This window comes from Mycobacterium sp. NPDC049093 (assembly GCF_040704635.1).
Lineage (GTDB): Bacteria > Actinomycetota > Actinomycetes > Mycobacteriales > Mycobacteriaceae > Mycobacterium.
Genome location: NZ_JBEZJS010000005.1, coordinates 1 through 54209 on the forward strand (window position 1 = coordinate 1; position 54209 = coordinate 54209).

Here is a 54209-nt window from a genome sequence, read left to right on the forward strand (position 1 = left end):
AGCTGTTCTTCAACAACAAGGGCGTCGCCGCCAACACCACCGACGTCTGCCAGAACTACCCGCCCAACGACATGTCGGTCTGGGACTGGCACTGACGTAGGCGCGTCAACCCGGCCGGGCTCAGTCCGGGAGTGAGTTGCTCAACCGCTCGGTGGCAGCCAGGTAGTCCTCGATGAACTCGCGGACCACCTCGCGGGCCGGCTTGACCTTGTTCATCAAGCCCACGCCCTGCCCGACGAAGTAGGTGGCCAGTGCCTGTGCGCCCGGGTGCCCCTGGGCGGCAAGCACATCCACTCGTCGGATGACGGGCTCGGCCAACATGTTCTGCAGTGGCAGCGGAAGGGTCTGGTGACCACCGGCATTCGGCTGCCAGGCGTCGGTCCACTCCGACTTGAGCTGGCGGGCCGGCTTACCGGTCCGTCCCGTCGAACGGACCGTGTCCCGCGACGTCGCCTCAAGCATCTTCTGCACGGTGTGCGGTGCGGTCTCGGCTTCCTCGGTGGTCAACCACACCGAACCGGTCCAGGCCCCGGCCGCACCCATCGCCACCGCGGCGGCCATCTGCCGCCCGGTGACGATGCCGCCGGCGGCCAGCACCGGGATGTCACTACCCGCCTGCTCCAGCGTCTCAAGGACTTCGGGAACGAGCACCAGCGTGCTGACCTCACCGCAGTGCCCGCCGGCCTCGGTGCCCTGCGCGACGATCAGGTCGACCCCGGCCTGCACCTGCTTGAGGGCGTGCTCGCGGGCACCCACCAGGGCCGCGACCGGAACCCCGCGCTCCCGGCCTGCCTCGATCATGTAGTCCGGCGGCACCCCGAGCGCGTTGGCGATCAGCTTGATCGGGTGACTCATCGCCACGTCCAACAATTCGTGGCCGGTGTCGCCGGACAGCGAGGACCCGCCGAAGCGCTGCTTGGCCTCGGGCTCGATACCGTGATCGGCCAGCAGTTGCGCCACGAACTCGCGGTACTCGGCGGGGATGCGGTCGGTCAGCTGTCCCCGCGACAGTTTCTCGCCCTTGCCCTCGAACTTCGCAGGCACGATGATGTCGGCGCCGTACGGCTTTCCGCCGACCTGCTCGTCGATCCAGGACAGCTCCTGGTCCAGCTGCTCGGGGGTGTAGGCCGTGGCGCCCAGCACGCCGAAGCCCCCGGCGTTGGTCACCGCGGCCACCACGTCACGGCAGTGGCTGAAGGCGAAGAGCGGAAAGTCGATACCGAACTGCTCACAGATCGCGGGTTTCACCCCGTCAGTATTGGCACCCCGACTTGACGGGTGTCAAGAGGGGGTCCGATGACGGGGCGTCACGGCAGTTCGAACGGCAGCTTCACCCCGTCGTGGGCCAGACAGTGCGTGCAGGCGCGCTCGGTGCCGGCGGCTTCCAGCGCCTCGTGCACAAGCTTCTTGAACGGCACCAGGTTGCGCTCGAATTCGGCGAAGACGTCCACCGTCGTCACCCCGGAACCCGCCTCGATCCCGGCATCCAGGTCCGTAACCAAAGCGATTGCCGCATAACACATCTCGAGTTCACGGGCCAGCACTGCCTCGGGATAGCCGGTCATGTTGACCAGCGTGAAACCCTGATCGGCGAACCACCGGCTCTCCGCCCTGGTGGAGAACCGCGGACCCTGGATCACCACCATGGTGCCCCCGTCGACCACCCCGGGCAGCCCGGCCGCGACGGACCGCAAGGCCGGGCAGTACGGATCGGCGAAGCCGACGTGGATGCCGCCGGAATCGAAGTAGGTGTCGGCCCGGCCACGGGTGCGGTCCACCAACTGATCGGGCACCACGATCGAACCCGGGCCCAGCTCCGTCGTCAGACTGCCCACCGCGCAGGGAGCGAAGATCCGTCGCACCCCCAAGGTGCGCAGCGCCCACATGTTGGCCCGGTACGGGACCGTGTGCGGCGAGTACTCGTGGTTGACCCCGTGCCGGGGCAGGAACGCGACCTCGTGCCCGCCCACGGCGCCCACCGTGATCGGCGCGCTGGGCGCACCGTACGGGGTGTCCACAGTGACGGTGCGGGCCTCCGGCCCGAAGAACGAATAGAACCCACTACCGCCGATGACGCCGAGCATGCAGCGTTATTCGCCCTTGTTGTCGGGGGTCACCACGTCCGCCACGACGTCCTCGGTCTTAGTGGCCTCGGGGGCCACGAAGTCCTTGTCATCGTCGAAGTCGTCGTCGAAGTCGTCGTCGAAATCCTCGTTGGCCTTGCGGGCGCCGTCGGCGATCTCGAAGACATCGGTGGCCAGGCCGCCGATGACCGTCGCGACGTCCTTGACGGCCGTGGTGATGATCGAGGTGACCTGCCCGACCGTCGAGGCCACGGCCTCCACGGATTCCTGCAGCACGTCCTTGCCGATCTCGGTCTTGCTGAGCTGCTCCTTCATGACGCTCAGTGTAAGAGTCGGAGCGGTGACGCACCCGGCCAGCTCATACGATGACCACCGTGGCCAGTTTCGCGCAATGGATCGAGGGCGCTCGTCCCCGCACCCTGCCCAACGCCGTCGCCCCGGTGCTCGCCGGTACCGGCGCCGCCGCCTGGACGGGGTCGGCGGTGTGGTGGAAAGCGTTGCTGGCACTGGCCGTATCGCTCGCGCTGATCATCGGCGTCAACTACGCCAACGACTACTCCGACGGCATCCGCGGCACCGACGATGTGCGGTCCGGCCCGTTGCGGCTGGTGGGTTCCAAGCTGGCCTCACCGCGGGCCGTCCTGACCGCGGCCGTGGTGAGCCTGGCCGTCGGTGCGGTGGCCGGGCTGGTGCTGGCGGCGTTCAGCGCGCCGTGGCTGATCGCGGTCGGCGCGGTCTGCATCGCCGGCGCCTGGCTCTACACCGGCGGCAAGAAGCCCTACGGGTACCTCGGCCTGGGCGAGGTGGCGGTGTTCATCTTCTTCGGGCTGGTGGCGGTGCTGGGCACGCAGTACACCCAGGCCCTGCGCGTCGACTGGGTCGGACTGGTCGCGGCGGTGGCAATGGGCTCGCTGTCGTCGGCGGTGCTGGTGGCCAACAACCTGCGCGACATCCCCACCGACACCGAGTCGGGCAAGATCACCCTCGCGGTGCGCCTCGGCGATGGGCGTACCCGGCTGCTCTATCAACTGCTGGTCGCGGTGGCCCTGGCGCTTCCCCTGGTGCTGATGCTCGCCACGCCGTGGTGTGCAGTGGGCCTGCTCGCTGCGGCGCCCGCGGTGCGGGGGCTACGGCCGGTGCGTAACGGCAGCACGGGCGCCCAGCTGATCCCGGTGCTGCGCGACACCGGACTGACCATGCTGGTGTGGGCGATCGCGGTGTCCGCGGCACTATTCCTGGGTTAGCGGGCGCTCCCGCATCGCCGATTTCTACCTGCGGGCTGCGATTCGTCGACACCCACGACCCAGAGGTAGAAACCCGCGAGTCGCGCTTAGGCCGCGTTGTCCAGCAGTCCGACGATGTCGTCGCGCAGCTCTCGGGTATCGACATGCTCTGCGATCAGGGCAACCGTGTGATCGTCGCCGCCCCGAAGGATTCCCAGCAGGATGTGCTCGGATCCGATGTAGCCGTCCTTGTGCGCCAACGACTCCCGCAATGCCAGCTCCAGCACCTTCTTCGCGGGCTTGGTGAAGGGAAGGTGGCCCCGGCGCCTGCGCCGACGTCCGCTGCTGCGCAGCGCGTTGTCGAACGCGCCGTCGCCGAACGTGCGGTCGACGTTGTCGCGCACGGCCCGGAGGTCGATTCCGACCGACCGCAACGCCTCGGCGTCGCCATCGAACGATTCGTCGCCAGGCGCGTCGGCGGCCACCAACTTGGCACGAACCACATCCGACGTCAGGCCGAATCCGGCCAGCAGTGCCGACAATTCACGTCCGGAGCTCTGCAGCACCCCTACCAGGATGTGCTCCGGCCGGATGTCGTTGGCCGACAGTTCTCGGGCCTCCTCCTGGGCCAGTACTACTGCAACGCGCGCATGGCGACTGAACCGTTCGAACACGTCATCCCCTCCGATTGTGCTTTTGGTGCACGGCCTGACGGCTGACCTCAAGGGCATCAGCGATGGCCTGCCAGCTCCAGCCCTGGTCTCGAGCGTTGGCGACGTGGATGGCCTCCAATCGCTCCTGCAGACGCTGCAGGGCACGCACCGCGCGTAGGCCGACGGCGGGGTCTGCGCTGCCGGCGCCATCGGCGATCAGCTCATCGACATCACTCACCATGTCAAGTTAACTTGACATCCGATAGTCGTCAAGAAAAGTTGACACGGCGCGGCGCAGCGGGCAGCTCTCATCCCCCACAGCACGAGCGGTATTGCACTAACGTGGCCGTCGGCCTGCCACGCCAATGACCTGGGGGATGCGCATGACGACTTCGACCGAGGCGCATCAGCCCGCACCCTCGGGTCGCGCCGAAACCCGGCGCGCCATCTGGAACACCATCCGGGGATCGTCCGGCAACCTCGTCGAGTGGTACGACGTCTACGTCTACACGGTGTTCGCCACCTACTTCGAAGCGCAGTTCTTCGACAAGGCCGACAAGAACGCCACGGTGTACGTCTACGCGATCTTCGCCGTCACCTTCCTCACCCGCCCGATCGGCTCCTGGTTCTTCGGCCGCTTCGCCGACCGGCGCGGCCGCCGCGCCGCCCTGACCGTCAGCGTCTCGTTGATGGCGCTGTGCTCACTGGTGATCGCGCTCGTACCGTCGCGCGAAACCATCGGTGTGGCAGCGCCTGTCATCCTCATCCTGTGCCGGCTGGTGCAGGGCTTCGCGACCGGCGGTGAATACGGCACCTCGGCGACCTACATGTCCGAGGCCGCCACCCGCGAACGGCGCGGCTTCTTCTCTTCGTTCCAGTACGTGACGCTGGTGGGCGGTCACGTGCTGGCCCAGTTCACCCTGTTGATCATCCTGACGTCCTTCAGTACCGAGCAGGTCCACGAATTCGGTTGGCGCATCGGCTTTGCCATCGGTGGCGTGGCCGCGATCGTGGTGTTCTGGCTGCGGCGAACCATGGACGAATCACTGTCCGCCGAACAACTTCAGGCGATCAGGGAAGGCAAGGACAAGAGCGCAGGATCGCTCTCCGAACTGCTCACCCGCTACGCGAAGCCACTGCTGCTGTGCTTCCTGATCACCATGGGCGGCACGCTGGCGTTCTACGCCTACAGCGTCAACGCCCCTGCCATCGTGAAGACCACCTACAAGGACCAGGCGATGACGGCCACCTGGGTGAACCTGATCGGGCTGATCTTCCTGATGGCGATCCAGCCCGTCGGCGGAATGATCAGCGACAAGGTCGGCCGCAAACCGCTGCTGGTGTTCTTCGGCGTCGGCGGGGTGATCTACACCTACATTCTGTTCACGTATCTGCCCCAGACACATTCACCGTTGTTGTCGTTCCTACTGGTGGCCGTCGGATATGTGATCCTGACCGGCTACACCTCGATCAACGCGCTCGTGAAATCCGAGCTGTTCCCCGCCCACGTGCGCGCCCTCGGCGTGGGAATCGGCTACGCACTGGCGAATTCGATGTTCGGCGGGACCGCACCGGTGATCTACCAGGCCCTCAAGGAGGGTGGCCACGTGCCGTGGTTCATCGCCTACGTGACGGTGTGTATCGCCATCTCACTGGCGGTGTACGTGTTCTTCCTCAAGAACAAGTCCGAGACCTACCTGGACCAGGAAAAGGGGTCGGCCTTCATCCGGTAACGCGACAATGCCGTTCCGGGAAAAGGTCTGCCCTATGCGGATTTCGGCGGCTCGTCGCCACGCAGCCGGGCCTGCAACTGCTCACGGTCCTTGCGGCGGCGCTCGTCGACCTGGGCGATGGAGGCCGTCGCCCGTTCACGCAACGGCCGGAACAGCCAGATCCCCAACGGCAGCGCGATCACGATGGCGAACAGCAGCGCCACCACGACCGGGAAATTCGCTACGACCAGCTGCCCCACCCCATAGATCGCCGCAGCCAGCACAGCGACCAGCACCAGCCGGGCAACGAGGTAGACCACGACGTCGGTGACCATCCGGGAGGTCGAACCACTTCCTGACACGCTCCGAGCCTACCGACGACGCGTATATTCGGATCAAGGAGGTTTCGAGTGGCATATCTACTCCTGCTCATTGCCGCGGCAAGCCTGGTGTATCTCGGCTGGCGGCTGGCGCGGGTCTCTGGCAGTCGACCCAAAACCCGAGTGATCGGCCCCGACGACGATCCGGAATTCCTGCGTCGCCTCGGGCACGGCGACAATCCCCGCAACTAGCGCGGGTCGGGCGCGCCGTTCGCTGAGCGACGTGCCCCGGCGAAGTCCGAGGCCACCACGGCAGCCAGCTCGATGAGCGCCTCGCGGGTGCCGGGCTTGAGCCGTTCCAGGCTGATCTCGGCGCCCTCCTCCAGATGCGGATCGAACGGCACCAGGCGCACCGCGCGGCAACGCCGGGAGAAGTGGTCCACCACCTTGGACAGGTCGACCTTGCCCGAGCGCGGACGTACGGCGTTGATCACCGCGATGGAGTTGCGCACCAGGTCCTGATGCCCGTGGGCGTCGAGCCAGTCCAACGTCGCCGACGCGCTACGCGCCCCGTCCACCGAACCCGAGCTGATCACGACCAGCACGTCGGCCTTGGACAGCACCGCCGACATCGCCGAGTGCATCAAACCCGTCCCGCAGTCGGTGAGCACCAGACTGTAGAACCGCTCCAGCACCTCCAGCGCGCGCAGATAGTCGTCCGAGCTGAACGCCTCCGACACCGCCGGATCGCTTTCGGAAGCGAGCACCTCCAGCCGGCTCGGCCCCTGCGAGGTGTACGCCCGCACGTCGCTGTAGCGCTCGATGCCTTCGGCGTCGCGCAGCAGGTGCCGCACCGTGGCAGCCGTCTCCAGCGGCACCTTCTGGCTCAGCGTGCCCCGGTCGGGGTTGGCGTCGACCGCCACCACCCGGTCACCGCGGATCGACGCGAACGTGGCACCCAGCGTCGCGGTGATCGTGGTCTTGCCCACGCCACCCTTGAGGGACATCAGTGCAATGCGGTAGCAGCCCTGTAATGGCTGGCTGACCTCGCCGATCAGGTTGTTGTGGTGGGTGGCCTTGGGGCTCTCCCCGACGTTGACCTGTTTGAACGACGCGACGTAGAGGGCCTTGCGCCAGCCCGAGGTGGGCGGGTTCTTGCGCTGGCCCAGCAGTGCGTCGGTGGAGAGGTCGCGGTAGGGGGTGGTGAAGTCGGCAGCGGCGAGCCGCTCATTCGACCCAGCGGCGCGCCGGGCTTCGGCTCCCGGCCCGGGCCATGCCGGTGCCGGGTGCGGCGCGGGCCCGGCGGGCTGCCGGGGCGGCGGGCCCGCGAACAGTCCGGCCGGTGGTCCGTCGAAACTTCCGGGCACGGGCGGTGCGGTGATCACCGGGACACCGTGTGGCGGTGTCGGGGCGGTCCACTCGGCGGGCAGCGGTGTGGAGACGCCGGGCTCGGCGGGATTGCTGAACCGCTGCTGACCGCGGAATCCGGGTATCGGGGCGAACACCGACGGGACCGGCGGGGGCTCGGACACCGGAGCCGGTGCGACGGCTGGGACCGCCGACGGTGGGTCGACGGCGGGCGGGGTGTCCGGATGGACCGAAGCAGGCTCGTCTGCCGGCGCGTCTGTCGATGGTTCGCTGATGTCCTGCGGTGCGGGCTCCCGCGGTTCGGACGGCTCGGACACCGGCTCCGACACTGACTCAGACACTGGCTCGGACACGAATTCCCCTCTTTTCCACACGCTTCCGCACCGTCATCTCACCAACCGGACGGTGCCTAGCCAACCCCCGCATACGAATGCAGACCCACGGTTACCAGGTTGATGAAGAACAGGTTGAACACCATCGCGACGAAACCAACGACGTTGATCCAGGCCGACTTGCGGTCCCGCCAGCCCGCCGTCGAGCGCGCATGCAGGTACGCGGCGTACACCACCCAGGCGATGAACGACACCGTCTCCTTGGGATCCCAGCCCCAGTACCGACCCCAGGCCTCCTCGGCCCAGATCGCACCGAAGATCACCCCGAAACCGAAGATCGGGAACGCGAAGATCGTGGTGCGGTAGGCAATGCGGTCCAGGGTCTGCGCGTCGGGCAGCCGCTCGATGATCCGCGCGACGGTGCCTTCCCGGCCCGGTTCGCCCAGCGGCGACATCTTCAGCAGGAACAGGATGCTGGCCACACCGGCGACCAGGAACACCCCGGAGCCGAGGCTCACCACAGACACGTGGATGGGCAGCCAGTAGGACTGCAGCGCCGGCATCACGGGCGCGGCGTTGGAGTACAGCCAGCGACCCGAGACCGTCAGCAGGATCAGCACCGGAACCAGGACGAACACCCACAGCACGCGGTACTGCGGCTTGCGCAATACGACCGCGGCGGCGATCAGCCCGCAGAAGCTGGTCAGGTTGATGAACTCGTACATGTTGCCCCACGGCACCCGCGAGGTGGCCAGGCCACGGAGCACGATGCAGATGAACAGCATGCCGATGCCGACGTAGGTCAGCGCCAGACCGGTCTTGCCGACCCGCTCGTCGAACGGGCGGCGGGGTTCCTCGGCGACGACGCCGGGCGTGGTGCTGTCGGCGCCGACGGTGGCGCCGACCAGTTCACGGCTCTCGACTTTGCGGCCGCGGCTGTAGGCAAGTTCGACGGCGAGCAGGATCAGCGCCCCGACCAGGACCACGACCGACGACGTGAACGCCCAGTCGGAGTACCTGGCCAGCCCGATATCGATGTGCTCGGTATTCACTGCTCCGCCTTCTCTCCTGCCGCCGGCTGCTCGTAACCCTCCAACAACCGCTCCGTCAGCTTCTCGAACTCATCGCCCCAGCCGGAGTTGTCGGTACGGGCCAGCCCGCCCAGCTCGACGTTCACCGTACCTGCTGGAGCAGCTTGGATCCGAACCCAGATCCGGCGCCGGCGCACCACCAACGACACCAGCAACCCGGCCATCATGGACATCGCGAACACCAGCACCCAGACCTGGGCCGGGTCGTGCGAGACCTGCAGATTGACGAACGGGACCGCACCGTCGAAGCGGACCTTGGTGCCGTCATCGAGCCGGGTGTCCTGGCCTTGCACCAGGTTGACGCGCGCCGCCTTGGTCAGCTGCTTGCGATCGATCAACCGGGGATCGAGGGAGAACAACGACTGCGGCCGGCCGGTATCCAGGCCGGTGTCGCCGCGGTAGATGTCGATGGCGACGGCCGGGTCGTTGAGGGCCGGGAAGCTCGACGAGAGCAGCGTGCCCTCGAGTTGTTTGGTGGGCGCGAACAGACCCTGGATCGCGATCTGGTGTTTACGACGCTCGTCGGCGTCGGGGTAGGTACCGGCCGGCGGATCGATGCGCACGACGCCCGAGGACAGCAGCGTCATCTGTTCCTCGGGCCGCCACTGGATGGTCTGACTGCGCTGCTGGCCGTCGGGGAACGTCACGGTGAACGACGGCGCATACCCGTGGCCCTGCAGGTACACCCGGTCGCCGCCGATGCGCAGCGGATGGTTGACCTCAAGGCGGTAGGGCCGCCAGGTGTTCGCGGCCAGATCATCGCCGGACTGGTAGTCGATGTCGGCGGCGAACGACAACGCCTGCCCGGTGGGCAGATAATCGGCATCGAAGCTGTTGACCCGCAGGCAGACCGGGCTCAGCGAGGTGCCGTCGACGGTGTTGCCGGCCCGGAACGAGTCGAAGGCGGCCGGCGAGGCGGTGCAGAATCCGGGCCCGCTGTCGGCGATGACGATGACGTTGCCCTCGTAGCCGAACAGCTTGCCCGCGGCGACCGCCGCCAGCAGACCGAGCAGCGAGAAGTGGAAGACGATGTTGCCGAACTCGCGCAGATAGCCCTTCTCTGCTGAAATTTCAGTGATCTCGTCCTCTTGCTTGCGGGTGACCGTGCGCCAGCCCTTCAGTCGCCGCGTCACCGTTGAGGCGATCTCGTCGGCGTCGCCCGTCACCTGCTCGGCCTGGTGTTTGGGCAGCCGGCCGAGGTTGCGCGGCGCCGGCACGGGTACCGCGCGCAGGCTCCGGAAATGCTCGATCATCCGCGGTGTCAGGCAACCCACCAGCGAGATGAACAGCAACACGTAGATCGAGGTGAACCAGAAGCTGGAGAACACGTCGAAGGCCTGCACCCGGTCCAGCCACGGTCCCAGGGTGGGATGTGCCGCCAGGTATTCGTCGACCTTGGATTCGTTGAGGCTGCGTTGCGGTAAGAGCGCACCCGGGATCGCGCCGAGTGCCAGCAGGAACAGCAGCACCAGCGCCGTGCCCATCGACGTCAGGGTGCGCCAGGTGTTCCGAACCAGCGCGAGCAGACGCGAAAGCACCCCTGGACGCCGCGTTTCGGGTACCGGAGTTGGGGGCCCCTCCCGCTTGCGGGGGACTGCGAGCGCGTCAGGATCGGTCATATCGGCAGCCTCACATCACTGACGAAGGCGTCGCGTACCCACGACACGAACTCGTTCCACAGGCCGGTCACCAGCGCTGTGCCCACCAGGATCAGCAGGACACCACCGAAGATCTGGATGGTCCGGGTATGTCGGCGCAGCCAGCCCAGACCCGTCACCGCCCGCGCCGAACCCAGGGCCAGCAACACGAACGGGATACCCAGCCCCAGGCAGTACGCCAGCACCAGCACCACCCCGCGCGCCACGGTGGCGCCGTCGGTGGCCGAGGCCACCGCGATCACACCGGTCAGCGTCGGGCCCAGGCACGGGGTCCAGCCCAGCGCGAACACCGCGCCAAGCAGCGGTGCCCCGGCCATCGTGGACCACTGCCGCGGGGCGAACCGGGCCTGACGTTGCAGCGCCGGCACGAAGCCGACGAACACCAGGCCCATCAGGATCGTGACGACGCCGCCGATGCGTTGCAGCAGAACCTGATTGGCGATCAGCGTGGTGGTCATGCCCAGGACGGCCACCGCGCCGAGCAGAAACACCACGGTGAAGCCCGCGACGAACAACGCGGCCGCGCCGGCCACCCGCAACCGAGCGGTCTTGACGCCGATCGCACCCGACACCGCGTCGGACTCGTCGACCCCGACCACCGCGGCCAGATACGACAGATAGCCGGGCACCAGCGGCACCACGCACGGCGAGGCGAACGACACCAACCCGGCCAGCACGCTGATCCCCAGCGCCAGCAGCACGGGCCCGGCCGCGGCGATCTCGGCGAATCCGGTCACGGCTGCTGCCCCGGCTCGGCTGCCAACCGCTCGACGACCGGTTGCAGATCGTCGGCCAGCAGTTCACGCAGGAAGACCGCCGCCACCCGGTGCTGACGGTCCAGCACCACCGTCGACGGGATCACCGTGGTCGGGTACTTGCCGCCGAAGGCGAGCATGGTGCGCATCGCCGGGTCGTAGATGGACGGGAAGGTGACCTTGCGGTCGGTGACGAAATCGACTGCGGCATCACGGTTGTTGTCCCGTACATCGATGCCGAGAAACGCCACGCCCTTGTCGCGGGTGGCGTCGTACACCTGCTGCAACTGGCCGATCTCGGCCCGGCACGGCCCACACCACTGGCCCCACACATTGATCACCACGACCTTGCCGGCGAAATCCTCCAGCGAGAGGGTCTTGCTCGGGTCGGTGAGTTCCGGCCCGCTCAATTTTCCTGGAGTGCCCCGCTTTTCGGGCGGGTCGTAGTAGATGTCGGTCTTGCCACCCGGCGCGACGAACTCGAACGTGCCACCCTGGGCCACCGCGTCGTCACCCGTCGAGCAACCGGTGAGCAGCACCAGCCCCGCCAGCACCGCCGCACTCACCCGGGCGAGAGACGACCTCATTCAGATTCCCCAGGGCTCCGTGTAGCCCCATCGGATCAGCTTGTCGTCATCGAAGGTGAACGACGTGATCGAGGACAGATCGCACAGCCGGCTGTGCGGCAACGGCAGATGCGCCAGCTTGCGACCGGTCATCGCCCGGCGCAGCGTCTCGACCGGGAGCTGATGGCTGACGCAGACCGCCTCGTGCCCGGCCGCCTTCTCGCGGGCCCGGTGCATGGCCGCCATCATCCGCGGCGCGATCTCGGCGTAGGGCTCGCCCCAGGAGGGTTTGGCCGGGTTACGCAACTTCGGCCAGTTCCTCGGGTCGCGCAGCGCACCGTCGCCAGGGGCCACCCGCTCCCCCTCGAACATGTTCCACGACTCGATGAGCTCGTCGTCGGTGTCGATGGCCAGGCCGTGCTTCTCGGCGATCGGCGCGGCCGTCTCCTGAGCCCGCTCCAGCGGGGAGGCCACGACGTAGACGATGTCCTTGTCGGCCAGCCAGTTCGCGGCAGCCCGCGCCTGCGCCTGCCCGCGCTCGGACAGGTGGTAGCCGGGCAGCCGGCCGTAGAGCACCTTCTCCGGGTTGAACACCTCGCCGTGACGCATCACGTGCACGGTCGTCCTCGTCACTGGCGGGCCTCCGCGGCGGCGCGGGCCGCGTCGGGCAGCGCATCGGCGATGCGCTCGAACGCCTCATCGTCCAAAACGCTTGACACGAACCAGGTTTCGAATGCACTACAGGGCGGGTACACCCCGGCCTCCAACAGGGCGTGGAAGAACGGTGGGAAACGCCAGGTTTCGGTTGCCTTGGCCGCGGCGAAGTCGTTGACCGGCTCGTCGGTGAAGAACACACTGAGCATGTTGCCCGCGCGCTGCACGCGATGGACCACACCGGCGTCGGTGAGGGCACCCGTGAGCAGGCCGGCCAACCGGTCGGCATTGGCGTCCACCCGGGCGTAAGCCGCGTCGTCGGCGTGGCGCAACGTGGCCAGGCCCGCGGCCATCGCCACCGGGTTACCGGACAGGGTTCCGGCCTGGTAGACGGGCCCCAGCGGGGCCAGCCGCCCCATCACCTCGGCGCTGCCGCCGAACGCCGCGGCAGGCAGGCCACCGCTCATCACCTTCCCGAACGTGAACAGGTCGGCGTCGACGGGATCGAGCCCGTACCAACCGGCGCGGCTCACCCGGAAGCCCGTCATCACCTCGTCGAGGATCAGCAGCGCGCCGTGGGCCGCGGTGATCCGCCGCAGCGCCGCGTTGAACCCGGGCAGCGGCGGCACCGTGCCCATGTTGCCGGGGCTGGCTTCGGTGATGACACAAGCGATCTCGTCGCCGAACCGGGAGAAGATCTCTTCCACCGCGACAACGTTGTTGTACGGCAGCACGATGGTGTCGGCAGCAGCCGCGCCGGTGACCCCGGGCGAGGACGGCAGACCCAGCGTGGCGACGCCGGAACCGGCGTCGGCCAGCAGCGCGTCGCTGTGCCCGTGATAGCAGCCGGAGAACTTGATGATCTTGGCGCGGCCGGTGTAACCGCGGGCCAGCCGGATCGCGCTCATGGTGGCCTCGGTGCCCGAGTTGACCAGGCGCAGCCGCTCGACCGGGGCGACCCGGTCGATGATCTCAGCGGCCAGTTCGGTCTCCGACGGGGTCGGGGCGCCGAAGCTCAGCCCGTTGACCGCCACCTTCTGCACGGCCTCCACGACCGCCGGGTGGGCGTGGCCGAGCAGCGCCGGGCCCCACGAACAGACCAGATCGACGTACCGATTGTCGTCGGCATCGGTCAGCCAGTAGCCCTTGGCCGAGGTGATGAAGCGCGGGGTGCCGCCGACCGAGTTGAAGGCACGGACCGGGGAGTTGACCCCACCGGGGATCACTGCACAGGCGTCGGCGAACAGCTGGGCCGATCGCTGGATGTGCGGTTCGTCAACACGCATGACCACCAGTGTCCCAGCCGGTGCAAATCGGTCAACTACAGGGTGTAGTGGACGCGGTCACTCCGCCGGCGTCAGCGCGAACACCGGGTGATCGGCGTCGTCGGGCAGATCGCGGAAGTAACCCTCCACGACCTTCCCCGCCAGCGGGCGGTAGGCGGCGATCACCGGCGCCCGCTGCGGCACCGGAACCTCGGCCGCGAGGTACTCCGCAGATCCGAGCCGCACCTTGGGATCGGCCCGGACGTTGCGCACCCAGTCCGACTCGCCGCGGGTCGACACCAGGTACCTGACCCCGTCGACCACAGGGACGACCACGGGAATCTGCTGCGGCTGCTTGTTGGTCCGCCGGGTCACGGTGAGCGTCTCGCTGTGCCCCACGCCGGTCGCCATCGCGACCCGGTTGAACACCTTCCGGACGAACCACGGCGGTTTGAGATAGGCCATGGGTTCAGTGTCGGCTCATTCGACCCGGCGCGGCAAGATCGCGGCAAGATGAAGTGATGGTGCGATTCTCAGACCGCCGCGCTCGGTTCAATCGACGCGTCACCAACCGGATCTTCCGGCCCGTATCCGGCTACCTGCCGATCTGGTCGATCATCGAGCACACCGGACGACGCAGTGGCACCATCTACCGCACCCCGGTGACGGTGTTCAGCACCGACGACGGGGTGGCGGTGCTCCTGCCCTATGGGCGACAACGGGATTGGGTGAAAAACCTGCAACATGCCGACGGCGGTCGCGTGAAATTCCAAGGACGCACCTTCGCCGTCGATCAGCCCCGAATCGTGCCGACCGCCGAGGCTCTGCCTCATCTGCGGGCACCGTGGCGCCAACTGATGGCGCGCGCCGGTGTCGACCACACCCTGCTGCTCAGGCGGGCCGACTGACCCCTGGCGTTTGCGGCACCTGCAAAATCCGACCACAGTAGGTTGTGACGGCCGTCACGGCAGCGATTGAATGAGGCCATGCAACTCCCGCAATGGCTGGCCCGACTCAACCGGTATGTCACCAACCCCATCCAGAAGCTCTGGGCCGGATGGGCGCCACTCTTCGGCATCCTCGAACACGTCGGCCGCAAGTCCGGCGCCCGCTACCGCACCCCGCTGTCGGTGTTCCCCGCCGATGGGGGCGTCGCGATCCTGCTCACCTACGGCCCCAACCGCGACTGGCTCAAGAACATCACCGCCGCCGGCGGCGCGCAGATGCGCCGGCACGGCAAGACCATCCAACTCACCGATCCGCGGGTGGTCACCAAAGCCGAGGCAGCCGAGCGGGTGAAGGGCCGGGTGCGGCGGCTCTTTGAACGCGTGCCGGTCGAGCAGGCGGTGTTGCTGCGCCGGATCTGATGCGGTTCGCCAATCCGGCAGAAGCAAACAGTGGGAGAACTCACTCTCGTCCGCGAACCGCCACCGTCAACACGGGTCGAACCCGAAGTTGGCTGCTCGATTGCCGATGTAGCTCGCCGCCCCCTGGCAAGCTACAAGTTGTGGCATCGGCTCCGCCAGCTAAGGTATCGGAGTCCCGCCACCAAAATGGGGGAGCCAGTGCAACGGGCGGGACAGCCTGTCGATGCCGGGCCTGTCTCCGTTACGGGCGCAGTCACGCGTCGCTGGGATCGACCGAGATCGAAGCTCGGCCACACGGCCGGCCGGAGTGCGCGAGCGACGTTCGCACCTGCGCGACGGCCGGCCAAAACTGGAGGGGACTTGAGTGCAGAGACATTTGACCGACGACGAGATCCTCAAGGAACTTGAACCGGTTGCCGAAGAAGGCCTCAATCACCATCTGAAGGTCGCCAAGGAGTGGCATCCGCACGACTACGTTCCGTGGGACCTCGGCCGCAACTTCGCGGCACTGGGCGGCGAAGACTGGGCACCGGAGCAGTCGGGTCTGTCCGAAGTTGCCAAGGTCGCGATGATCACCAATCTGCTCACCGAGGACAACCTGCCGTCCTACCACCGCGGGGCCGCGAATCATTTCTCACTCGACCGGGCCTGGGGTCATTGGGTCAACCAGTGGACCGCCGAAGAGAACCGCCACGGGATCGTCATCCGCGACTACCTCGTCGTCACCCGCGGAGTGGACCCCGTCGCCCTGGAGCGCATGCGCATGGAGCACATGCGCAACGGCTACGACCCCGACGAGGAAGAACGCGAGATTCACGAGCCCGGCCCGCTGATGATCGCGGCCTACGCCACCCTGCAGGAACTCGCGACCCGCGTCAGCCACCGCAACACCGGCAAGATCTGCGACGACCCTCTGGCCGAGTCGATGCTGCAGCGCGTCGCGACCGACGAGAACCTCCACATGGTTTTCTACCGCAACGTGTTCTCTGCCGGTTTCGACCTCTCCCCCGACCAGGCGATGGAGGCGGTGTGCGCCATCATCGAAGGATTCCGGATGCCGGGGCGGGGAATGCCCAACTGGCGCCGCAACAGCGTGATCATGGCCAAGCACGGCATCTATGACCTGCGCCAGCACCTCGAAGAGGTAGTGATGCCCAACGTCAAGAAATGGCGGATCTTCGAGCGCAACGACGTGACCGCGGTCGGCGAGAAACGCCGCGAGCAACTCGCCACCTACCTGGAGGATCTGCAGAAGCAGGTGCTCAGATTCGAGGAGCAGCGCGACCGCATGCTGGCACGCGAGGCCGCCAAGGCAGAGCGCTCCGCGTAGGTAGACCGACGTCGAGTAGGCGCGGGCGCTGCCGGTAAACCCCTGTTCACCTGGGGATACAAGGTCTACCGTAAATAAGCCACTACTGCGGTCGGCAGCAGGGCGCGGCATCTGTCCCATCGGTGGCAGGAGGTCACCATGAAGCGCCTACTCATCATCGGCTACGGCATCGCGAGCTATCTCCTGTTCGTGGTGTCGTTCCTCTACGCGATCGGGTTCGTCGGCAATTTCGTGGTGCCGCGCACGGTCGATTCCGGCATCGCCGCCCCTACCGCCGAGGCCGTACTCGTCAACCTGCTGCTGCTGTCGGTGTTCGCCATCCAGCACAGCGTGATGGCCCGGCCCTGGTTCAAGGACCGATGGACGCGGATCGTCCCTCAGGCCATCGAACGCAGCACCTACGTGTTGCTGTCCAGCCTGGCACTGCTCCTCTTGTACTGGCAGTGGCGCACCATGCCCGCGATCGTCTGGGACGTGGAATCCACTGCGGGCCGGGTGATTCTGTGGGCGCTGTTCTGGCTGGGCTGGGCCACGGTGTTCGCCTCGACGTTCATGATCAACCACTTCGACCTGTTCGGGTTGCGGCAGGTGTGGCTGAACTGGCGCGGCCAGCCGTATAGCGAGCTGGGGTTCCAGACGGTGATGTTCTACCGGGTGATCCGGCACCCGATCATGGCCGGGTTCATCATCGCGTTCTGGGCCATCCCCACAATGACCGCGGGCCATCTGTTGTTCGCGGCTGTCAGCACCGCCTACATCCTGGTGGCGATCCAGCTCGAAGAACGCGACCTGGTGGACATGCTGGGTGATCAGTACCGCGACTACCGGCACCGGGTGGCGATGCTGGCTCCCGGTCTGCACCTCGGCCACGACGACCCCACCCCGAAGGTCCGGCACCGGCCCGCGTAGCAGTCGAAAAGTGCGTTCAGCCGCCGAAAAATGGGCGGCTGGCTTTTATTTTTTTCTACGGTATGGTCGGGCCCAGTGATTGTTTGCGAGAAAAGGAGCAACGATGGCTGATAAATCCCAGGGTCGCATGCCCAAGAAACCGGCAATGACCATCAAGGAACGGCGCGCAGCGAAGCGCGACAAGGCCGCCGAAGCCGGCGAGACCATTCCCCGACGGAAGCGATCGGAGCGGGTTTAACGGCCTGGAGTGCAGTTTTCTACGGCCGCACTCCGTCAGGATGCATCGGGCGAATACCCACCGCACAAGTCGAGCGGAAATCGATTCGCGCCGAATTCACACCTTTAGTGGGCATTTAATTTTCCGTGTCAATCGGACAATAAATTATTTTATTGCGAGGGCATGGAACAAGGAGATCGGTAGAGGAATGACAATTTACGACTAGGGCTGAGAACGGCGGGTGCAATTGCAGTGGCGGATCGAAAGGCCGCCGGCCCGCGGGTGCTGGTGCTCGGTTGGCTGACAGACCTGTCCGGGTCGATCGCAGCAGCGCTGGAGCGTGGTGGCATCACGGCCAAACACGCACACCCGCCCGGCACTCACCTGCCGATCCGAAGCCGATGGCTCACCGCCGGCCCGGAGGAACTGTCGTTGAGCGCGGCGGAGATCGACTCGATCGACTCGGTCATCGCCATTCTCGAAGGGCCCACCATGCGAATCCGGTTCGGCGGGCGGCACAACTGGGCGTCGCGCAGGCAATTACGCAGGTATGCGAACGAGGCCTGCGCGTCGACAACCCGGGCCGCGCTCACCGTGGGTGCCCGCCGGACCCTGTTGATCTGCGACGCCCGGCGGCTGCCTCCTGGCCGCCGGGCGATCGCGCTGCGGTGGACTCGCGATCTGGCATACCGGATCGGCTATGAATGCGTGGTCAACGGACTGCCCGGTCACGCGGCGTCCTACGCGGTGATCGACACCGACGACGACGTTCGCGACGTCGCAGATGCCATCGTGACTTGGCAGCAGGGCACCGCCGCCGACGATCGGCGGCGGCGGTGGCCGTTGCACCCGGTGCTGGGCAGCGCGGAAGTCATGCCTGCCAGTTCAAGACCTCACCGGACCCCGCCGTCATGACCGTGCCGGGCATCACCCGCAACCGGTAGGGCGTCAATCGCAACGCGGCGAACTGATCCGATGTCGGCCCGTCGCTCCACTGCGGGATGATGTGCGGGTCATAGCCCACCGGCGCCGGACCGTTGGCGAAACGGTCCCACACCTGCGTGCAGGTCTCGTCGTCGGTGTACCACTCCACCAGGCAGTCCGCGGCGCAGGTGTCGTGGTTGGTGGTCCAGTAGCTGACCGAGACGTGCGGATGCACCGCCAGGTGCGCGCGTTTGACCGGAGTGGGCACGGTCGCGATCCAGCCGAACAGATCGGTTCCGTCCCAGTCCCAGATGGGGTGCAGGATGCGGGTTCGGGGTTGACTGTCGGCGTCGACGGTGGCCACCGAGGCCCACACGATCTCGTGGGCCATCGTCACGAAGGCAGGGGCGATCCGGTCCAGCGGGGTAGCAGTCACCTCGCCACAGTAGGCATGGCGCAACCCGCGACGGCGCGGGTTCGCGGTTACTTCTTGCTTTCGGGCTGGCCGTAGATGGGGTTACCGTCCTCGTCGACCCAGTCGTTGACGGCGGTGCCGGATACGGTGCCGTGACTGCCCGGCAGGGTGACGGTGGGGCGGGAGTCGTCATAGGACCTCATGACGCGCTCGGCTTCCTTGCGGTTCTCTTCGCTGACGGGCGGGGGCTTGTTGGTGGTCATCCGTATCGGCTGCCCGAAAATGTGAGCTACCAAACACTTCGGCGCCCGCGATCAGGCCGAAACGGTGCGCAGCGACGCCGGCAGGCTGGGCAGGAAATGACGGGTGGCGAACGCCCGGATGTCCTCGGCGGTATCGAGCGGCTCGACGCTGGGCAGCAGCAGGACCATCCCCGCGTAACGCAGGATGGTGTCGGCCAGGTCGTTGACCGCCTGCTGACCGATCCGGTCGGCGAACCCGGCCGGGAAGATCACCTTGAGCGCCGCGGCCATCCGTTCGATCGCCGCACCGTAGTGGGTCTGTAGCAGCTCCATGACCAGGGCCGGCTCATCGGCGATCAACTGGTTGAGCACGTGGTGACGACGGAACCGCAGAATCGAGAGCGTGAACGCCTCGACATAGTAATTCGATTGCGGCCCTGCATCTTTCAACTCGTTGGCGATGTCCGCGAACAACGCGACGTTCTCTCGCTCGATCACCGCCGCCACCAATTCGTCACGATTGGCGAAACGGCGGTAGATCGTGGTGCGGCTGACCCCGGCCCGACGCGCAACGTCGTCGAGCGCGACCCGGCGCAGGCCGTGCCGCTCGAACTCGACGAGGGCCGCGTCCAGGATTGCCACCGTCGCGGGCGACGAATCAGACCCCGTAGCATCAACTGCGGGCATAGCCCTTTTGCGCAAATTTGTTGTAGCGCACGCTCATCGGTAGATGGTCCCACACCCAGTTCACCGGACGGGTCCGCCAGAAGGCTGCGAACCGCTGATAATTGCGTTCCTGCCGGTCGCTCCACGGCAGGTCGAGCAGGTCACGGGCCCGCGGCGGCAGGCCCCCCGCGGTCAGGAATGCCGCGGCCGGGTCGAACACCGTGGCCACCACGCGCCACACGGCGGGGTGTACCCCCTTGGGGCAGGGAAAGCCCTTGGTGACGTAGCCGACGCCGTAGCGGGCAGACTTGTGCGGGACCGCCACCTCGTTCATCATCCGGTCCCAGTACTGCTCGAACTCGGCGTAAGTGGCCGGCATCGGCCGGTCGCTGACGCCGTAACGGCGGTACCAGGTCTTGGACTCCAGGTAGATCTGTTCCTTCTCGGCGTCGCTGAGCCGTTTGACGAAGGTGTCGGCGAAGTAGAGGACCTGCTCGACGAACGTCGCGTGCGCCCAGAAGTAGGTGTCGGGATCCAGCGCGTGGTAGCGGGACCCATCCGGCATATCGCCCTTGACGTGGTGGTGGAAGTCGCGGACCTGGGTGCCTGCGTTGTCCTCTTCCGACCCGTACACGGTGCGGAAGATCGGCGGGATGGTGCGCTTGAGCCGCTCGGCGGTGTCGGAGAAGAACGTCGAGTGGTCCAGCACGCCCTGGCCCAGTTCGGCCAGCATGTTCTGCAGAACGGCCGGCCGCGGGCCGATCAGGTACATCCGGTTGTCGCCGAAGTACTTCCAGACCAGCGATTGCGGCCCCAGGGGCAGGGCATCGGTCTGCTGGGGCTGCTCGGCCAATTCCGTCATGGACACAGTGTTACAGATTTTGAACTTTGTACCAAGAGCTCTGTGACCGGGGTCACCAACCGGGCGGGGCGGCGTTATCGCGCTGTGGCCGGATCGTGTCCGGTGCTGAGACCCATGGTTGGAATGATGCGCAGGTGACCTCGCTGACCCGCCGCGACGCGCTGCGTCTAGGTGTCACCGGCGCGGGTGTCGCGGGACTGATGGCATTGGGCAGCCTGCTCGATCCTCCGACGCCCCACGCGGCTCCGGGCCCCAACCAGACAGCCCCCGCGGGCAGCCCGTTACCGACCCGCGAATCGGGGTCGTTCACCTCCGCGGCCCGCGGCGGTGTCGAAACCAACTGGATCATCGCCCGCCCGCCGGGCCAGCACGGCCCATTGCGCCCGGTGATCGCCCTGCACGGGATGGACAACGACGCCGCCGGGGTGATGGACCTGGGCATTCCGGAGGCGCTGGCCCGGCTGACCGCCGCCGGCCGACCGCCGTTCGCAGTGGTCAGCGTCGATGGCGGCAACTCGTTCTGGCGCCGCCGAGCCTCTGGTGGGGACTCCGGGGCGATGGTGCTCAACGAACTGATCCCGATGTTGGGCACCAAGGGCATCGACACCTCGCGAGTGGCCTTCATGGGCTGGTCGATGGGCGGCTACGGCGCCATGCTGTTGGGTGCCAGACTGGGCGCCGCGCGTACCGCGGCGGTCTGCGCGATCAGCCCGGCGCTGTACCTGACGTACTGGGGCGCGCCGCCCGACGCCTTCGACAGCCTCGAAGACTGGCAGCAGAACTCAGCGCTGCGACTGCCACCGGCGCTGGGGTCGATCCCGCTACGCATCGACTGCGGTACCGGCGACGGGTTTTACGCAGCGACCCGAATGTTCGTCAACCAACTGCCCAGGACCCCGGCCGTCGGCTTCTACCCCGGCGGACACGATCAGGACTTCTGGCGCGCGCACTTGTCCGATGAGCTGGCCTGGCTCGATTCCTGAACCGCGCCGTGGGGTCTCATCCCCAGGTCAGCGGATCGAGCGCGAGATAGAACCGCAGACGCTCCGGATCCACTTGCGCCGGATAACCCGCAGCCAGGCCCGCCGCGGCGGCCTCGGCGAAACCGGGGAAGGTGTCGGCGGTGTTGGCCAAGAGCAGTGCCAGGTCGGCATGACGATCCGCGAGGCCCAATCGGCCCAGGTCGACGAAACCCTCGACAGTCAGCCGGTCAGGGTCGATCAGGATGTTCGGCAGACACAGGTCGCCATGGCACACCACCTGATCGCCGGCCTCCTGGCGGCGGCGCAGTTCGGTCTCTCGTTCGACACGGGCCAGCAGTTCTCCGGCGGGGACGTCCCGGTCCTCGTCGCGCAGGAACTCCGGGTCGACCGCGCCCGCAGCGACCACCGAGCGGGCCCGCGCCAACATGTCGTCGAGATCGCGGCGGTAGGGACATTCGGTCGGCGCGATGCCGTGCAGTGTGCGGACCGCCGCCACGATCGAGGGCCAGGCCGTCCGCAGTTCCGTTTCGGTGAGGCGATCGGCTGCGACGCCGCCGACCGCACTGGTGACCAGGACGGCGCCGCCGTCCTCGGTGCTACCCCAGTCGATGACGGCAGGCACCGGCAGCCCGTGACCGTGCGCCCACGACACCCGGTCCCGCTCGGCAAGCAGATCGGCCGCCGCCGCGGCGTCGACCACCTTCGCGTACCTGCCGTCCGAGTTCCGGAACACCCCGGCGCCGGATTCACCGCGCGTGACGGGAAGCCAATCGGTCACGGGATCAGCGGCGCAACCGCGCGATACCCAACACGGTCAGTACGCCCGCCAGACCCGCCAGCACGAGTGCCAGCACCAACAGCGGCGACGAATAGCTGACCGCCGTGGTGGCCGGCTCACCCTCCAGCACAGGTGCCACCTCGATCGTCGTCGCCGCCGCGATCCAGCTCAGCACGCAGCCCACCGCGGCAATGACAGCCACCACGAGCTCGAGAACGGCCCGCCGCTTCACGGGGTGCGCTCCTCGACCAGGGGCGTCAACGCCTCACGCAGCCTCCGGTGCTTGCGCGCCCAGGCCTGGGCCCCGCGGTTGCCGGTGAGTTTCAGCCCGATACCGGTCCGGCCGCGCGGCACCCCGCTGAGCTCGCCGAGTGCACGGTCGGACTGCCATTTCGGCGACTCCGAGCCCGATGCCTCCGGGTAGATCGACACGATCTCGTCGAGCTTGATGGTCTCGGCACCCTGGCGCAGCGTTTCGGCGGTCAGTTCGACCGAGGTGTGGATGCGCGCGGCCTTGATCTGAATGGCCACGAACACCGACACCAGCACCAGGAACACGATCGGGATCCACAGGTCCTGGCCGTAGCCGCCGGTCATCTGCAGAATCGCCATGCCGATCCCGGCGAACGGTCCGAGCAGCAGCCAGGCCCAGCTGGCGCCCTGCTCGTAGAACAACACTTCAGAGGCAACCTTGTTCACCGGTTCACTCTCCATGGTCACCCTTCCGCAATGGCAGCGCGCTCACACCGGTTCCCACAATGAGCGGGAGCAGTGCGACCAGCACGAGAACATTGAGGCCGGTCAACAGCACCAGGACCACGATAGCCAGCGACAATGCCACCGCCGCGCGCCGGTAGCGATCATCTGAGCGGCTGCGGCCCGCCAGGAAAGCCATACCGAGCCCCGCCAGCACGGTGAGTGCTCCGATGCCCCGGTACAACATTGTGTTCACCCCGGGCGGGATGGTCGCCGAAACCGCGAGCATGCCACCGGCGATCAACAACACCGAGCCGACCAACCAGCAGCTGAATCCGATGGTCGCGCGTCGCGACGGGGACGAGGGCGAAGACGACGTCGAAGACATTGTCTTCGAAGCGTAGCGAAATCAGCGGGTGAAGAAGCCGTCGGCGTCCTTGCGGTGCAGCAGATAGAGCCCACCCGCGATCAGCACTGACCCGACGATCGCGGTGACCGCGTAACCCATCGCCGCCGCATCCTGGCGTTCGCCGGTGAACAGGCTGCTGATCGCGTGCAGCACCGAGACGATTCCCCCACTGGTCAACAGCGTGCGGGCCCAGCGATATCCCTGCCGCATCAGCATCAGGAAGGCCACCACGATCGACGACAGCACCACCACGAACATCACCGAGAAGACGACCGTCATGGACCGTTGCACACCGGTGCCGGATCCAGTCAACGCATCGATCAGATACCCGATCACCATCAGCACCAGAGCAGCCGTCCACAGCCAGAATCCGGTGTCGACGTCGTCGGGACGACCGGTCGGGCTCGGTTCCTGTTCGGTCCCCTGATCGGTCACGCGAGCCAGCCGGCGACGTCGGCCGCCCAATAGGTCAGCACGATGTCGGCCCCGGCCCGCCGGATTCCGGTCAACGACTCCAGCGCAGCGGCCTGCAGGTCGATCCAGCCATTGGCCGCAGCGGCACAGATCATCGAGTACTCCCCCGAAATCTGGTATGCGGCAACGGGTACCGGCGCGATATCGGCGGCGGCGCGCACCACATCCAGGTAACTCATCGCCGGCTTGACCATGACGATGTCGGCACCCTCGTCGATGTCGAGTTCGACCTCGTGCACGGCTTCGCGGATATTGCCCGGATCCTGTTGGTAGGTACGCCGATCGCCGACCAGGCTGGACGACACCGCTTCGCGGAACGGGCCGTAGAACGCCGAGGCGAACTTGGCCGCGTAGGCCAGGATGGCGACGTCGGCGTGCCCGGCCGCATCGAGACCGTCACGGATGGCGGCCACCTGACCGTCCATCATTCCGCTGGGGCCCACCACGTGTGCACCCGATTCCGCTTGTGCCACGGCAAGTTCCACGTAGCGCAGGTTGGTCGCGTCGTTGTCCACCCGACCCGCGGCATCCAGCACGCCACAGTGCCCGTGGTCGGTGAACTCGTCGAGGCAGGTGTCGGCCATCAGCACCGTGGCGTCACCCAGGTCCTTGGCCAGATCCCGCAAGGCCACGTTGAGGATGCCGTCCGGATCGACGCCGACGGCGCCGGTCGGATCCTTGTCCTCGTCACGGGGCACGCCGAACAGCATCAGACCACCCACGCCGGCCGCCACCGCATCGGCGGCCGCCTGGCGCAGCGAATCCCTGGTGTGCTGCACCACGCCGGGCATGGAACTGATGGCTCGCGGCTCGTCGATGCCGTCCGCGACGAACATCGGGAGCACGAGATGGCGTGGTTCCAAAGAAGTTTGGGCCACCAGACGACGCATTGCCGGCGTGGTACGCAGGCGACGAGGGCGGTGTCTCGGGTAGGTCACTAGCGCGTCTCCTCCTCCGCGAAACCGCATTCCAGCAGAAGAACTCCGAGTGCAGACCTGCCGGAATGCCGTTTCGGCGGACGTTTATCTGCGGCGACTCTTCTTTCGCGGCGGGGGCAGCGCCCCTTCGGCCCGCAGTCGAGCGGCGTGCTCGGCAAGCGCATCGACCAGCGGTCCCACCGCGGCCGACTCGGGCTGGACATCCACCCGCAGGCCGAATTCCGCTGCGGTTTCAGCAGTTTTCGGTCCGATGCAGGCCACGATGGTCCGGGCGTGCGGCTTACCGGCGATACCGACCAGGTTGCGCACCGTCGAGCTCGAGGTGAAACAGACCGCGTCGAAGCCGCCGGTCTTGATCATCTCGCGGGTCTGCGCCGGCGGCGGAGCCGCACGCACGGTGCGGTAGGCGGTGACGTCCTCGATCTCCCAGCCGCGCTCACGCAGGCCCTCGGCCAGCGTCTCGGTGGCGATGTCGGCGCGGGGCAGCAGCACCCGGTTCACCGGGTCGAAAACCTCGTCGAACGGCGGGAACTCGTCGAGCAGGCCGAGTGAGGACTGCTCCCCCGACGGCACCAGCTCGGGATTGATTCCGAAGGCCCGCACCTTGTCGGCGGTGGCCTGCCCGACACACGCGATCTTCACGCCGGAGAACGCCCGCGCGTCCAGGCCGAACTCGTTGAACTTCTCCCACACCGCACGCACGGCGTTGGTGGAGGTGAACACCACCCACTGGAACCGGCCGTCGACCAGGCCCTTGACCGCGCGCTCCATCTGCGCGGGGCTGCGCGGCGGCTCGACGGCGATGGTCGGGACCTCGATCGGCAGGGCGCCGTGGCCCACGAGCCGGTCGCTCATCTCCCCGGCCTGGTCCTTGGTGCGCGGCACCAGCACGGTCCAGCCGTACAGGGCGCGGCTCTCCCACCAGTTCAGCTTGGCCCGGTTGGCCACCGTCTTGCCGATGGTGACGACCAGCGGACCGGTCAGCGGCCCCGCCAGCTCACTTCCGGCCGGCTTCTCCAGCACGGCCTTGTCGAGCAGACCACCGAGCGTGGTCTCCACCGAACGCTGCTGGCAGGTGGTACCGCTCGCGGTCACCACTGCCGGGGTGCTGTCGACCAGGCCCTGCTCGATGAGGGTGCGGGCGGCATCCGGCAGGTGCGACGCGGTCGCGTGCAGGATCAGCGGCCCGGGCGCGGCGGCCAGCGCCGCCCAGTCCACGTCACCGCGGACATCGGCCACGGTGTGCGCCGACCCCAGCGGCAGGCCCGCGTAGGTAGGCACCGCGCTGGTGGCGGGCAGTCCGGGGACGATCTCGAAGTTCATGTGGGACTTGGCCAGCGCACCGATCTCGGTGATGACGGCGTCCACGGACAGCGGGTCGCCGGAGACCAGGCGGACCACGTCGTAGCCGTGACGGGACTCGGCGATCAACGTCTTGGCCACCTCGGCAGGATCGCCGAGGGCGGGACGGACCTCAGGTCCACCCGCGATGATGGCGGCTTGCGCCGCGTCGGGGGTTCCGGCGGCGTCCTCACCGGCGGCGTCGGCCTTGGCCGGCTCAGCCGGGGCCGGACCGGATGCCGGCGGCAGCTCGGTGCCGATCAGTGCCAGCACTGCTTCGGGGACGTCGGGATCGGTGAACACCAACTCGGCGTGCGCCAGCACAGTTTGTGCCCGTGCCGTCAGCAGCCCCGGATCTCCCGGGCCTGAGCCCACAAATGTGATGCGGCCGGGCTTCGCCTTGCGACCTCGCATGGTCATTCTTCACTCCCGCGCTCTACCAACAGCTCGCGTGCACCCAACTCGAAAAGCTCCGCAGCCACCGAGACACCCAAGTCAGCGGCCCGATCGGGAGTTCCGATGCCGGACGCACGGATCACGTCGGATCCGTCCAGCGTCGCCACGCAGCCGCGCAACGACACCTCTTCGAAGACATTGCCGTCCTCATCGATGGACTCGACCACTTCTGCGATCGCTCCCACCGGTGCGGAACAGCCCGCCTCCAGTTCGGCGAGCAGGGTCCGTTCGGCGGTGACCGCGGCGCGCGTGTCGGCGTCATCCAACTCCGACAGCACCGAAATCAGCTCGGTGTCGCCGGAGCGGCATTCCACCGCGAGCGCACCTTGAGCCGGCGCTGGCAACATCTGCACCGGCTCGAGCGACTCGGTGACTTGATCGAGACGTCCGATACGGGCCAGACCCGCTCGGGCGACCACGATGGCGTCGAGATCGCCGCTCGTAACCCTGTTCAACCTGGTATCTAGGTTGCCTCGTAGGGGGCGGATTTCCAAACCGAGACCCAGTGCTCTAAGCTGCGCGGCCCGTCGCGCACTCGACGTGCCGATCACGGACCCCGCCGGCAACTCGCCGAGCACCAATCCGTCACGCGCCACCAGCGCGTCACGAGGGTCCTCACGGCGCGGGACGGCGGCGATCACAAAGCGATCGTCACGGGCGGTGGGCAAATCTTTGTAGGAGTGAACAGCCATGTCCACCCGGCCGTCGTGGATCGCCTCCCGCAGCGCCGCGGTGAAGACCCCGACGCCGATGTCGGCGATGGGGCCCTGGTTGCGGTCGCCCTCGGTCGAGATGATCACCAGCTCGCAGGGGTGGCCTGCGGCTCGTAAAGCGTCCCTGATGGTGCCGGCCTGCGTGGTCGCCAGCAGGCTACCCCGGGTGCCGATCCGGATCACCGTATCGCGCGTTTCTACCAAGCTCTACTCAGACTTATCGAGATCTGTTGTCATAAAGGGCAATTCGCTGGCCGCCACAGCTTCGACGGCTTGCGGATCGAGTTCGAACAGCTCCCGCAGAGCCTCTGCGTAGCTGTCCCCGCCAGGCGCGCTGGCGAGTTGTTTCACCCGCACCGTGGGTGCGTGCAAAAGCTTGTCGACGACACGGCGGACCGTCTTGGCCACCTCGTCGCGGTGCGCTGCCTCCAGTTCGGGCAGCCGGTTGTCCAGGCGCAACAGCTCGGCCTCCACCACGTCGGCGGCGCGTTGGCGCAGCGCGGTGACGGTTGGGGTGACCTCGGCCATCCGCTGGCCGGCCAGGTAGTTGGCAACCTCGGTGGCAACGATCGTGCGGGCCGCATCGGCGTCGGTGGCCGCGGCCCGCGCCGACGGCTCCCGCTGAATCCGGTCCATGTCGACAACCCAGACACCTGGCAACCCCGACACCGCCGGATCCACGTCGCGGGGCATGCCGAGGTCACAGATGACCAGCTGCCGATCGCCACCGGCGGCGGCGTTGCGCTGCGCCAGGGCATGGTGCACGTCGGCCAGGGAGACCACCGGGCGCACCGCGCCCGTGCTGCTGACCACGACGTCGGCGTCGACCAGAGCCTCCTCCAGGTGGTCCAGGGAGAAGGCCTGCGCCTGTACGCCTTGTTCGGTGAGATTCTCCGCGAGGCGTTCGGCCCGGGGCAGTGAGCGGTTCACCACATGAACCCGCTCGATCCCGGCCCGCACCAGGTGCGCACCGGCCAGGGCGCCCATGGAGCCCGCGCCGATCACGGCCGCGGTACGCCCGGCGATCCCGCCGGTGAGTTTGGTCTCGGCCATTCCGAGGGCGACCGAGACGACGGATGCGCCCGCGGCGTCGATCCCGGTCTCGGAATGCACCCGCTTGCCGACGTTGAGGGCCCGCTGGGCCAGCTCGTGCAGCGTGCGCCCGACGGTCTGGTGTTCCTCGGCCGAGGCGTAGGCGCGACGCACCTGACCCAGCACCTGGGCTTCACCGATGACCGCCGAATCCAGGCCGCTGGTCACCGCGAACAGGTGCTCGACGGCGGCCTCGGCGTACCGGACGTAGGCGTATTTGGTGAGATCGTTGAGAGACATCCCGGAGTGCTCGGAGAGCACCTGCCCGATGATCGACAGACCGCCGTGGAAGGCCTCCACCACGGCGTATATCTCGACGCGGTTGCAGGTGGACAGGACCATGGCCTCGGTGACCAGAGAGGAGCGAAGCACCTCGTCGATGATCTTGGCCTGATCGGACTCGTCAGTGCTCAACTGCTCGAGAACAGACACCGGCGCGCTGCGGTGCGAAACCCCGAATAGCAGCACACTCACGGCTTCATCACCACGTCACCAAGGTAATCGTTTCCGGCCCGCCCACCAAATTTCATCTGGTGGGAAGGTCGGCCCTAAGCGCCTGCTCGTCGACTTCCCAATAGCTGTGCTGGGTCCCGTTCAGCAAAATCACCGGCAACAGATCGCCGTAGCGGGCCCGCAGCGTGGTGTCGCCCGCACCGGCGGCGACGTCCACGTCCGTCGTCACCAGCTCGAAGTCCAGTTCTTCATGCAATGCGCCCAGCTCCTGCGCCGCCCGCTCACACATGCTGCAGCCCGCCCGGGTCAGCAACGTCACAGTGGCTCGACCGCTGGTACCCGCCCGCTCGCCCTCCATAGCGCCAGTATCCCGGCCGCGTGACTTAGGGTGAATTCGTGCCCGAATCCGGTAGTGCCGATGCGCTCGAACAGGAGCTTGCCGCCGAGGCCAGCGCCGAACTCGCAGTGACCGAGCTCGAGTCCGACACCGACCCCACCGGGACGCCGGTGCCGCCGCCCGATCTGACGGCCGCGGCGTTCTTCGACGTCGACAACACCCTGGTGCACGGATCGTCGCTGGTGCACTTCGCCCGCGGCCTGGCCGCCCGCAAGTACTTCACCTACCGCGACATCCTTGGCATCGTCTACGCCCAGGCCAAGTTCCAGTTCACCGGCAAGGAGAACAGCGACGACGTCGCCGAGGGCAAGCAGAAGGCCCTGGCGTTCATCGAGGGCCGCTCCACCGCCGAGCTCGTCGAGCTGGGCGAGGAGATCTACGACGAGATCATCGCCGACAAGATCTGGCCGGGAACCCGGGCGCTGGCCCAGATGCACCTGGACGCCGGGCAGCAGGTGTGGCTCGTCACCGCGACGCCCTACGAGTTGGCCGCCACGATTGCCAAGCGTCTGGGGTTGACGGGTGCGCTGGGGACGGTCGCCGAATCGGTCGACGGGGTGTTCACCGGCCGGCTGGTCGGCGACATCCTGCACGGCACCGGCAAGGCCCACGCGGTGCGGTCCCTGGCCATTCGGGAAGGGCTCAACCTGCGCCGGTGCACCGCCTATTCGGACAGCTTCAACGACGTGCCGATGCTGTCCCTGGTCGGTACCGCGGTGGCCATCAACCCCGACGCCGCGCTGCGCGACGTGGCCAGGGAGCGCGGCTGGGAGATCCGCGACTTCCGCACCGCACGCAAGGCTGCACGCATCGGGGTGCCGTCGGCATTGGCGCTCGGCGCGCTGGGCGGTGCGCTGGCCGCCGCGGCCTCCCGCCGCCACGACATTCGCTGAGCTAGCAGGACGCGTTATAAGCTTCCGCGGCGGGTCACACCACGCGGGCCCCACAGCCATGCACGTTTCGTGCGCACCGCGCACCGCATACCGAACAGCGCAGGGAATATGAGCATCGCCGCAAACATCATCGGGACGCACTACCGGTACCCCGACTACTTCGAGGTCGGCCGGGAGAAGGTCCGTGAGTTCGCCCGCGCGGTCAAGGACGACCATCCCGCGCTCTATGACGCCGAGGCGGCCAAGGAATTCGGCCACGACTCCGTGGTGGCGTCGGTGACGTTCCTCGCCGTGGCCGGCCGACGGGTCCAGCTCGAGCTGTTCGACAAGTTCGACATCCCGATCAATCTGGAGCGCGTGCTGCACCGCGACCAGAAGCTGATCTTCCACCGGCCGATCATGGTCGGCGACAAGCTGTGGTTCGACTCCTACCTAGACTCGGTCATCGAGTCGCACGGCACCGTGATCGCCGAGGTCCGGGCCGAGGTCACCGACGACGACGGCAACCCGGTAGCCACGAGCATCGTCACCATGCTCGGTGAGGCGGCCATCGACGAGGCCGACGAGATCAGTTCACAGATCGCCGCGGCGCGCGATGCCGCGATCGCCAAGATGGTTGCTGGGCAAAAGTCCGGCGCCTGATTTTTCTTTGCGCGAGCACGTATAAAACTGCCCACTTCCGCAAGGAAGTGGGCAGTTTTGTTACCGGTCGCGGTAAAGAGGAGAGGCGAAAAGCTCAGCCGAAGAACATGTTTCGGCGCCCCGCCAGCAGCTGATACAGCGTGTGCTGGATGGTCTCGCGGACCTGATCGGTCAGCTCGAAGGTGACCATCGGATCGTCGGCGGCGCTCTCGTCGTAGTCGACCGTCTCGATCGGCTCACCGAACTGGATGTGCCACTTCGAGGGCAACGGCACGAGGCCGAGCGGGCCCGCCAGCGGGAACAGCGGGGTCACCGGGAAGTACGGCAGACCGAGCAACCGGGCCAGCAGCTTGACGTCGGCCATCATCGGGTAGATCTCCTCCGAGCCCACGATCGAGCACGGCACGATCGGCGCCTGGGCCCGCAGAGCTGCGGAAACGAAGCCGCCGCGGCCGAACCGCTGCAGCTTGTAGCGATCCTTGAAGTTCTTGCCCAGCCCCTTGAAGCCTTCCGGGAAGACCGCGGTGAGCTCGCCGTTGGCGAGCAGCCGGTGCGCGTCGGCGGTGCAGGCCATGGTGTGCCCGGCCTTGCGTGCGGCAGCCCCGACCATCGGCAGATCGAACACCAGGTCCGCGGCGAGCAGACGCAGATCGCGGTTGAGCGGATGGTGATCGTGAACGGCCACCTGGGTCATCAACCCGTCGAAGGGCAGCACCCCGGCGTGGTTGGCCACCACGAGCGCCGCGCCGCTCTCGGGCAGGTTCTCGATACCGGAAACCTCGACCCGGAACCAGGATCGGAAAAACGTTCTCAGCAAAGGCAGAAAGATTGCATTGGTGATGTGCGGGTCGAACCCGAACTCGTCCACCGAGTACTCACCGGTCATCCGGGTGCGGATGAATTCCGAGACCGCTGCTATGCCCTTGACGAGTTCGCTGGGGCCTTCGTCGACGGACGAGCCCGAGGCACCGCTGCGCCGCTGATCGATCTCCCGCACCACCGCGGCGATCTGCTCGGCCGAGGCTCGGCTTCCCGGATCGGCCAGGACCGACGGATGACGACGGGCGCTGTCGGACCGCGCCGCCGCGCGGCGCGCGGCCGCCGAACGGTTCGAGTTCCCGTGTAGCGGAATAACTTTCGCCTTGGATTCAGCCGCCACGTCGATACCTTCTCCCACCCCGGATAGAGCCAGTCCTAATATCCCAAACGCTGCGCCACCCCCATGGCGCGACTCTCCATTGAGCGTACCCATCGCGGATCGAGTATCGGTGTCAATCCACGACCACGGACGTAGTCGTCGAATGCCTCGGCCGTCGTCCACTTGGGACTGTAACCCAGATCCCTGTGCATTCGCGTAGTGTCCATGACCCTGCCGTAGCTCAGATAGTTCATCTGATCGCGGTCGAGTTCGGTGTAACGCGTTGCGCGACTGAGCGAATTGATCGCCGACAACGCCCCGCTCGGAACCGGGAGCCGAACCCGTCCCGAACGCCGGATCGCCTGGCTCATCATGATGATGCCCGAGGCGCCGATGTTGAACGTGCCCCCTTTGCCTGCCATCGATGCACGCTCCAGCGCGCCCAGGGCGTCCTGTTCGTGCAGCAGTTGCAGCCGTGCGTCGTGCCCGACGACCGAAGGAACGACCGGACCGGCCAGATACCGCGAGAGTGCGGTGTCCATCGCCGGCCCGATCATGTTGGCCAGCCGCAGGATCGTCAGATCGATGTCAGGACGGCGCCGGGCGAGACCCCGCGCATAGCCCTCGATGTCGATGCTGTCGCGGGCGAACCCGTCGCCCGGCGGACGACGAGCACTGCTCTCCTCGCTGAACATCACCGGATCGCGCGAGCTCGAGCCGTACACCTCGGAGGTGGACTTGAGCACGACCCGACGAACGGACGGTGCCTTCTGGCAGGCGGCGAACAGCTGGATCGCGCCCATCACGTTGAGTTCCTTCAACGTGGCGCGACCTCCGGAGCGCGGAGCGTAGGACGCCGCCGCGGCATGCACGACGGTGTCCACGTTCCCGTTACGGATCACCTTGGCGATGAACGGGTTGCGGATGTCGGCGCGGACGAACTCCGCCCGCCCCATCCGGCGCATCATGTCCTTGCTCGGCACCACCGCGTCAACGGCGATGACATGCTCGATCGCCGGGTTCTGCACCAGCCTGGCGGTCAGATAACCACCGAGGAACCGGCACGCACCCGTGACCAGAACGACTTTCGGAGAGGGAGCCGTACCGGCGGACTTGCCTCCGCCGGACGAATCCGCATCAGAAGACCCGGGGACTCCCGTCGGGCGTCCCCCCGAACGACCATCAGAATCCATCGGCTCAGCCTAGCGGCCGCAGCGGAAAGCTACTTGCCGAGTTTTCTACGCTGCACCCGGGTACGGCGAAGCAGCTTGCGGTGCTTCTTCTTCGACATACGCTTACGCCGCTTCTTGATGACTGAGCCCATAAAGTCTGGTGTCTCCGCTACTCACGCTGGATGGTTGACCCGGTCACTTTACCCGGGCCTACCACCGAAACGGAAAACGCCAGCCTGCTCACTGCGCCCAGACCGCTGCGGTGTGTGCCTATCCGGCGTCGAAGTACGAAGACTCCAGCAGATCGTGGACCGCCTTGGCGTGGACCCGGAACGATCGGCCCACTCGAACCGCAGGCAGTTCACCGTTGTGCACCAACCGGTACACCGTCATCTTCGAGACCCTCATCAAGCTCGCCACTTCGGCGACCGTCAGAAATTGAGCCCGAGGCTGACCGTCGCCAGCATCCCGCGCCGATGGCCCGTTCATAGACGTCATCGCAACCCAATCAATCAGGCACAGGCAGTTCCAGCGGCTTCCCCACCGCTGGCACCGACCCGCGCATACAAAGGGAGAATAGCGTGGCGGGTGGGGTTACTGCGACGGGTGTGGGCTAATCAGTTGGAATTAATCTAATTACTCAGATGTAATTCCGAGCTGCTCAGAGCGCGTTTTCGCGGCCTGAACGGCGTTGGAGACCGCACCCCGCAGTCCCCCGCGCTCCAGTTCCCGCAGTCCAGCGGCGGTGGTACCGGCCGGCGAGGTCACCATTGCCCGCAGTCGCGCGGGCGTCGTGTCCAGCGCAGCGCCTCCGGCGGCGTTCACCTCATCGAGACGTTCGAGCAGCATCGCCGCCGAGCCCGCCATCGTCTGGACCGCCAGATCGGTGGCCACCGCGCGCGACAGACCCGATTCCACGCCCGCATCGACCAGCGCCTCGACCATCAGGAAGAAGTACGCCGGCCCCGACCCGGACACCGCAGTCACCGCGTCCAGCTGCGACTCGTTCACGGTGAGCACGCCACCGACCGCATCGAAGATCGACGAGACCTCCTTGAGCTGCTCGGCAGTGGCAAACCGGCCCGCCGCCAGAGCGCTCACCCCGCCTCCGACCACGATCGGCGAGTTCGGCATCACCCGGATCACCGGCGACCCGGCCGGCAGCTTGTTCTCGTAGTACGACGTGCTGACGCCGGCCGCGATGCTGACGAACACCTGCTCGGCGGTGTCGGAATCGGCGCGGGCCGCCGCATCGGCGATCTCGTCGATCGCACTCGCGACATCGGTCGGCTTCACCGCGATCACCACGTAGGCGGCGTTGTCGGCGGCATCGGCGACAGAGGTCACCAGCACCGAGTACTTCTCCGACAGGTACTTGGCCCGGTCCGGATATTTCTCCGCAACCACCAGGTCCTTGACCTGCCTACCAGCCCGTAACAGCCCCGACAGCAGCGCCTCGCCCATGCTTCCGCCGCCGATGATCGCGATTCTCGACATGGGCGACAGCATTCCATGTCCGCGCGTCAGCGCCGTCAGCCCGGCGCGGGGACCATCGCCAGCTGACGCGTCTGCACGATGATGCGGCCCTCGCAGTCGACCACGATGTGGTCCTCGTCGAACCAGTCCTGGCCGATCTGCACCGAGGTGCACATCACGCGCAGCCAGCCGTCGGCCGGCAAGGCCCGCAGATAGGCCGTCAGCTGGACCGTGGGCGCCCAACCGGTGCGTTCCACGGCGAATGTCACCGGAGCCGACACATCGCCGCACAGGAGCGCGAACAGGACGTCCGGAGCGACACCCTTCGGCCGCACCCAGTATTCGAAGACCGGCGGCCCGCCGTCGGTGCGCGGCCCCATGGTGTGCAGCGCCGGGCGGATGTCACAGCCGTGCGCCAAGTGCACGACGTGCTCCATCGGATGCCCCGGTCCGATCGGCTCCAGCCCGGGCGGGGGTTCTGGCGTCATCAGCGGCACCACGGGGTTGAACGACAGCAGCGGCGGCACATGATGCTCGGGCTCGCCGAGGGTCACCGCCACCGTCACCGCCGTGCGCTCGCCCTGCCGGAGTTCGACGTCGACCAGACCGATCCGGCGGCCCCGCTTGCGGACCGTGGTGATCACCTGCATCGGACCGGGATCCGGCGCCCACAGGTAGTTTCCCGAGACCGCGAGGGGTTGCGCGGACGTGCCCAGCTCGGTGCGGGCGGCGTTGGCACACAGCGCGAGCATGGCGCCGCCGTGCACCTTGGGCCCGATCGTCCAATGCTCGTTGAGCTCACCGTGATAGACGCCGTCGCCGGCGGCCGTGAGCTCCATGGCATCGGTGAACAGGGTGGAACCGGTCATGTGCGTCCTCTACTGGGGTAGGCGGAATCGGGTTCAGCGCAACAGGTGCGTACGGGCGAACTGCAACGACTCGGTCAGCAGCGCCTCGCGTTCGGTGGCCGTCCGCGCCGCCGACGTGGTGACCTCGAGGACGACATGGCCGGAGAAATTGCCCGCGGCCAGGAGCTGGCACACCTCGGCGGTGGGTTGGGTGCCGCGGCCCGGAACCAGATGCTCGTCTGTGGAGGCGCCCTTGCCGTCGCACAGATGCAGGTGCACCAGGCCGTCGCCCATGCGCCGGGCCATGTCCATCGCGTCGGTGCCCGCCGTCGCGGTGTGGCTCAGATCGAGTGTGTAGTGCGCGTGATTGCCGTCCAGCGGGTCGTAGGACGGCGCAAAGGCGGAGATGCCGGGGCCCGGCCGGCCGCCGCGCTTGCGCATCCGCTCCACCGAGGTACCGCCCGCCCCGAAGAACCGGTCGGCCCGGAACGGGAACATGTTCTCCACCGCCACCAGGACCTCGCTGTCGGCCTCCAGTTGGGCGACCTGGTCGCTGAACCCCTCGGCATAGCGTCGCTGCCAGCGGAACGGCGGATGCACCACGACGGTCTGCGCGCCCAGTTGTTCGGCGGCCCGCACGCTGCGTTCCAGTTTCGGGATCGGGTTGGCACCCCACACCCGCTGCGAGATCAGCAGGCACGGCGCATGCACCGACAACACCGGCACGCCATAGTGCGCCGACATCTTCGCGATCGTGTCGATATCCTGGCTGACCGATTCCGCCCACACCATCAGCTCGACACCGTCGTAGCCGAGACGGGCGGCGTACTCGAAGGCAGCCTCCGTCCTCAGCGGATAGACCGAGGCGGTGGACAGACCGATCTTGATGGCGGGGCGCACAACCCAATTGTGTACTGAGGCTGCTTCACTCCTCGCGTGCGCAGGCGCTAACTCGCCTGCAGCAGCGCCAGCGGTCCGAAGGTCACCAGGGCCCCTACCGCCACCGCGGTCAGCGTGCTGCCGATGTCCTCGGTCTTGCGGACCACCCGCACGCCACCGGCCAGGCCGAGGATGACCAGCACCCCGAGCACCAGCGCGACGATGGTGTTCCACTTCCACAGCTGATCGAAGGCGACGAACAGGCCGGCCCCGAAGGCCACCGCGATCACGCACTGGCCGACGATCCACATTCCGCGGACCATCGGGGAGGCGGGCGGCTGCTCGTCGTCGAATTCGTCGTGCTCATCGAAATCGCCGGCCGTGCCGGTGCCCTCGGACAGGTCTCCGTCGTGTTCGAGATCGACCTCGTCGCGGCCACGGGGGCGGCGGGCCTGCTCGTCGACGACGGACCCGCCGCCGAACAACGGGCCGAGCGAAGCGTAGGAACGATCGCCGTATTCGTCGTCGTAGTCGTCACCCGCGTAGTCGTCGTAGCCGGTGTCGTCGACGGAGTCCACATCGAGGTCGTGCGCGTCGGCCTCCACAAGCGCGTCGGCCGGCTCTGCGGCGTCGTCCGCGCCGAGGTCGTAGAGCGGGTCGGGGCTCATCCGCTCGGCGCCGGTACCCGACGGCCGGTAGTCGCGTGCCGGCGTCTTGGGCTGCGCGCGGCGCGGACGTGGCCGGAATTCGATCGGCTCCGGGTCGGCGTCACGTGCCGCCAGGTGCGCGTCGTAGTCGTCCTCGGCCTCGGTGCGCACCTCTTCGGGCTCCACCGGCCTGGGCGGCTTGACCCGAGGTACCCGAGGGGGCCGGGGGCCGCCGTTGCGGACCCGCGGCTCGTCCCGCGGTTGTTCGCGGGGCTCGCGTGTTTCGCGGGGTTCATCGCGGATCGGGGCCACGACGGCGGTGTCGACCAGTGGATCAGGCGCGGGAACCGACTCGTCGAGGGGTTCGGGCTCCATGTCATCGGTGATGATCGGGATCTCGCCGGTGAGTTCGGCGACCGTCACCGAGTCGCTGTTACCGCGCCGGCGCCGACGGCGACCGCCGACCGGGGGTGCCCCGATCGTCCCGTTCTTTGCCAGCAACTCGGCGACCGAGATCGGTCGGGTGCCGGATGGGCTGTTCTCTGGTCCTGTCATACCTATGTTGCCTTTGGGGCTAGCTTTTCCTTAACGACCGGCGTCCCGCGCCGACGTCTCTACCAAGGCTGTGCCGTCGGCCTCGCTGTCGAGTTTCCGCAGAATCAACCCCTCCCGCAACGCCCAGGGGCAAATGTCGACGGAATCGATCTCCAGTGCTCGCATACTAGCCTCAGCTACCAAAGCACCGGCCACGATCTGTGGTGCCCTCTCGGCACTCACCCCTTCCAGTTCGGCACGGTCAGCCGCTGTCATCCTAGAGATGAAAGCTATGAGCTGTCTTAATCCAGCCGCGGTGAGGGTCCGCTTCACCCGCGGGCCTGCACCTGAGGGGGCCGCCCCGGTGAGCCGGGCCAGCGATCGGAAGGTCTTCGACGTCGCCACCGCGAGGTCCGGGTTGCCGGAGCGCCGCATGGTGGTGCCGGCATCGGCGAGCTCGGTGGCCAGCCAGTCCCGCAGCATCGCGACCCGGCGCCGCCCAGGTGGGTCTTCGGCCAACCACTCCCTGGTCAACCGGCCTGCTCCCAGGGGCAGCGAGAGCGCCACCTCCGGCTCTTCGTCGACCCCGCTGGACAGTTCCAGCGAGCCACCGCCGATGTCGATGTTGATGATGCGGCCCGCGCTCCAGCCGTACCAGCGGCGCACCGCCAGGAACGTCAGGCGGGATTCGTCGACCCCGCTCAGCACGCCGAGGGAAACCCCGGTCTCGGCCCGCACCCTGGCCAGCACCTCCTCGGAGTTGGTGGCGTCGCGCACCGCAGAGGTGGCAAACGCCATCAATTCGGCACAACCCGAGCTGGTGGCAATCTTGGCGAACTCGTCAACGGTGGCCACCAGGCTGTCGGCACCCTTGCGGGTCAGTTTGCCGGAGCTGTCGATGGCCTCGGCGAGTCGCAACGCTGCCTTGGTGGAGCTCATCGGGGTCGGGTGTCCGCCACGGCGTGCATCCACCACAAGGAGATGAACCGTGTTGCTCCCGACATCGAGCACGCCTAACCGCACTGCACCAACCTAACCGCAGCCGACCAGCGCTTCGTGGCCGGACCTCCCGCAACCCCCGAGATGGGCCTGCCCGGGCTGTGGGACTTCCCACCGTGCGTCGTCCTGCGGTTGGGAAATGCGTTCCGCCATATAGGGGTACCGTTTGCGCCGTGACAGATGTGCATCCCGGCGAAGTCGAACTCGACTTTGCCCGCGAATGGGTGGAGTTCTATGACCCGGAGGACGCGACCCATCTGATCGCGGCCGATATGACGTGGTTGCTGTCCCGCTGGACGTGTGTGTTCGGCACACCGGCCTGCAAGGGCACCGTCGAGGGCCGCCCGGACGACGGCTGCTGCTCGCATGGCGCATTCCTTTCTGACGACGACGACCGGGCCCGGCTCGATGACGCGGTCAAACAGCTGACCGACGAGGACTGGCAGTTCCGGGACAAGGGCCTGGGCCGCAAGGGCTTCCTGGAGGACGACGAGTACGACGGCAAGCCGAACCTGCGGACCCGGAAGTACAAGGGGGCGTGCATCTTCCTGAACCGCCCGGGCTTTCCCGGCGGCATCGGATGCGCGCTGCACAGCAAGGCCCTCAAGCTCGGGGTCGAGCCGCTGACCATGAAGCCCGACGTGTGCTGGCAGTTGCCGATCCGGCGCAGCCAGGAATGGATCACCCGGCCCGACGACACCCAGGTCCTGCGCACCGTCATCACCGAGTACGACCGGCGCGGCTGGGGCGAGGGCGGTGCGGACCTGCACTGGTACTGCACCGGTGACCCCGCCGCCCATGTCGGCGCCCGCCCGGTGTTCGAGTCCTACGCCCCCGAGCTCACCGCGGTGCTCGGCGAGAAGGCCTACGCCGAGTTGGCCGCGATGTGCCGGCGGCGCAGCGCGCTGGGCCTGGTCGCCGTGCATCCGGCGACCCGCGCCGCCGAGCACACCGAGTGAGAACTCAGCCCTCCAGCTTGTAGCCGAGGCCTCGCACCGTGACGAGGTGCACGGGGTTGGCTGGATCGGACTCGATCTTGGACCGCAGCCGCTTGACATGCACGTCAAGGGTTTTGGTGTCGCCTACGTAGTCGGCGCCCCACACCCGGTCGATGAGCTGGCCGCGGGTGAGCACCCGGCCACTGTTGCGCATCAGGTATTCCAGGAGGTCGAACTCCTTGAGCGGCAACGTGATCTGCTCGCCGTTGACGCTCACGACGTGGCGTTCCACATCCATCCGGACCGGGCCGGCTTCCAGCACGCCGTCACCGATCGCGCTGTCGTCGGTGTCGGAGCCACGCCGCAGCACCGCCCGGATCCGCGCGATCAGCTCGCGGGCCGAATACGGCTTGGTGACATAGTCATCGGCACCCAACTCGAGGCCGACGACCTTGTCGATCTCACTGTCCCGTGCGGTGACCATGATCACCGGCACGCTGGACCGGGCACGCAGTTGCTTACAGACATCGGTACCGCTCATCCCCGGCAGCATCAGGTCCAGCAGGACGATATCGGCGCCGGAACGCTCGAACTCGGCCAGTGCAGAGGGACCATCGGCCACCACGGTGGCCTCGAAGCCTTCCTTGCGGAGCAGGAATGCCAGGGGATCGGCCAGCGACTCCTCGTCCTCAACGATCAACACGCTGGTCATCGGTCTCGCTAATCCTCTCGGTCGTCTGAGTCACCTGTGGACTCATCGGTTTCGGGATAGGCCGGAATCGACAAAGTGAATGTCGACCCGGTGCCCGGCTGACTCCACAGCCGGATGGTTCCGTTGTGGTTCGCGGCCACATGTTTGACGATCGCCAGGCCCAGCCCGGTACCGCCGGTGGCGCGCGACCGGGCCTTGTCGACCCGGAAGAACCGCTCGAAGACCCGTTCCTGATCGGCCTTGGCGATTCCGATACCGCGGTCGGTGACCGCGATCTCGACGCTGCCGCCCCGCCGGCGCCGGCTCACCGAAATGCCGGATCCGTTGGGCGAGTACGCAATTGCATTGGACACCAGATTGGCGATGGCCGTCACGAGCAAGGTCTGGTCCCCCAGCACCCGGTAGCCGGTCGCGGCATCGGTGGTGATCGAGATGTCGGCCTTGTCGGCGGCCACCTTGTGCCGCGACAGCGCCTCGGACACCACGGTGTCGACGTCGACGGCCCCCAGATCGGGCAGGCGCTCGGCGCCCTGCAGCCGGGACAGTTCGATCAGCTCGCCCACCATGTCGGCCAGCCGCAGCGATTCGGCCACCATCTTGTCGGAGAAGCGGCGCACCATGTCGGGGTCGTCAGCGGAGGCCTGGAGCGCCTCCGCGAGCACCCGCATGGCCCCCACCGGGGTCTTGAGCTCGTGGCTGACATTGGCGACGAAGTCGCGCCGCGTGGCTTCCATCCGGGCGTGCTCGGACTGGTCGTCGGCGTAGACGACCGCGAAGCGGCGGTCCTCGCTGCTCAGCGGCCGCACCCAGCCGCGCACCGAGATGCCCGACCGCCCGGGGTGCGGGAGCTTGCGGGGCGACAGATCGACGTCGATGGGCTGGCCGGTGGCGAACACCTGCTCGGCTGCGCGCCACGCCCGGTCGTCGAGCAGGCGGTCACGCACGACACCGAGTTCGGTCGCACGGTCGTTGGCGTAGACGACGTCGTTGAACGTGTCGACCACGACGATGCCGTTGGGCGCTGCAGACACGATGTGCTGCAGCATCTGCGACACCGTCAGGCCTGCCTGATCAGCCTCGCGCTGCTGCCGCTTGGCCACGATGCGGGGGGCGACCACGGCGGCCACCCCCGCACCGACGATCAGCGCGAGCAACGACACGACCGCCGTCAGCAGTAACGCCGACACCAAGCTCACGCGAAAATCGTACGCACACGGTGAACGTCATCCCAGCAGCGTGCGGCCAAAACGGGACAAGTCACACCGACAAATACAGGAGTTCGGCTGTCGTTAACCCTCGGTAACCTGCTGTTTGCCCGCACGCCTGCGTGTCCAGCGAACTATTTCTTGGCACCCTGCGCGGCGACGGCGGCGGCACCGGCGGCGGCTGCCTCGGGGTCGAGGTACTGACCACCTGCGACCAGGGGCTTGAGGTTCTCGTCGAGGTCGTAGCGCAGCGGGATGCCGGTCGGGATGTTCAGGCCGACGACCTCCTCGTCGGACATTCCGTCGAGGTACTTGACCAGCGCACGCAGCGAGTTTCCGTGGGCGGCGATCAGGACGGTCTTGCCGGCCTTGAGGTCGGGCACGATCGTCGCCTCGTAGTACGGCACGAACCGGGTCACGACGTCCTTGAGACATTCGGTCAGCGGACCGCCACCGATGTCGGCGTAGCGCGGGTCGGCGTCCTGGCTGAACTCGCTGCCCTTCTCGATGGCCGGCGGCGGGGTGTCGTAACTGCGCCGCCACGCCATGAACTGCTCTTCGCCGTACTTTTCCTTGGTCGCAGCCTTGTCCAGGCCCTGCAGCGCGCCGTAGTGCCGCTCATTGAGCCGCCAGTCGCGGTGCACGGGGATCCAGTGCCGGTCAGCGGCGTCCAGTGCCAGGTTGGCCGTGGTGATCGCGCGACGCAGCAGCGAGGTGTAGACCACGTCGGGCAGCACGTCGTTCTCGACCAGCAGCTGGCCGCCGCGGACGGCCTCGGTGCGGCCCTTGTCGGTGAGGTCGACGTCGACCCATCCCGTGAACAGGTTCTTCTGGTTCCAGTCGCTCTCACCGTGGCGGAGCAGGATCAGGGTCGGCATGGGTTAGTCTTCCTCCTCGCGTGCGGGCCGTGTGATCTTCTCACGAGCACTCAGTCGTCGATGAGGTGCTCGAACGCTTCCAAGTTCTTCAGCGACTCACCGCGCGACACCCGCCACTCCCACTCTTTCTGGATGGAGGAGCGGAAACCCAGCTCCAGCAAGGTGTTGAAGTCGGCGTCGACGGCTTCGAGCACCTGGCCGAGCACGCGGTCGATCTCGTCGGCGCTGACCGACTCCAGCGACATCCGGCCGACGAGGTAGATGTCGCCGACATTGTCGAGGGTGTAGGCGACGCCGTAGAGCCTGCGGTTGCGCTTGAGCAGGAACCGGTAGACGCCCTCGAAGTTCTCGTCGGGCTTGCGGCACACGAACGCCTCGACGCGCACCGAATGCTCGCCGATGCTCAGGATGGTGTTGGTCTTGAGCTTCCGTTCCCCCGGCAACTCGACGACGATGCCGGGCAGGCCGCCGCGTGCGCCCTCGTGATGGTGGTAGACCAGCTCGTGCTCGTCGAGGCTGTCGGTGATGGTCTTTACGACGTCGCTCATAGGGCCCGCACCCCACGGCGCAGCGCGAACCGGCGCCCCGGACGCCGACCCGACGGCCTGCGGTGCCGGGACCGGTAGTCACTCATGGCATGGGCATAGCTGTTCAGCAGGGCGTCGACGGTGTGCGCCCAGGAGAACTGTGCGGCGTGGGCCGCGGCAGCCAGGCGCAACGGACCCGGATCGCGCTGCAGGACGCCGTCGATGGCGGCCGCCCAGTCGTCGACGTCGTGTCCGTCGACCAGGGCGCCGCTGACCCCGTCGGCCACCGCGACCGGCAGGCCGCCGACCGCGGCCGCCACCACGGGCGTCCCGCAAGCCTGGGCCTCGATCGCGACCAGGCCGAACGACTCGGAGTAGCTGGGCACCGCGACCAGATCGGCGGCGCGGTACACGTTGACCAACTGTTCGCGGGACTGCGGGGGCAGGAACGTCACGCGGTCGGTGATACCCAGTTCGTCGGCAAGACGAACCAGGGTGTCGGGTTCGGCCAGGCCACTGCCCGACGGCCCGCCGGCGACCAGCACCCGGACCCCGGGCAGTTTGGCGGCGGCCCGCAACAGCACGTCGGGCGCCTTGAGCGGCTGGATCCGGCCCACGAACGCCACCACCTGCTCGTGGGACGCAATGCCCAGGACTGCCCGCGCCGCGTCGCGATCACCCGGGGTGAAGGCATCCAGGTCAACCCCGGGATGCACCACATCGATCCGTCCCGGATCGGCGTGGTGCAGCGAAACCAGTTGCTGCGCTTCATGTTCGGTGTTGACGATGAGGCGGTCAGCCTCGTCGACCACCTGCTGCTCCCCCACCGCGCGCAGCGGCGGCTCGGGCGAATCACCGGCGGCCAGAGCGGCGTTCTTCACCGCGGCCAGGGTGTGCGCGGTGTGCACGAGCGGCACCGCCCAGCGGTCCCGGGCCAGCCAGCCGACCTGACCGGACAGCCAGTAGTGCGAGTGGACGACGTCGTAATAGCCGGGCTCGTGCGTCGCCTCGGCGCGCAACACCCCCGCGGTGAACGCGCACAGCTGCGTGGGCAGGTCGTACTTGTCCAGGCCCTCGAACGGCCCGGCCACCACATTGCGCACCAACACCCCCGGCGCCACCGGCACCACCGGGGCGTCCGACGAGGAGGTGGCCCTGGTGAAAACCTCCACCTCGACGCCACGACGGGCCAGCTGCAACGCAGTCTGCAGCACGTAGACATTCATCCCGCCGGCATCACCGGTGCCCGGCTGCGCCAGCGGCGAAGTGTGTACGGAAATCACCGCAACGCGGCGGGGAAGCTCGAGGTCTGACGCTAGACGCACACCTCTATGTCTACACCGCGGCTATGCCGGCCCCGCTCGCCGACCGGCGGGTTTGGGCACGCCGCATGGCGCCGATCGGATCCGCGTAGAGACCGCCAAGCGAAACGATGCCGGCACTGGCCTCCTGAACCCGGTTACCGAAGGCCGTCAGCCGGATGTCGCGGGGCCCCAGCACCGAGCGGCGCGTGACGGCGTCCTCCACGACGGGCATGCCTTCGGGGTATTCGGTGAAGGCCTGGCCCCCGAGCACCAGATCGTCGGGGTTGAGCAAATCGCGCAGGAGCGCGACGGCCTCGCCAAGCACGCGGGCCCGGTCGGCCAGCAGCTCGACCGCCTTCTCGTTACCCTGCCGGGCTGCGCGAAGCACCGCGGGCAGCGTCGAGGACGGACCTTCGGCCGGGATGATCCGCAGTCTGCGGGCCGCGTTGAGCACCGCCTCGTCACTCACGGTGGACTCCAATTGCCCTGATCCGCCGAGCAATTCGGATTGCGCAGGCAGACCGGCGATGGTGCCGGGACCGCTTGCCGGCGAGTGCACCCGGCCATCGATCGAGAGCGCATAGCCGACGGTCTCGCGGGCATAGACATAGAGGCTGGTCCGGGCCGGAGCCCCGGCGGCCTCCGGGGAGGAACGGCGTCCCCCCAATAGCAGTTCGGCACCGGCCATCGCATCCACGTGCGAGGCCACCGACACGGGCAGCGCCAGCGCTTCGGCGAGCACCGGGCCCACCGGGGCATCGGCCCAGCCCAGCCGCGGGTGATCGAGGTATCCGGTGGCGCTGTCGACGACGCCACCTGCGGCGACGCCGACCCACAACGGGCGACGACGGTGCCAGCGGCTCAGGTACCGGCGGGCGCTGGCGGCCAACGTGGCCAACGCCGCGGACTGGGGACCCGACGGGGTCGGGGTCTCGACCACGTCGAGCGTGCGACCGAACAGGTCGGTGGCCACGATGCTCGTGGTGCGCGCACCGATGTGGATGCCGAGCGTGAGGTAGGGCTCGTGGTTGACCTCGACGGGCACCCGGGGCCGTCCGATGGCCCCGGAGACCGCGAGATCCGCACGCTCACGCAGGATTCCGGCGTCGAGCAGGGCTGTGACCTGACGGTTGACGGTCGCGATGCTCAACTGCGTGAGCTGCGCGATGGCGTCTCGGGCGATGGGCCCGCGGGAGCGGACGGCGCTGAAGACCGAGGCCGCGGCGGCGTCAGGCACCTTCAGCGACGGGGCGACGATGTGCAGCAGCCGCGACTGCGGGTAGCGCGAGGCGGCGGACAGCGACCGGGCGGTCCGCGTGGAGGCGCCGTTCGAAGAGACGGCAGCGGAACGGGCGGAAGTGCGGCGGGGAGCGGCGATGGCGGTGGTCACGTGAATGGTCCTTACTGATTGTCGGCTGGTGGGTGAAGACCACACCTGGCGACTCAGCAGGACGTGAAACGGTGTCCGGGTTCAGTCAGGCGCGGCGGGGTGCGCAACAACAACACGCACGCCGCACGAAGCGGGACTGGAGGTTTCCGGACACACGAAGAACTTAGCACGCCATCTAATGTTGGTCATGTGACGACATCACAGTCAGAAAAAAGGGTCGCAGTGGTCACCGGCGCCAGCGCCGGGATCGGTGCCGCTACCGCCAGATCCCTTGCCGCCCTGGGCTTTCACGTGGTCTGCGCGGCCCGCCGGGCCGATCGGGTCCAGGCGCTGGCCGACGAGATCGGCGGGACCGCGATTGTGGCGGACGTCACCGACCAGGCCTCGGTCGACGCCTTGGCGGCCCAGTTGGACCGGGTGGATGTGCTGGTGAACAACGCCGGCGGCGCCCGCGGGCTGGAGCCGGTAGCCGAGGCCGAGATCGACCACTGGCGCTGGATGTGGGAGTCCAACGTGCTGGGCACCCTGCGCGTCACCCGCGCGCTGCTGCCCAAGCTCATCGACTCCGGCGACGGGCTGATCATCACCGTCACCTCGATCGCCGCCGTCGAGATCTATGACAACGGGGCGGGCTACACCTCAGCCAAGCACGCCCAGGGCGTCTTGCACCGCACCCTGCGCAGCGAATTGCTCGGAAAACCCGTGCGGCTCACCGAAGTTGCGCCCGGGATGGTGCAGACCGACTTCTCGCTGAACCGCTTCGACGGGGACGAGGAGCGAGCCGAGATGGTCTATGAGGGGGTTACCCCGCTGGTGGCCGAGGACATCGCCGAGGTGATCGGTTTCGTCGCCTCACGCCCGTCTCACGTCGATCTGGACCTGATCGTGGTCAGGCCTCGTGACCAGGTCAGCGGGGCCCCAGGGTCCCGCTTCAACCGGAGGTTGAACGACTAGCCCGGTAACCGGAGGTTGAACGACTAGCCCGGTAACCGGAGGTTGAACGACTAGCCCCGCAACCGTCAGGTGTGATGCGCCGAGGGCTTCCCCGGCATCCGCGGCTCGCCGATTTCGACGTCACGGCTGCACTTCTTCAATGGCCACGACCCTTGTGTCGAAAACGGCGACAGATGGCGGGACGGATGCCCGTAAAGGTTCAGCCGCCCGGGGTGGGCTTCGGCGGCGTCGTGGTCGTCGGCGTGCCGGACAGGGTGGGCGCGTCGGTCGGCGTCGCCGGCGCGCTGGCCGGCAGATTCGACGGCGAATCCTCCGAGGACAGCGCGGACATGGACTTCCACTCGCTCCAGTCCACCGCCCAGTCCCAGAGGTCGCCGTCGGCGTAGGACAGCTGGATCCGGGTCCCGGTCACCTCGACGGGGTCGCCGTACATCGCGCTGTTGAAGTACTGCTGCGAGTTCTCCAGGTTCAGGTTGATGCAACCGTTGGTCACGTTGGTGTTGCCCTGCGAACCGATGCTGTTGGGGTTGCAGTGGATGAACTCACCGTTGTTGGAGATCCGCACCGCGAAGCGTTCGTGCACATTGCTGTAGCCGGCGGCCGGGTTGGTCATCCAGAAGTCCTCGTACTTCTCGGTGACCACGTGGATGCCGCTGCGCGTGACGTTACGGTCGAGGTCGCCCTCGCCGTAGCTGCACGGGAAGTCCATGATCACCGCGCCGGATCCGTCGAGCACCTGGATGCGGTGGCTGGAGGCCTCGGCCTTGACGACCTGGCGGCGGCCGATCTCGATGTCGAGCGTCGAGTCCGCCGCACCGTAGGCGCCGTCACCGAAGCTGACGCCGTACAGCGGCGCCTTGACGCTGACCTTGGTTCCGGCCGGGTAGTACTCCCGGGTGCGCCAGTGCACGCGCGAGCCGCCGGCCTCGTCGGGCAGCCATGCCCAGCTGCCCTCGACGGGCGGGGTGGTCGTGACCTGAAGAGCTTTTTCGACGGTCGCCCGGTACTTGTCGTCGATCGCGGCATCGAACTGCAGGATGATCGGCGCGGCAACGCCGACGACCTGGCCGTCGGCGAGCTGGAACTGTCCGTTGACCTGTTTCTGCGGGGCGACGGTGGAGAATTTGCCCTGCACGGATTCGGACTTGCCGTCCTGCCCCACCACGGCGCCCGCCCACGTGTAGGTGGATTCGTAGCCGAGGGGTTCGGTGACAGTGAATGCCGTGCGGTCGCTGTTGAATTTGCCGGCGACGACTTTGCCGTTGGCGTTGGTCAGGCTGACGCGCTGGAACACGCCGTTCTCGACCTTGACACCGACCGGCGCCGTCGGCAGCACGTCATCGGAGTCGGCGGCAGGCTCGTAGGTCACCGTCGGCGCCGCAGGCCCGGCGGCCTCAGGTGCCGAGACGGGCGATTTTCCCGAGCAGGCAGCCAGCAGTCCGGCTCCCATTCCGACGGTCAACACCGTCAGGGCACGCCGCCGATTGAACAACGGCGCATCCGCCTCTATATCACCGCCAGGGCTCACGTGGATCTAGGGTACTGATAGATCGCACCCAATCAGAATCGGTTCTGGGTGCAGCATGATCCCGAAGCGGTCCAAAACCCCCGCCTGCACCGCTCTGGCCAGGGCAATCACATCGGCAGTGTTCGCCTCGCCACGATTGGTCAGAGCCAGCGCATGCTTGGTGGAAAGCCGCGCCGGAGCCCCCTCACCGGGGTAGCCCTTACCGAAGCCGGCGTGCTCGACGAGCCAGCCTGCCGCGAGCTTGACCCCGTCGGGTGCCGGGTAATGCGGCACCGCTCCCGCCGCTCCGTCCCGGCCCGCCTCGAACGTGGCCTGCACCCGCTCGAACTCGGCCTGCGACACCACGGGATTGGTGAAGAACGACCCGACGCTCCAGGTGTCGTGGTCATCGGCGTCGAGCACCATCCCTTTGCCGGAACGCAACTGCAGCACGGTCTGGCGAACACGCATCGGGTCGGCCCGCTCCCCGGGTTCCACTCCCAGCGCGGTGGCCAGTTCGCGGTACCGCAGCGGTGCGCTTCTGCGGCCCGGGGCCCCATCCGCTTCCAGGGCGAACTCGACTTCGAGCACGATGACGGCATCGGAGTGTTTGAGGATGCTGGTGCGGTAGCCGAACTTGAGTTCTTCCGATGCGGCCCAACGGACTTCACCCGTGCCCCGGTCGAGCAAGCGCACCCGGCTGATGGTGTCGGCAACCTCGGCGCCGTAGGCACCCACGTTCTGCACCGGGGTGGCCCCGGCCGATCCCGGTATCCCGGACAGACATTCGAGCCCGCCCAGCCCATGATTGAGGGACTCGACGACGACATCGTCGAACACCGCACCGGCCTCGGCGCGCAGCAGGTTGCCCTCGACCGTGATCGCGGTGTTGGCCACGCGCACCACGGTCAGGTCGGGCATCGTCTCGGAGAGATCGTCGGCCAGCACCACGTTGGATCCGCCGGCCAGCACCAGGATCGGATCGGCGACCGCGCGCAGCACATCGATGAGCTGATCGGTACTGGTGCAGGTCAGCACCCTCCGAGCCACCGGACCGACGCGCAGCGTGGTCAGCGGGGCCAGCGCAACCGACTCGGCGACCGCGACCCCGGCAACATACGAACTGACCACGGCCCGTAACGGTAGCGTGACCAGCTATGCCGCGATCATTCGACATGGCCACCGATTACGAAGCCGGCGTCGAACAGGTCCACCGGGCATTCGCTGACGAACAGTATTGGTTGGCCCGGCTGGCCGATTCAGGGGCCGACGAAGCCACTCTCGACGCCCTGACCGTGTCCGGCGACGGCGAGATCAAAGCGGTCACCACGCAGATCCTGCACGCAAACCGGCTGCCCGGGCTGGTGTCACAGTTCCACCGCGGCGATCTGAAGATCCGCCGCGAGGAGCACTGGCAGCCGATCCGTGACGGCGCATCCCGCGGCACGGTCCAGGGCTCCATCTCAGGGGCACCGGTGTCGCTGTCCGGGTCCGCGACACTGACCGGGACCGACGCCGGCTGCCGCTTGTCGGTGCACATCACGGTCGAGGTGAGGGTGCCGCTGGTCGGCGGCAAGATCGAGAGTTTCATCGGCTCGCAGCTGGTCGACCTGTTGACCGCCGAACAACGGTTCACCTCGGGGTGGATCACCGATCACAGCTGAATCCGGCGGTACGGTCGGTAGCCATGAGCCGAAGCCGGCAGTCGACGTTGAAGTACGACGCACCCGCCGAGACGATGTATGCCGTGTTCGCGAACGGCGATTACTGGCAGGCCCTGATGGACCGATACGACGACCTCACGCCCGGGAAATCCGACATCACGGCGTTCAGCTCCGACGGGAGCGGGATCGAGGTCGAGTTCCGGCAGGTGCTGCCGCGCGAGGAGTTACCCGCCCTCCTGCGCTCGGTGATACCGCTCGACATGGCGATCACCCGCAGGCAGATTTTCGGCCCCTTCGACCCGCAGGGCGCGAAAGGCCATTACACCGCCTCGGTTTCACACGTCCCGGGCCGGCTCGACGGCCGCTACGTGCTCACCGGGGCGTCCGCGGGCAGCCGGCTCGAGGTCGACAGCACGTGCAAGGTGCCGATGCCCCTGGTCGGGGGCAAGCTCGAAGACATGGTCCTGCAGTCCGTCAACGAGGTTTTCACCATCGAGGGGGCGTTCACCGCTGAGTGGATCGCCGAGCACGTCTAGACCCATCGGCGCGGTCACCCGGGGCACCACCGGGTACAACCGGCTGCGCCGCAGTGACCGTTGGCTGGTGCACTCGCCGCGGGTGCGCAGTGTGTTGCGGGCCGCGACCGACCCGCTGGTGGTCGACCTCGGGTACGGCGCGCTGCCGGTGACCACGTTCGAACTGGCCGCGCGGCTGCAGTCGGTGCGTCCCGACGTGCGGGTCGTCGGCCTGGAGATCCACCCGGAACGCGTGGCCACCGCCCGCGCGATGTCCGGTGTCAGCGACGTGCACTTCGCCCTCGGCGGGTTCGAGTTGGCCGGGCTGCGCCCCGTGCTGGTGCGGGCGTTCAACGTGTTGCGTCAGTATCCGGTCGAGGCGGTGCCGGATGCCTGGGCGACGATGTCCCGTCGGCTCGCGCCCGGTGGGCTGATCGTCGACGGAACCTGCGACGAGCTGGGCCGCCGATGCTGCTGGGTGCTGTTGGACGCGGACGGGCCGGTGACCCTGACCCTGGCGTGTGACCCGTTCAGCATCGAGCGCCCGTCGGATCTGGCGGAACGGCTGCCCAAGGTGCTGATCCACCACAACGTCGAAGGTCAGCCGATCCACGCGCTGCTCGGCGCCGCCGACCGGGCGTGGGCCAGCGCGGCCGGCCACGGCGTATTCGGACCGCGGGTGCGCTGGCGAGCCATGGTGGAGCTGTTGCGCACCGAGGGGTGGCCGGTCGCCGCGCCACGCCGCCGCCTGCGTGACGGAGTGTTGACCGTGCCCTGGTCGACCATCGCGCCACTAAGCTGAACCGCATGCGAATTGCCCTGGCGCAGATCGCCACCGACACGGACCCGTCGTCGAATCTCGCACTGGTCGACGAGTACACCCGGCGCGCCGCCGCGGACGGCGCCCGGTTGGTGTTGTTCCCCGAGGCCACGATGTGCCGCTTCGGCGTGCCGCTGGGCCCCGTCGCCGAGAACCTCGACGGGCCGTGGGCGACGGCGGTGCGTGAAATCGCCGCGCGGGCCGGGGTGGTCGTGGTGGCCGGGATGTTCGTCCCCAGTGACGACGGGCGGGTCACCAACACCCTGATCGCGACCGGCCCCGGCGTCGATGCGCACTACCACAAGATCCACCTGTACGACGCGTTCGGATTCGCCGAATCACGCACTGTGGCACCGGGTTTCGATCCGGTGACCATCACGGTCGACGGGGTCACGGTCGGCCTGAGCACCTGCTACGACATCCGGTTCCCCGAGCTCTACGTGGAGCTCGCCCGCCGCGGCGCCCAGTTGATCACCGTGCATGCCTCATGGGGGTCCGGGCCAGGCAAGCTGGAACAGTGGACCCTGTTGGCCCGGGCCCGGGCGCTGGACACCACCGGGTTCATCGCCGCGGTGGACCAGGCGTACCCGGGCGACGAGATCGCCAAAGTCGGGCCGACCGGCGTCGGTGTCAGTGTGGTCGCCTCCCCCACCGGGGAGGTTCTCGCCGCGGCCGGCGCCGAGCCGGAGTTGCTGGTCTTCGACGTCGACCTCGATGCCGCCAACCAGGTCCGGGACACCATCGCAGTGCTGCAGAACCGCTCACAGTTCGCTCAGTTCGGTAAGGCACAATCGCTGGGGTGACCGATCCCTGGGCTCGCCCAACCGACCAGTCCCCGCCCTCGCCTACCCAGGAGCTGCCTCCGCAGCCCCCGACGGCTCAGCCGGGTCAGGTCAATGAACCGGCGCCCGCAGCTCCCCAGCCGCAGGGCCCGGAGGGCACGTCGGCACTGGCGAAGGTCAAGAAGCTGCTGTCGGATCCGTTGTCGGTGGTGCTGGTCTTCGTGATCGTGGTGGCCCTGGTCGCCGCCGGTGTGCTCGGCGGTGAGCTGTACGCCCGCAGCCGGGCCGACAAGATCGTCGCCTCGATCGTCGAATGCATCGTGCAGGACGGCGCGAAGGCCTCGTTCGACCCGCTGCCGCCATTCCTGATGCAGCACGTGAGCGGGCACTACACCAACATCAACATCGAGACCGCGGGCAACCAGATCCGCGAAGCCAAGGGCATGCAGGTGAAGCTCGGCATCGAGGACGTGCGCATCCAGGAGACCGCCGATTCCAGCGGCACCGTGGGCTCGCTGGTCGCCGACATCACCTGGGGCACCGACGGCATCCGCCAGACGGTGGCCGACATGGTCCAGCTGCCGTTCATCGGCTCGGCCATCTCGGATGTGAAGACCAACCCGTCGAACGGGACGATCGAGCTCAAGGGCCTGCTCGGCACCATCACCGCCAAGCCCACCGTGGTCAACAAGGGCATCTCGATGCAGATCGTCGACCTGAGCGCGATCGGACTGTCGTGGCCGCGGGAGACGCTGCAGCCGATCCTGGACAAGTTCACTTCCCAGCTGACCGAGAACTATCCGATGGGGATCCACGCCGACAGCGTGCAGGTCACCGACAGCGGCGTGGTGGCGAAGTTCTCGACGAAGAACGCGTCGATGCCGAAACCGGCCGACGATCCCTGCTTCGACAAGCTCTGAGTTTTCCCGCGCTCAGCCGCCTCGGCGCGGGTGCAGCGTGCCCATCAGAACGGTTCCTCACTGCCGCCGGGATTGCATCCGCTGGCCAGCATCACCTCGGGGGCGACCTCGGGCCGCCACGGCTCAAGGTTCCAGCTGGTCTTGCCGGGTTCGGTGAGTTCGGCGAACGTCCAGTGACACACGAACTGCTCACGCATCCCGGGCAGGTCCGCATCCGGAGACAGGGCCAGTACCTCGGCCCAGGCCTGGTCGCCCTGCGCGACGTTGCCCGGCTGACGGGCCAGCTCCCGGGCAGCGTCAGTCGGATAGACGCGCAGGCTCGACAGGTCACCCCATTTGGCCCATTCGACGTGGTCGACGTAGATGTGGTCAGCAGCCGGGTCGGCGGCAGCAACGGGGACCGAGGCCAATGTCGCGCCCAGCGCGAGACAAGCCGCGCCGAGCGCGGCCAGTGACGAGCGCATCAGGTCAGTGCGACTTTCCCTGGATTTCGAGCAGCTTGGGCCGCACGTCGACGAGGTACACACCGGTGGCGCAGGCCGCGATGACAGGGATGAACACACCACCCACCAGCAGCGTCAGCACCGCGCTCACACCCAGGATGGCCAGCCATACCGGCTTGGTGAGTTTGCCGGTGGCCGTATAGGCGTCCGGGCGCTGCATAGCCGCATGTACGAAGGCGTACACGGTCACGAGAACGACCACGTAACCGAGCACGGAAATAATGAGGCCCGCAAGGTTGGCAAGTTGCACCTCACCAGCCTATGCGGGCCTCATCGTCAGCGTCGACCGACGGGGCTCACGCCCCGCCGATCGACACCGTATTACTTCTGGGTGACCTTCTTGGCCGGAGCGGCCGTGGTCTTCTTGGCGGCCGGGGTGGCAGCCTTCTTGGCCGGAGCAGCCGGGGCCTTCTTGGCCGGGGCGGCCTTCTTGGCGGGGGCGGCAGCAGCGGGGGCCTCGGCCTTCTCGGCCTTCTTCGGCAGCTCGACGCCGACCAGCTTGGCGGCGCGCTCGCCGACCGCGCGGGTCTGGGTCGCCACGGTGCCCAGGGCCTCCTGGGTCAGCTCGGAAACCTGGTCGGTGTAGCCCTCGACCCGGCTGGCGGCCTCTTCGATGGCCGGCTGGTTGCGCAGGCGCTCCAACGCGGCCTCGCCGCGCTCGACCAGCTTGTTGTAGGTCGCGGTGGCCTGATCGGCGTAGCCCTCGGCGGCCTTGCGCAGCTCGTCGGAGTTCAGCTTCTCGCGCAGCTCACCGAACTGGGCCGGCAGCTCTTCCTGCAGCTTGTTCAGGCGGGCGCGGCTCTCCTCGACGCGGGCCTCGGCGTCGGTGCGCGCGCCCTCGGCACGCTCACGCAGGCTGGCGACGATCTCGTTGACCGTGGCCAGGGCCAGGTCGGCAGCGCCGACGGCGGCCAGCAGCGGGGCCTTGAGGTCTTCGATGGTGGGCTGAGTCTTCTCGGTCATGCGAATTCCTTTCTCAGGATGGCTTTTCGTGCGAATGGGTTATCGGTCAGTTGGTG

69 protein-coding genes are annotated in these 54209 nt (G+C 67.5%); 21 read left to right on the forward strand and 48 right to left on the reverse strand.

All coding sequences use genetic code 11. The features are described from left to right. Positions 1-95, forward strand: a 95-nt coding sequence (locus AB0876_RS20165) for a DUF5078 domain-containing protein (RefSeq protein WP_358028485.1), incomplete at its 5' end; no start/stop codon positions are given. 25 nt (positions 96-120) lie between these two features. Here the strand turns inward: AB0876_RS20165 and AB0876_RS20170 are convergent. The 3 genes from AB0876_RS20170 to AB0876_RS20180 are packed head-to-tail and all read right to left on the reverse strand — an operon-like array spanning position 121 to position 2399. Continuing rightward, positions 121-1248, reverse strand: a complete 1128-nt coding sequence (locus tag AB0876_RS20170) for an NAD(P)H-dependent flavin oxidoreductase (RefSeq protein WP_055110429.1) — start codon at positions 1246-1248, stop codon at positions 121-123. A gap of 59 nt (positions 1249-1307) precedes the next feature. Further along, positions 1308-2084: an S-methyl-5'-thioadenosine phosphorylase gene (locus tag AB0876_RS20175; RefSeq protein WP_491840424.1), complete on the reverse strand. Its 777-nt coding sequence runs from the start codon at positions 2082-2084 to the stop codon at positions 1308-1310. 6 nt (positions 2085-2090) lie between these two features. Then, entirely contained in the window at positions 2091-2399 is a 309-nt protein-coding gene (locus tag AB0876_RS20180; protein WP_526042778.1) for a hypothetical protein, read from the reverse strand. Between the two features lie 59 nt (positions 2400-2458). Between AB0876_RS20180 and AB0876_RS20185 the strand changes: the two genes are divergently transcribed. Continuing rightward, positions 2459-3328 carry a 1,4-dihydroxy-2-naphthoate polyprenyltransferase gene (locus tag AB0876_RS20185; protein ID WP_526042779.1) on the forward strand — a complete coding sequence of 290 codons (870 nt, stop codon included), beginning with the start codon at positions 2459-2461 and terminating at the stop codon, positions 3326-3328. A gap of 86 nt (positions 3329-3414) precedes the next feature. Here AB0876_RS20185 and AB0876_RS20190 read toward each other — a convergent pair whose 3' ends face one another. Together AB0876_RS20190 and AB0876_RS20195 are read right to left on the reverse strand one after the other, a co-directional pair. Then, the gene (locus tag AB0876_RS20190; RefSeq protein WP_491840421.1) at positions 3415-3981 is read right to left on the reverse strand and encodes a Clp protease N-terminal domain-containing protein; all 567 of its coding nucleotides are present in this window, start codon (positions 3979-3981) and stop codon (positions 3415-3417) included. Position 3982: 1 nt separating this feature from the next. Next, positions 3983-4201 carry a helix-turn-helix domain-containing protein gene (locus tag AB0876_RS20195; RefSeq protein ID WP_491840420.1) on the reverse strand — a complete coding sequence of 73 codons (219 nt, stop codon included), beginning with the start codon at positions 4199-4201 and terminating at the stop codon, positions 3983-3985. A gap of 142 nt (positions 4202-4343) precedes the next feature. Here AB0876_RS20195 and AB0876_RS20200 point away from each other — a divergent pair, with 142 nt between their 5' ends. Continuing rightward, on the forward strand, positions 4344-5693 hold the full coding sequence (locus AB0876_RS20200) for an MFS transporter (RefSeq protein ID WP_526042780.1): 1350 nt from the start codon (positions 4344-4346) through the stop codon (positions 5691-5693). 32 nt (positions 5694-5725) lie between these two features. On the opposite strand, the gene AB0876_RS20205 is transcribed toward AB0876_RS20200, so the two are convergent. Continuing rightward, complete coding sequence (locus tag AB0876_RS20205; protein WP_491840430.1) at positions 5726-6007, reverse strand: DUF4229 domain-containing protein; 282 nt, start codon at positions 6005-6007, stop codon at positions 5726-5728. Positions 6008-6082: 75 nt separating this feature from the next. On the opposite strand from AB0876_RS20205, the gene AB0876_RS20210 reads away from it, so the two are divergent. After that, positions 6083-6244, forward strand: coding sequence for a hypothetical protein (locus tag AB0876_RS20210; RefSeq protein WP_003882924.1), 162 nt, complete (start codon positions 6083-6085; stop codon positions 6242-6244). Here AB0876_RS20210 and AB0876_RS20215 read toward each other — a convergent pair. The 8 genes from AB0876_RS20215 to AB0876_RS20250 form a co-directional block, all read right to left on the reverse strand. Continuing rightward, positions 6241-7524: a MinD/ParA family ATP-binding protein gene (locus tag AB0876_RS20215; RefSeq protein ID WP_491840429.1), complete on the reverse strand. Its 1284-nt coding sequence runs from the start codon at positions 7522-7524 to the stop codon at positions 6241-6243. The genes AB0876_RS20210 and AB0876_RS20215 overlap by 4 nt on opposite strands. Positions 7525-7769: 245 nt before the next feature. Continuing rightward, the gene (gene ccsB, locus AB0876_RS20220) at positions 7770-8744 is read right to left on the reverse strand and encodes a c-type cytochrome biogenesis protein CcsB (RefSeq protein WP_526042781.1); all 975 of its coding nucleotides are present in this window, start codon (positions 8742-8744) and stop codon (positions 7770-7772) included. After that, positions 8741-10267 carry a cytochrome c biogenesis protein ResB gene (resB, locus tag AB0876_RS20225; RefSeq protein WP_526043039.1) on the reverse strand — a complete coding sequence of 509 codons (1527 nt, stop codon included), beginning with the start codon at positions 10265-10267 and terminating at the stop codon, positions 8741-8743. Before resB ends, ccsB begins: the two co-directional genes overlap by 4 nt. A gap of 131 nt (positions 10268-10398) precedes the next feature. Continuing rightward, the gene (locus AB0876_RS20230; RefSeq protein ID WP_491840416.1) at positions 10399-11178 is read right to left on the reverse strand and encodes a cytochrome c biogenesis CcdA family protein; all 780 of its coding nucleotides are present in this window, start codon (positions 11176-11178) and stop codon (positions 10399-10401) included. Then, positions 11175-11783 (reverse strand): TlpA disulfide reductase family protein, encoded by a 609-nt coding sequence (locus AB0876_RS20235; RefSeq protein WP_491840415.1) that lies wholly within the window; start codon positions 11781-11783, stop codon positions 11175-11177. The genes AB0876_RS20230 and AB0876_RS20235 overlap by 4 nt, the downstream gene beginning before the upstream one ends. Then, complete coding sequence (locus AB0876_RS20240) at positions 11784-12371, reverse strand: histidine phosphatase family protein (RefSeq protein ID WP_526043040.1); 588 nt, start codon at positions 12369-12371, stop codon at positions 11784-11786. It lies immediately after the preceding gene. Between the two features lie 20 nt (positions 12372-12391). Next, positions 12392-13702, reverse strand: coding sequence for a glutamate-1-semialdehyde 2,1-aminomutase (gene hemL, locus AB0876_RS20245; protein ID WP_526042782.1), 1311 nt, complete (start codon positions 13700-13702; stop codon positions 12392-12394). 57 nt (positions 13703-13759) lie between these two features. Further along, positions 13760-14146: a nitroreductase/quinone reductase family protein gene (locus tag AB0876_RS20250; protein WP_491840413.1), complete on the reverse strand. Its 387-nt coding sequence runs from the start codon at positions 14144-14146 to the stop codon at positions 13760-13762. 56 nt (positions 14147-14202) lie between these two features. Here AB0876_RS20250 and AB0876_RS20255 point away from each other — a divergent pair, with 56 nt between their 5' ends. The 6 genes from AB0876_RS20255 (at position 14203) to AB0876_RS20280 (ending at position 18419) form a co-directional block, all read left to right on the forward strand. Continuing rightward, positions 14203-14589, forward strand: a complete 387-nt coding sequence (locus AB0876_RS20255) for a nitroreductase family deazaflavin-dependent oxidoreductase (RefSeq protein ID WP_526042783.1) — start codon at positions 14203-14205, stop codon at positions 14587-14589. A 78-nt stretch (positions 14590-14667) separates the two neighbouring features. After that, positions 14668-15048: a nitroreductase family deazaflavin-dependent oxidoreductase gene (locus AB0876_RS20260; protein ID WP_526042784.1), complete on the forward strand. Its 381-nt coding sequence runs from the start codon at positions 14668-14670 to the stop codon at positions 15046-15048. Positions 15049-15412: 364 nt separating this feature from the next. After that, complete coding sequence (locus tag AB0876_RS20265; protein ID WP_526042785.1) at positions 15413-16378, forward strand: acyl-ACP desaturase; 966 nt, start codon at positions 15413-15415, stop codon at positions 16376-16378. 138 nt (positions 16379-16516) lie between these two features. Next, positions 16517-17287, forward strand: a complete 771-nt coding sequence (gene mddA / locus AB0876_RS20270; RefSeq protein ID WP_526042786.1) for a methanethiol S-methyltransferase — start codon at positions 16517-16519, stop codon at positions 17285-17287. 103 nt (positions 17288-17390) lie between these two features. Continuing rightward, positions 17391-17525: a hypothetical protein gene (locus tag AB0876_RS20275; RefSeq protein ID WP_526042787.1), complete on the forward strand. Its 135-nt coding sequence runs from the start codon at positions 17391-17393 to the stop codon at positions 17523-17525. 231 nt (positions 17526-17756) lie between these two features. Continuing rightward, positions 17757-18419, forward strand: coding sequence for a hypothetical protein (locus tag AB0876_RS20280; RefSeq protein WP_526042788.1), 663 nt, complete (start codon positions 17757-17759; stop codon positions 18417-18419). Here the strand turns inward: AB0876_RS20280 and AB0876_RS20285 are convergent. The 4 genes from AB0876_RS20285 to AB0876_RS20300 all read right to left on the reverse strand — a co-directional run bounded on the left by AB0876_RS20285 (position 18376) and on the right by AB0876_RS20300 (position 20613). Then, a complete protein-coding gene (locus tag AB0876_RS20285) occupies positions 18376-18819 on the reverse strand; it encodes a pyridoxamine 5'-phosphate oxidase family protein (RefSeq protein WP_526043041.1) in 444 nt (147 codons plus the stop codon). The genes AB0876_RS20280 and AB0876_RS20285 overlap by 44 nt on opposite strands. Before the next feature lie 92 nt (positions 18820-18911). Continuing rightward, positions 18912-19106, reverse strand: coding sequence for a hypothetical protein (locus AB0876_RS20290; protein ID WP_491840407.1), 195 nt, complete (start codon positions 19104-19106; stop codon positions 18912-18914). A gap of 51 nt (positions 19107-19157) precedes the next feature. Continuing rightward, the gene (locus AB0876_RS20295; RefSeq protein ID WP_491840406.1) at positions 19158-19772 is read right to left on the reverse strand and encodes a TetR/AcrR family transcriptional regulator; all 615 of its coding nucleotides are present in this window, start codon (positions 19770-19772) and stop codon (positions 19158-19160) included. Continuing rightward, entirely contained in the window at positions 19759-20613 is an 855-nt protein-coding gene (locus AB0876_RS20300) for an oxygenase MpaB family protein (protein WP_526042789.1), read from the reverse strand. The genes AB0876_RS20295 and AB0876_RS20300 overlap by 14 nt, the downstream gene beginning before the upstream one ends. A 134-nt stretch (positions 20614-20747) precedes the next feature. Between AB0876_RS20300 and AB0876_RS20305 the strand changes: the two genes are divergently transcribed. Beyond that, entirely contained in the window at positions 20748-21596 is an 849-nt protein-coding gene (locus AB0876_RS20305; RefSeq protein WP_491840404.1) for an alpha/beta hydrolase, read from the forward strand. 16 nt (positions 21597-21612) lie between these two features. On the opposite strand, the gene AB0876_RS20310 is transcribed toward AB0876_RS20305, so the two are convergent. The 4 genes from AB0876_RS20310 to AB0876_RS20325 are packed head-to-tail and all read right to left on the reverse strand — an operon-like array spanning position 21613 to position 23317. After that, complete coding sequence (locus tag AB0876_RS20310; RefSeq protein ID WP_526042790.1) at positions 21613-22374, reverse strand: APH(3'') family aminoglycoside O-phosphotransferase; 762 nt, start codon at positions 22372-22374, stop codon at positions 21613-21615. 4 nt (positions 22375-22378) lie between these two features. Then, entirely contained in the window at positions 22379-22606 is a 228-nt protein-coding gene (locus tag AB0876_RS20315) for a hypothetical protein (RefSeq protein ID WP_526042791.1), read from the reverse strand. Beyond that, entirely contained in the window at positions 22603-23088 is a 486-nt protein-coding gene (gene mce1N, locus AB0876_RS20320; RefSeq protein ID WP_526042792.1) for a transport-regulating membrane protein Mce1N, read from the reverse strand. The genes AB0876_RS20315 and mce1N overlap by 4 nt, the downstream gene beginning before the upstream one ends. Next, the gene (locus AB0876_RS20325; RefSeq protein WP_526042793.1) at positions 23078-23317 is read right to left on the reverse strand and encodes a hypothetical protein; all 240 of its coding nucleotides are present in this window, start codon (positions 23315-23317) and stop codon (positions 23078-23080) included. The genes mce1N and AB0876_RS20325 overlap by 11 nt, the downstream gene beginning before the upstream one ends. Here AB0876_RS20325 and AB0876_RS20330 point away from each other — a divergent pair. Further along, the gene (locus AB0876_RS20330; RefSeq protein ID WP_526042794.1) at positions 23301-23474 is read left to right on the forward strand and encodes a hypothetical protein; all 174 of its coding nucleotides are present in this window, start codon (positions 23301-23303) and stop codon (positions 23472-23474) included. The genes AB0876_RS20325 and AB0876_RS20330 overlap by 17 nt on opposite strands. 5 nt (positions 23475-23479) lie before the next feature. Here the strand turns inward: AB0876_RS20330 and AB0876_RS20335 are convergent, their stop codons facing one another. The 6 genes from AB0876_RS20335 to AB0876_RS20360 are packed head-to-tail and all read right to left on the reverse strand — an operon-like array spanning position 23480 to position 29304. After that, a complete protein-coding gene (locus AB0876_RS20335; protein ID WP_491840398.1) occupies positions 23480-23914 on the reverse strand; it encodes a hypothetical protein in 435 nt (144 codons plus the stop codon). Continuing rightward, positions 23911-24921: a porphobilinogen synthase gene (hemB, locus tag AB0876_RS20340; protein WP_526042795.1), complete on the reverse strand. Its 1011-nt coding sequence runs from the start codon at positions 24919-24921 to the stop codon at positions 23911-23913. Before hemB ends, AB0876_RS20335 begins: the two co-directional genes overlap by 4 nt. Before the next feature lie 54 nt (positions 24922-24975). Continuing rightward, the gene (locus AB0876_RS20345; RefSeq protein WP_526042796.1) at positions 24976-26652 is read right to left on the reverse strand and encodes a bifunctional uroporphyrinogen-III C-methyltransferase/uroporphyrinogen-III synthase; all 1677 of its coding nucleotides are present in this window, start codon (positions 26650-26652) and stop codon (positions 24976-24978) included. Further along, complete coding sequence (hemC, locus tag AB0876_RS20350) at positions 26649-27584, reverse strand: hydroxymethylbilane synthase (protein ID WP_055110460.1); 936 nt, start codon at positions 27582-27584, stop codon at positions 26649-26651. Before hemC ends, AB0876_RS20345 begins: the two co-directional genes overlap by 4 nt. Before the next feature lie 24 nt (positions 27585-27608). Further along, the gene (locus tag AB0876_RS20355) at positions 27609-28967 is read right to left on the reverse strand and encodes a glutamyl-tRNA reductase (RefSeq protein WP_491840396.1); all 1359 of its coding nucleotides are present in this window, start codon (positions 28965-28967) and stop codon (positions 27609-27611) included. A 52-nt stretch (positions 28968-29019) separates the two neighbouring features. Next, positions 29020-29304 (reverse strand): glutaredoxin family protein, encoded by a 285-nt coding sequence (locus AB0876_RS20360; protein ID WP_491840395.1) that lies wholly within the window; start codon positions 29302-29304, stop codon positions 29020-29022. A 38-nt stretch (positions 29305-29342) separates the two neighbouring features. On the opposite strand from AB0876_RS20360, the gene AB0876_RS20365 reads away from it, so the two are divergent. Both AB0876_RS20365 and AB0876_RS20370 read left to right on the forward strand, forming a co-directional pair. After that, positions 29343-30236 carry an HAD family hydrolase gene (locus AB0876_RS20365; RefSeq protein WP_491840394.1) on the forward strand — a complete coding sequence of 298 codons (894 nt, stop codon included), beginning with the start codon at positions 29343-29345 and terminating at the stop codon, positions 30234-30236. Between the two features lie 108 nt (positions 30237-30344). Continuing rightward, the gene (locus AB0876_RS20370; RefSeq protein WP_064882272.1) at positions 30345-30878 is read left to right on the forward strand and encodes an FAS1-like dehydratase domain-containing protein; all 534 of its coding nucleotides are present in this window, start codon (positions 30345-30347) and stop codon (positions 30876-30878) included. Positions 30879-30972: 94 nt separating this feature from the next. Here the strand turns inward: AB0876_RS20370 and AB0876_RS20375 are convergent, their stop codons facing one another. From AB0876_RS20375 to AB0876_RS20415, 9 genes are all read right to left on the reverse strand, one after another. Continuing rightward, positions 30973-32043 carry a lysophospholipid acyltransferase family protein gene (locus tag AB0876_RS20375; RefSeq protein ID WP_526043042.1) on the reverse strand — a complete coding sequence of 357 codons (1071 nt, stop codon included), beginning with the start codon at positions 32041-32043 and terminating at the stop codon, positions 30973-30975. Between the two features lie 29 nt (positions 32044-32072). Further along, positions 32073-33209 (reverse strand): SDR family oxidoreductase, encoded by a 1137-nt coding sequence (locus AB0876_RS20380; RefSeq protein WP_491840392.1) that lies wholly within the window; start codon positions 33207-33209, stop codon positions 32073-32075. A 29-nt stretch (positions 33210-33238) separates the two neighbouring features. Next, the gene (locus AB0876_RS20385) at positions 33239-33340 is read right to left on the reverse strand and encodes a 30S ribosomal protein bS22 (RefSeq protein WP_003402602.1); all 102 of its coding nucleotides are present in this window, start codon (positions 33338-33340) and stop codon (positions 33239-33241) included. 118 nt (positions 33341-33458) lie between these two features. Next, entirely contained in the window at positions 33459-33686 is a 228-nt protein-coding gene (locus AB0876_RS20390) for a cell division/environmental response transcriptional regulator (protein ID WP_003882954.1), read from the reverse strand. A gap of 138 nt (positions 33687-33824) precedes the next feature. After that, entirely contained in the window at positions 33825-34685 is an 861-nt protein-coding gene (gene proC / locus AB0876_RS20395; RefSeq protein ID WP_491840391.1) for a pyrroline-5-carboxylate reductase, read from the reverse strand. 35 nt (positions 34686-34720) lie between these two features. Beyond that, entirely contained in the window at positions 34721-35533 is an 813-nt protein-coding gene (locus AB0876_RS20400) for an acyl-CoA thioesterase (protein ID WP_526042797.1), read from the reverse strand. 33 nt (positions 35534-35566) lie between these two features. Further along, the gene (locus AB0876_RS20405; RefSeq protein ID WP_055110467.1) at positions 35567-36412 is read right to left on the reverse strand and encodes a sugar phosphate isomerase/epimerase family protein; all 846 of its coding nucleotides are present in this window, start codon (positions 36410-36412) and stop codon (positions 35567-35569) included. A 47-nt stretch (positions 36413-36459) separates the two neighbouring features. Next, positions 36460-37593, reverse strand: a complete 1134-nt coding sequence (locus tag AB0876_RS20410; RefSeq protein ID WP_526042798.1) for an Rv0497 family membrane protein — start codon at positions 37591-37593, stop codon at positions 36460-36462. A gap of 30 nt (positions 37594-37623) precedes the next feature. Then, positions 37624-38595: a Ppx/GppA family phosphatase gene (locus AB0876_RS20415; protein ID WP_064937749.1), complete on the reverse strand. Its 972-nt coding sequence runs from the start codon at positions 38593-38595 to the stop codon at positions 37624-37626. 149 nt (positions 38596-38744) lie between these two features. Here AB0876_RS20415 and AB0876_RS20420 point away from each other — a divergent pair, with 149 nt between their 5' ends. Next, positions 38745-39530, forward strand: a complete 786-nt coding sequence (locus tag AB0876_RS20420; RefSeq protein ID WP_064957085.1) for a DUF3109 family protein — start codon at positions 38745-38747, stop codon at positions 39528-39530. 4 nt (positions 39531-39534) lie between these two features. Here the strand turns inward: AB0876_RS20420 and regX are convergent, their stop codons facing one another. The 6 genes from regX to AB0876_RS20450 form a co-directional block, all read right to left on the reverse strand. Then, entirely contained in the window at positions 39535-40221 is a 687-nt protein-coding gene (gene regX / locus AB0876_RS20425) for a two-component sensory transduction protein RegX (protein ID WP_055110471.1), read from the reverse strand. A gap of 8 nt (positions 40222-40229) precedes the next feature. Next, positions 40230-41417: a sensor histidine kinase gene (locus AB0876_RS20430; RefSeq protein WP_064957086.1), complete on the reverse strand. Its 1188-nt coding sequence runs from the start codon at positions 41415-41417 to the stop codon at positions 40230-40232. Positions 41418-41560: 143 nt separating this feature from the next. Next, positions 41561-42304: a phosphoglyceromutase gene (locus tag AB0876_RS20435; protein WP_491840388.1), complete on the reverse strand. Its 744-nt coding sequence runs from the start codon at positions 42302-42304 to the stop codon at positions 41561-41563. 50 nt (positions 42305-42354) lie between these two features. After that, on the reverse strand, positions 42355-42852 hold the full coding sequence (locus AB0876_RS20440) for a YbjN domain-containing protein (protein WP_526042799.1): 498 nt from the start codon (positions 42850-42852) through the stop codon (positions 42355-42357). Next, complete coding sequence (gene mshA, locus AB0876_RS20445; RefSeq protein ID WP_526042800.1) at positions 42849-44156, reverse strand: D-inositol-3-phosphate glycosyltransferase; 1308 nt, start codon at positions 44154-44156, stop codon at positions 42849-42851. Before mshA ends, AB0876_RS20440 begins: the two co-directional genes overlap by 4 nt. 10 nt (positions 44157-44166) lie before the next feature. Next, positions 44167-45525 (reverse strand): ROK family protein, encoded by a 1359-nt coding sequence (locus AB0876_RS20450; RefSeq protein ID WP_526042801.1) that lies wholly within the window; start codon positions 45523-45525, stop codon positions 44167-44169. Positions 45526-45714: 189 nt separating this feature from the next. Here AB0876_RS20450 and AB0876_RS20455 point away from each other — a divergent pair, with 189 nt between their 5' ends. Then, on the forward strand, positions 45715-46479 hold the full coding sequence (locus tag AB0876_RS20455) for an SDR family oxidoreductase (protein ID WP_526042802.1): 765 nt from the start codon (positions 45715-45717) through the stop codon (positions 46477-46479). A gap of 199 nt (positions 46480-46678) precedes the next feature. On the opposite strand, the gene AB0876_RS20460 is transcribed toward AB0876_RS20455, so the two are convergent. Beyond that, positions 46679-48007: a L,D-transpeptidase gene (locus AB0876_RS20460; protein WP_491840383.1), complete on the reverse strand. Its 1329-nt coding sequence runs from the start codon at positions 48005-48007 to the stop codon at positions 46679-46681. A gap of 6 nt (positions 48008-48013) precedes the next feature. Further along, positions 48014-49117 carry a UDP-N-acetylmuramate dehydrogenase gene (locus AB0876_RS20465; RefSeq protein WP_526042803.1) on the reverse strand — a complete coding sequence of 368 codons (1104 nt, stop codon included), beginning with the start codon at positions 49115-49117 and terminating at the stop codon, positions 48014-48016. A 26-nt stretch (positions 49118-49143) separates the two neighbouring features. On the opposite strand from AB0876_RS20465, the gene AB0876_RS20470 reads away from it, so the two are divergent. The 5 genes from AB0876_RS20470 to AB0876_RS20490 are packed head-to-tail and all read left to right on the forward strand — an operon-like array spanning position 49144 to position 52687. Beyond that, positions 49144-49650 carry a DUF2505 family protein gene (locus AB0876_RS20470; protein ID WP_526042804.1) on the forward strand — a complete coding sequence of 169 codons (507 nt, stop codon included), beginning with the start codon at positions 49144-49146 and terminating at the stop codon, positions 49648-49650. Between the two features lie 23 nt (positions 49651-49673). Beyond that, the gene (locus AB0876_RS20475) at positions 49674-50186 is read left to right on the forward strand and encodes a DUF2505 domain-containing protein (RefSeq protein WP_491840380.1); all 513 of its coding nucleotides are present in this window, start codon (positions 49674-49676) and stop codon (positions 50184-50186) included. Between the two features lie 4 nt (positions 50187-50190). Then, positions 50191-50967 carry a class I SAM-dependent methyltransferase gene (locus AB0876_RS20480; protein WP_526043043.1) on the forward strand — a complete coding sequence of 259 codons (777 nt, stop codon included), beginning with the start codon at positions 50191-50193 and terminating at the stop codon, positions 50965-50967. A gap of 5 nt (positions 50968-50972) precedes the next feature. Then, positions 50973-51788 carry a carbon-nitrogen hydrolase family protein gene (locus AB0876_RS20485; protein ID WP_526042805.1) on the forward strand — a complete coding sequence of 272 codons (816 nt, stop codon included), beginning with the start codon at positions 50973-50975 and terminating at the stop codon, positions 51786-51788. Further along, on the forward strand, positions 51785-52687 hold the full coding sequence (locus AB0876_RS20490) for an LmeA family phospholipid-binding protein (protein ID WP_526042806.1): 903 nt from the start codon (positions 51785-51787) through the stop codon (positions 52685-52687). Before AB0876_RS20485 ends, AB0876_RS20490 begins: the two co-directional genes overlap by 4 nt. Positions 52688-52731: 44 nt before the next feature. Here AB0876_RS20490 and AB0876_RS20495 read toward each other — a convergent pair whose 3' ends face one another. The 3 genes from AB0876_RS20495 to AB0876_RS20505 all read right to left on the reverse strand — a co-directional run bounded on the left by AB0876_RS20495 (position 52732) and on the right by AB0876_RS20505 (position 54153). Next, positions 52732-53151, reverse strand: coding sequence for a DUF2599 domain-containing protein (locus tag AB0876_RS20495; protein WP_526042807.1), 420 nt, complete (start codon positions 53149-53151; stop codon positions 52732-52734). 4 nt (positions 53152-53155) lie between these two features. Further along, positions 53156-53440, reverse strand: a complete 285-nt coding sequence (locus AB0876_RS20500; protein WP_055110484.1) for a DUF2516 family protein — start codon at positions 53438-53440, stop codon at positions 53156-53158. A gap of 71 nt (positions 53441-53511) precedes the next feature. Next, positions 53512-54153 (reverse strand): heparin-binding hemagglutinin, encoded by a 642-nt coding sequence (locus tag AB0876_RS20505; protein WP_526042808.1) that lies wholly within the window; start codon positions 54151-54153, stop codon positions 53512-53514. Positions 54154-54209 lie beyond the last annotated feature (56 nt).

Coding starts and splice junctions, on each gene's coding strand:
- AB0876_RS20175 (WP_491840424.1), bottom strand. CDS start 2,084: ATGCTCGGCGTCATCGGCGGTAGTGGGTTCTATTCGTTCTTCGGGCCG.
- AB0876_RS20180 (WP_526042778.1), bottom strand. CDS start 2,399: ATGAAGGAGCAGCTCAGCAAGACCGAGATCGGCAAGGACGTGCTGCAG.
- AB0876_RS20195 (WP_491840420.1), bottom strand. CDS start 4,201: ATGGTGAGTGATGTCGATGAGCTGATCGCCGATGGCGCCGGCAGCGCA.
- AB0876_RS20200 (WP_526042780.1), top strand. CDS start 4,344: ATGACGACTTCGACCGAGGCGCATCAGCCCGCACCCTCGGGTCGCGCC.
- AB0876_RS20205 (WP_491840430.1), bottom strand. CDS start 6,007: ATGGTCACCGACGTCGTGGTCTACCTCGTTGCCCGGCTGGTGCTGGTC.
- resB (WP_526043039.1), bottom strand. CDS start 10,267: ATGGGCACGGCGCTGGTGCTGCTGTTCCTGCTGGCACTCGGCGCGATC.
- AB0876_RS20235 (WP_491840415.1), bottom strand. CDS start 11,783: ATGAGGTCGTCTCTCGCCCGGGTGAGTGCGGCGGTGCTGGCGGGGCTG.
- AB0876_RS20240 (WP_526043040.1), bottom strand. CDS start 12,371: ATGCGTCACGGCGAGGTGTTCAACCCGGAGAAGGTGCTCTACGGCCGG.
- hemL (WP_526042782.1), bottom strand. CDS start 13,702: ATGCGTGTTGACGAACCGCACATCCAGCGATCGGCCCAGCTGTTCGCC.
- AB0876_RS20250 (WP_491840413.1), bottom strand. CDS start 14,146: ATGGCCTATCTCAAACCGCCGTGGTTCGTCCGGAAGGTGTTCAACCGG.
- AB0876_RS20255 (WP_526042783.1), top strand. CDS start 14,203: ATGGTGCGATTCTCAGACCGCCGCGCTCGGTTCAATCGACGCGTCACC.
- AB0876_RS20260 (WP_526042784.1), top strand. CDS start 14,668: ATGCAACTCCCGCAATGGCTGGCCCGACTCAACCGGTATGTCACCAAC.
- mddA (WP_526042786.1), top strand. CDS start 16,517: ATGAAGCGCCTACTCATCATCGGCTACGGCATCGCGAGCTATCTCCTG.
- AB0876_RS20275 (WP_526042787.1), top strand. CDS start 17,391: ATGGCTGATAAATCCCAGGGTCGCATGCCCAAGAAACCGGCAATGACC.
- AB0876_RS20285 (WP_526043041.1), bottom strand. CDS start 18,819: ATGGCCCACGAGATCGTGTGGGCCTCGGTGGCCACCGTCGACGCCGAC.
- AB0876_RS20290 (WP_491840407.1), bottom strand. CDS start 19,106: ATGACCACCAACAAGCCCCCGCCCGTCAGCGAAGAGAACCGCAAGGAA.
- AB0876_RS20295 (WP_491840406.1), bottom strand. CDS start 19,772: ATGCCCGCAGTTGATGCTACGGGGTCTGATTCGTCGCCCGCGACGGTG.
- AB0876_RS20300 (WP_526042789.1), bottom strand. CDS start 20,613: ATGACGGAATTGGCCGAGCAGCCCCAGCAGACCGATGCCCTGCCCCTG.
- mce1N (WP_526042792.1), bottom strand. CDS start 23,088: ATGGAGAGTGAACCGGTGAACAAGGTTGCCTCTGAAGTGTTGTTCTAC.
- AB0876_RS20330 (WP_526042794.1), top strand. CDS start 23,301: ATGCCCCGGTACAACATTGTGTTCACCCCGGGCGGGATGGTCGCCGAA.
- AB0876_RS20325 (WP_526042793.1), bottom strand. CDS start 23,317: ATGTTGTACCGGGGCATCGGAGCACTCACCGTGCTGGCGGGGCTCGGT.
- hemB (WP_526042795.1), bottom strand. CDS start 24,921: ATGCGGTTTCGCGGAGGAGGAGACGCGCTAGTGACCTACCCGAGACAC.
- AB0876_RS20345 (WP_526042796.1), bottom strand. CDS start 26,652: ATGACCATGCGAGGTCGCAAGGCGAAGCCCGGCCGCATCACATTTGTG.
- AB0876_RS20360 (WP_491840395.1), bottom strand. CDS start 29,304: ATGGAGGGCGAGCGGGCGGGTACCAGCGGTCGAGCCACTGTGACGTTG.
- AB0876_RS20370 (WP_064882272.1), top strand. CDS start 30,345: ATGAGCATCGCCGCAAACATCATCGGGACGCACTACCGGTACCCCGAC.
- AB0876_RS20380 (WP_491840392.1), bottom strand. CDS start 33,209: ATGGATTCTGATGGTCGTTCGGGGGGACGCCCGACGGGAGTCCCCGGG.
- AB0876_RS20385 (WP_003402602.1), bottom strand. CDS start 33,340: ATGGGCTCAGTCATCAAGAAGCGGCGTAAGCGTATGTCGAAGAAGAAG.
- AB0876_RS20390 (WP_003882954.1), bottom strand. CDS start 33,686: ATGACGTCTATGAACGGGCCATCGGCGCGGGATGCTGGCGACGGTCAG.
- proC (WP_491840391.1), bottom strand. CDS start 34,685: ATGTCGAGAATCGCGATCATCGGCGGCGGAAGCATGGGCGAGGCGCTG.
- AB0876_RS20400 (WP_526042797.1), bottom strand. CDS start 35,533: ATGACCGGTTCCACCCTGTTCACCGATGCCATGGAGCTCACGGCCGCC.
- AB0876_RS20410 (WP_526042798.1), bottom strand. CDS start 37,593: ATGACAGGACCAGAGAACAGCCCATCCGGCACCCGACCGATCTCGGTC.
- regX (WP_055110471.1), bottom strand. CDS start 40,221: ATGACCAGCGTGTTGATCGTTGAGGACGAGGAGTCGCTGGCCGATCCC.
- AB0876_RS20435 (WP_491840388.1), bottom strand. CDS start 42,304: ATGCCGACCCTGATCCTGCTCCGCCACGGTGAGAGCGACTGGAACCAG.
- AB0876_RS20440 (WP_526042799.1), bottom strand. CDS start 42,852: ATGAGCGACGTCGTAAAGACCATCACCGACAGCCTCGACGAGCACGAG.
- AB0876_RS20470 (WP_526042804.1), top strand. CDS start 49,144: ATGCCGCGATCATTCGACATGGCCACCGATTACGAAGCCGGCGTCGAA.
- AB0876_RS20475 (WP_491840380.1), top strand. CDS start 49,674: ATGAGCCGAAGCCGGCAGTCGACGTTGAAGTACGACGCACCCGCCGAG.
- AB0876_RS20485 (WP_526042805.1), top strand. CDS start 50,973: ATGCGAATTGCCCTGGCGCAGATCGCCACCGACACGGACCCGTCGTCG.
- AB0876_RS20495 (WP_526042807.1), bottom strand. CDS start 53,151: ATGCGCTCGTCACTGGCCGCGCTCGGCGCGGCTTGTCTCGCGCTGGGC.
- AB0876_RS20505 (WP_526042808.1), bottom strand. CDS start 54,153: ATGACCGAGAAGACTCAGCCCACCATCGAAGACCTCAAGGCCCCGCTG.